The following is a 55,565-nucleotide window of genomic DNA, read 5'->3' as shown; positions in this document are numbered from 1 at the left end:
GGTAGCGCAGCTGACCGCCCGGACGCAACCGGGAGAAGAGTTGCCGGACAACCGAATCCGCATCCTCGACGGTGCACAGCACCAGTGAGCACACCACCGCGTCATAGGGCCCCGGATCGGACAGGTGCTCGATCAGCTCACCGCTGACCGTCACCGGTACCGGCGCCGCTGCGGCCGCGCGCTGCGCGTGGCTCAACAACAACGCTTCGGGTTCCACGGCCACCACCTGCTCGACGGTGTCCGGGTAGTGCGCGAAGTTGGTGCCGGTCCCGGCGCCGACTTCGAGCACCTTGCCGGACAAACCGGCCAGATTCTCGCGGCGCAATCGGGTCAGCAGTTCGGTCTCGTGCGCCGACATCACCGTCCAGAGTCGGGCGAAGAACGGATGGGAAAGCTGGTCGCCGGACTTGCTCACGAGCGGACTCCCTTGACGTCGGACAACCATTTCACGGTGTCTTGCGGAGTGGCATCCTGGCCGACGATACCCGCGACCAGGTGCCCGGTACAGACCGCGCGCAGCACCCGGTCGGCGAACGCCTCAGCCTCACCGAAAGGCAGATACGGCTTGGCGATCAGCAGCGCCGCCACCCCGTGCGCAGCCGTCCACAGCTCCAACGCGACGGTGGTCGGATCTCCCACCGGGTAGATGCCCTCGTCCATCAGGGTCTGCACCGACGCGCGCATGTGCACGAACGCCGACGCGTTCAAGGTGGCGTCCACGTCGCTGCCCGGGGTGCCCTCCCCCATGGTGGCGATCCGGTACAACTCAGGGGTCTGGGTGGCGAACCGGACGTAGGCCAGCCCCTGCGCGCGCAACACGTCCAGGGTGCTGGGCTGGCCGGCGGCGGCGCGTTGCATCTCGGCGTGCAACTGCTCGAAGTACCGCGCACACACCGCATCCAGCAGCGCGTCCTTGTCCGCGAAGTGCAGATAGATCGACGGCGAGGTGACCCCGACCCGCTGGGCCACCGCCCGGATGGAGACATCCTTGGCTGACCCGACTTCCAACAGCAGTTGTGTTGCAGCATCCAGAATCTCGGCGCGCAGCTGCTCCCCCGAACCGCGCGGTGCACGACGGCGTCGACGCAGGCCGGTCATCGCTGCTCCGTGGGTCCGGGATCGTCGGCTGCGGCCACCGCATTGGCCGGGGCCGGCGTCGAGACCACGGCAGCCGACGCGGGCTCACCGGATTCGCTGATCCCGAACCTGTCGTGCAACCGCACCAAGGGCGCCGGCGCCCACCAGTTCCAGCGGCCCAACAGGTGCATGAACGCCGGCACCAGGACCATTCGCACCAGAGTCGCGTCGACCAGCACCGCCAACGTCAGTCCGACGCCGAACATCCGCATGAACGACACCTGCGCAGCGATCAGGGCCGCGAACGAAATCGACATCACCAGGGCGGCCGCGGTGATCACCCGACCGGTCCGGGCCAGACCCAGCGCGACGCTTTCGTCGTTGTCCTCCTTGGTCTGTCGGCTGGCCAACCAGAACTCGCGGATGCGTGAGATCAGGAAGACCTCGTAGTCCATCGACAGCCCGAACGCGATGCAGAACAACAGCACCGGCATGTTGGCGACCAGCGTCCCGGTCGGAACGGTGCCGAACGCCCCGAGGTGCCCGTCCTGGAAGATCCACACCAGCGCACCGAACGCCGCACTCAACGACAAGATGTTGAGCAGCAACGCCTTCAGCGGCAGCACGACACTGCCGGTCAACAGGAACAGCAGCACGAAGGTGATGGCCGCGATCACCCCCAGCACCAAGGGCAGCCGCGAGGTGATGGCAGCCACCGAGTCGCGGTTGATCTGCGCGATACCGGTCACCGCGACGTCGCGGCCACCGGGCCCGGAGATCTCGTGCAGCCGATCGAGTTGGTCCTCGGAGGCTTGCGAGAACAGCTCGGCGTCGCTGTTGACCGTGAGGTAGGCGCTGCCCTGCTCAACGCCGGTACCGGCGACCGGCGGGCCGATGCGGCGTCCGTCTTGGTAGGCCCCGGTGGGAGCGCTGACCGTGGAGACGTCGGTCAATCGGGACAGTGTGGTGGCGTACTCGTCGTAGTCGGCCTGCGTGACGCCGTCGGCATCCGGGACCACGATGGTCACCGCGGTCTGGGAGTTGTTGGCGTAGTCGGAACGCAGTTGATCGCCCAACTGATGGGCCGAGGCCTGCTGGGGCAGTACCCGGTCGTCCGGGAAGCCCCACTCCACGCCGAGGAACGGCGCCCCGAGGAACACCAGCAGCGCCACCCCGGCCGTGCCGATCAACAGCGCGCGACGCATCACGAACTTCGTGGAGCGGTACCAGAACAGCTGCTGCACCGGCTTGGCCGCCGGTTCCGGCCGGCGCAGCACCCGGCGCACCAGGTGCCGCACGTCGAACGCGTCGATCCGATCGCCCAGCAGCACGATGGCCGCGGGGGTGACGATGATCGCCGCGGCGGCCGCGAACGCCACGGTCGCCACGCCGGCGTAGGCGAACGATTTCAGGAAGTACATCGGGAACAGCACCATCGCGGCCATCGACAGCGCGACGGTGACGGCCGAGAACACCACGGTGCGTCCCGCAGTGGCCATGGTGCGTACCAGCGCCTGGTCACGCGGCACACCCTCGGCCAGTTCGTCGCGATAGCGGCTGATGATCAGCAAGGTGTAGTCGATGGCCAACGCCAACCCCATCGCGATGGACAGGTTGAGCGCGAAGATCGACACATCGGTGACGAACGTCAGGATGCGCAGCACCGCCATCGAGCCCAGGATCGCGAACCCGCCGATCGCCATCGGCAGCGCGGCCGTCAGCAGCCCGCCGAACACCCACACCAGGACCAGGAAGCTCAGTGGGATCGCGATCGATTCCATCAACAACAGGTCGTGTTCGGTTTGGGTGTTGATCTGCGCGTACACCAGGGCGGAGCCACCGGGGGTCACCGTGACGTCGGGGTGCGCGGGCAGCACGTTGGCCTCGACCGCGTCGACGATGGCTGCGGCGTAGTGCTGCGCATTGTTCTCGCCGCCGGAGAGTTCGGCGATGATCAGCCCGGATTTGCCGTCTTTGCTGAGCAGGTCGGCTTCGGCTGCCGGTGGCGCGGTCCAGAGCGCGACGACGTCGCCGGCCACGTGTTCGGACTTGCTCACCTCGGCGACGATCGCCAGGCCGGCGGCTTGACCGGCGGCGCTGCGGGCGCCGTCCGGGGCCGTGACGCTGAACAGCAATTGCATGTCGCCGTGGCCGAACTTGTCGTTAAGCAGCGCGGTGGCGCGCGCCGACTCCGAGGTCGGGTCCTGGAATCCGCCCGCGGACAGGCTCTTGACCACCGGAACACCGAAGACCCCGGCGGCGATCATGATCAGCACGGCCGCCGCGATGATGCGCCGCGGCGCTGCGATGGCCATCAGCGCGATCCGCTGCAGCATTCGATCCCCTTACGTCTGGCGTCGTCGAGCCGGCGGCTCCCGGTAAGTTACCGACGGTAAGTTATCACGGTCAGGCGGGGCATAGTGCGCCACCGTCGGCCCCGAACTCTTAGGCTGATCTGCCATGAGCACCGATTCGGAAATCCGCCTGGGCGCATCCGGCCGCGACTTCGGTCTGTTGCTGTTGCGGCTCGGCGTCGGCGCCGCGATCTTGCAGGCTGGGCTGCGTAAAGCCCTCGATTTCTCGTCAGTGGTCGACAACATGGCGGCCTCCGGTTGGCGGATGCCGAACCTTGCGGCGTTCCTGGTGACCACCGCCGAGACGCTGGGCGGCATCGGCCTGTTGCTGGGTCTGGTGACGCCGTTGGCCGCGATGGCCGTGGTCGCCGCGATGATCGACGCCTGGGCGGTCAACGTCGCGGCGACGGCGTTCTGGTCGGACCCGTTCAACCTGGCGTTCCTGATCGGATTCGGCGCGCTGGCGGTGCTGTTCACCGGCGCCGGGGTGTTCTCCCTGGACTACCGCCTGTGGGGACGAGACAGCTGGCCGCGCCTGGTGTCCATCGTCTTGCTGGTGATCGCGATCGCCGCTGCAGTTGCGACCTGGGTTTCACTCAACGGCACCAACCCGATCCACCTGATCACCCCGGTCAGCTAAACCTCGACGAGGCCGTTCCTACCGAGCAGTAATATTGCCACGATATTCCGAACCGTGACTCAATGATTCCTTAATAGTGATCCATACAGTCAGTGTCATGTGGATCGACGACACCGACGCTGATGTCATCAAAGTTGATTTCGACGCTCTCTACCACGGCGATGTCCTGGTCGAGGGCGACACCTCCGAGCAGCTCGACGAGGACCTGCATCTGATCGCAAGCTAGTTCGCTCGACCTGCCGCGTCCTACGTAGACGGTGGCCGCCCGCGAACCGGCACAGACCGCGGCCGCGACGCGCAGCAACACGTCTCGACACTGAGCACCAATCCAAGAAAAGCCGATGCTTACACCGGGGAAGCATCGGCTTTTCTTGTGTCTGCCTGCAGACACGTCGGACCCTGCCGCACACGACTCGGGTGCGGCAGGGTCCGACGTCTGTCAGACGCTTGCGGAACTACGCGGCGGACTCGGCCTCGTCGACCGAGACCAGATCGGCCAGCCGGCCGGTGATGATCTCCTCAGCCTCGCCGACGATGCGCGAGACCAGATCCCCGACCGTCGGGATGTCGTTGATCAGGCCCATCGCGGTGCCGACGGTCCAGATGCCGGCGTCGACGTCGCCCTCGTCGAACACCCGGCGACCACGCACACCGGCCACCAGATCCTTGACGTCCTCGAACTGGCCGCCGTCCTTGAGGATCTGCACCACCTCACGCGAGACCACGTTGGAGGCCACCCGCGCGGTGTTGTTCAGCGAACGGAAGATCAGCTCGGTGCCGCGCTCGTCGCCGGCCACGATGGCTTCCTTGACGTTCTGGTGGATGCAGGACTCGACGGTGCACATGAATCGCGACCCCATGTTGATGCCGTCGGCGCCCAGCGCCAGCGCGGCGACCAGGCCGCGGGAGTCCGCGAAACCGCCGGAGGCGATCATCGGGATCTCGATCTGGTCGGCCGCGGCGGGGATCAGCACCAGACCCGGGATGTCGTCCTCACCCGGGTGGCCGGCGCACTCGAAGCCGTCGATGCTGATGCCGTCCACACCCAGGCTCTGAGCCTTGACCGCATGGCGCACCGAGGTGCACTTGTGCAGCACCTTGATGCCGTTGTCGTGGAACATCGGCAGGTGCGGGGCCGGGTTGGAACCCGCGGTCTCGACAATCTTGATGCCGGAGTCGACGATCACCTGACGGTATTCGTCGTACGGCGGCGGGTTGATCGACGGCAGGATGGTCAGGTTCACACCGAACGGCTTGTCGGTGAGATCCCGGGTGCGGGCGATCTCGTTGGCCAGGTCGGCCGGGGTGGGCTGAGTCAGCGCGGTGATGAAGCCCAGGGCCCCCGCGTTCGCGACGGCTGCGACCAACTCGGCGCGCCCCACCCACTGCATACCGCCCTGGGCGATCGGATGCTCGACCCCGAACGCCTCGGTGAACTTCGTCTTGATTGCCATGTGACTCCTACCCTTGGCCCGTGGTTACCGGGGTGCCATGCGGATTGCGCCGTCGAGGCGGATGACCTCGCCGTTGAGCATCGGATTCTCCACAATATGAACTGCCAGTGCGCCGTACTCGTCCGGGTCACCCAGTCGGGCCGGATGCGGCACCTGTGCGCCGAGTGAAGCCTGCGCCTCTTCCGGCAGCGAGCCCAACAGCGGAGTCTTGAACAGGCCCGGGGCGATGGTGCACACCCGGATCAGTTCGCGGGACAGATCGCGGGCGATCGGCAGCGTCATACCGACCACGCCACCCTTGGAGGCCGAGTACGCGGCCTGGCCGATCTGACCCTCGAAAGCCGCCACCGACGCGGTGTTGATGATGACGCCCTTTTCACCGTTGATCGGCTCGGTCTTGGCGATCCGCTCGGCCGACAGCCGCAGCACGTTGAAGGTGCCGATCAGGTTCACCTGCACGACGGCGTTGAACGCATCCAGCGGGAAGGCGCCGTCCTTGCTCAGCGTCTTGATCGCGTTGCCGATGCCGGCGCAGTTGACGTTGATCCGCAGCGGACCCATCTGTTCGGCGGCGTCCAGTGCGGCGGTGACCGACTCCGGATCGGTGACGTTGGCCTCGACGAACCGGGCGCGCTCACCGAGCTCCTTGACCACGTCGGCGCCCTTGAGGTCGATCACCACGACCGAGGCACCGCGGTCCAACAGGCGCTTGGTGGTGGCCAATCCCAGACCGGAGGCACCACCGGTCACGACAGCTACGGAGTCCTTGATCTCCACGAGAAAGTAGTCCCTTCTTCGACAACTTCAACCTACTGGTTGGTCGGGACTATACCGATCCGGGTGGCGGCAGTGCGCGCCCGCCCCGAAAGCGGGCGCTCCGGACGGCGCCCCGGGCCCGACGGCGTCGACGCTGGTCGGCGCGCCGCAGTTGGGTCGGCAACCTGACATGCCCGCAACGGCTGGGTATCCTCCCAGGTGGAGCCCAGCCTGGGCCCGCGGACGAGGGAGCAGTACCCGCACCGGACAAGACTGACTCGACGAGGAGGTCTTGTCATGGCATGGCTGGTCCTGGTGTTGGCGGGCATGTTGGAAGCCGTGTGGGCCATCGCACTGGGCGCATCCGACGGTTTCCGCCGGGTCCGCCCCGTGATCGTGTTCGTGGTCGCCGGACTGGTGAGTCTGGCCGGCCTGGCCTACGCCATGAAGTTCCTGCCGACCGGAACCGCATATGCGGTGTGGGTCGGCATCGGCGCGACGCTGACCGTGCTGTGGTCGATCGTGGTCGACAAGGAACGCGCATCCGCCGCGAAGTTGATCCTGCTCACCGCACTGGTCGGCTGTGTGGTCGGCCTGAAGGTGGTGAGCTGACATGGCGTGGCCGGTCCTGTTGCTCAGCGCGATCTTCGAAGCGGTGTGGGCCACCGCGCTGGGGCTTTCGAACGGTTTGCGCGAACCGGTGGCCGCGACGGTGTTCGTGGTGGCCCTGGTGTTGAGCATGGCGGGCCTGGGTTGGTCGGCCCGCCAGATCCCGATCGGCACGGCGTATGCGGTGTGGACCGGATTCGGCGCGGCGCTGACCGTGGGCTACGCGCTGATCACCGGCCTGGAGCCGGTGTCCGCGCTGAAGGTGGTGTTCCTGGCCGGGATCATCGTCGCGGTAGTCGGCCTGCAGGTGGTCTCATCCGGACCATCCGGAGCGGGCGGACCGGTCAAACCGCGTAGCCGCGACGTCGGCGCGCCCGGCGACGCCGCGGTCACCGACAGCGTCGCCCGACCGGCTGACCCGGGCCAACCCGAAACAGCCGGCCCGGCAACGGATTAGGACCAGTCGCGCAGCACGGATTCGTTGTCCTCGCCGGGCACCCGCGGCGGCGTCGGGGTATCCGGCGTGCTGCGTGAGAAGCGCGGCGCCGGGCGCGGCTGCAAGCCGTCCTGACCCGCGTCGTAGAAGGTGTCGCGCTCGGCGATGTGCGGCTCGTCGAGCACCTCACCGAAGCTCAGCACCGGCGTCACGCAGGCGTCGCTGCCGGCGAACACCTTGGCCCAATGGTCCCGATCGTGCTTGGCGAAGGTCTCGGCGAACAACTTCTTGAGCTTGGGCCAGCCGCTCACGTCGTTCTGCGCGGGCAACTCGGCCGGATCCAGACCCAGCCCGTCGAGCATCGCGGCATAGAACTGCGGCTCGATCGGACCCACCGCGACGTAGCGCCCGTCGGCCGTCTCATAGGTGTCGTAATAGGGCGCGCCGGTGTCCAGCATGTTCACACCGCGCTCGTCGGACCACAGCCCGCTGGCCCGGAACGCCCACATCATCTGGATCAGCACGCTGGAACCGTCGACCATGGCGGCGTCGATCACCTGACCCTTACCCGAGGTCTGCCGCTCGTAGAGCGCCGAGAGGATGCCGACCAACAGGAACATCGAACCGCCGCCGAAGTCGCCGGCCAGGTTCAGCGGTGGCACCGGGCGCTCACCCTGGCGGCCGATCGCGTGCAGCACGCCGTTGAGCGAGATGTAGTTGATGTCGTGGCCGGCCTGGCTGGCCCGTGGACCCTCCTGGCCCCAGCCGGTCATCCGGCCGTAGATCAGCCGCTCGTTGACCTTGGCGCAGTCCTCCGGCCCCAATCCGAGTCGCTCGGCCACGCCGGGGCGGAAGCCCTCGATCAGCACGTCGGCCTTCTTGACCAGCCCCAGGATCAGGTTGCGGCCTTCCTCGGACTTCAAATCGGCCGTGATCGAACGGCGGTTACGCAGCATCGCGTCGCGCGTCGCGTTGGCCGAAGCGCCCGGCCGGTCCACCCGCACCACGTCGGCACCCAGATCTCCAAGGATCATCGCCGCGTGTGGGCCGGGGCCGATGCCGGCCAGTTCGATGACGCGCAATCCCTGCAATGGTCCCGCCACGTGAGCACCTCCATGAGTCCGGGGATAACCGTGTCCACCGTGATCTTGTCAGCCCCTCCCAACCAACTGACGGGTGGGCTAGGCATGAGCGTCCCAGGGTTTCTATGGTGTGTGCATGACGATCGCTGAAACCGGTTTGGACGCGCTGGCTCCCGTAGATGGCCTCTTGGTCGATCTGACCGACGGTGTGCTGTCGATCACCATCGATCGGCCGGACAGTTTGAACTCGGTGACCCCGACGGTGTTCGCCGGCATGGCCGATGCGCTCGAGCGCGGCGCCACCGACCCGCGGGTGCGAGTGGTGCGGATCGGCGGCAGCGGTCGCGGCTTCTGCTCGGGTGCCGGCATCGGCGCCGAGGACACCGGTGACGGCCACCAACCGATGGACACCCTGCACGAGGGCAACCGCGCGATCCGCGCCATCATCGACTTCCCGCGGCCGGTGGTGGCCGTGGTGCAGGGACCCACCGCCGGGATCGGGGTGTCGGTGGCACTGGCCTGCGACCTGACGCTCGCCTCCGAGGATGCGTTCTTCCTGTTGGCCTTCACCAAGATCGGCCTGATGCCCGACGGCGGCGCATCGGCGTTGGTGGCCGCCAACATCGGCCGCAGTCGCGCGATGAAGATGGCACTGCTGGCCGAGCGGGTGTCGGCGACCGAGGCCGCCGACTGGGGCATGATCAGCGCGGTCTATCCGGCCGACGCGTTGGAGGCGCAGGCCGCGGCCGTGATCAAGCGGCTGCAGAACGGGCCTGCGGTGGCGTTCGCCAAGACCAAGAAAGCGATCAACGGCGCCACCCTGGGCGATCTGGACACCACCCTCGCGCACGAGACCGCCGGGCAGTATCTGTTGCTGCGGGCTCCCGATCTGCGGGAGGGCATTCAGGCCTTCCAGGAGAAGCGCTCCCCCACCTTCACCGACAGCTGAGTCCAGCCCGGCGCCGTCGAACGGCACCATGAGCTCCGGTCGCGCACTGCGGCGCGGGCCAAAATTGGGTGGACGACCAATCCCGGGTTCCGGCACCCTTTTCAGGTGAGCGCCGAACGTCAACTCGAAGAGGTCCGCCCCACGACGGGCTGGCGGGTGCTCGCGCCTTTTCAGTTCCGCGAGTACCGGCTGCTGATCGCTGCGGTCTCGATCACGATCTTCGCCGAGGGCATGTGGGCGGTCGTGATGGCGCTGCAGGTTATGGAGCTGTCGCACGACCCGGCCGCGCTGTCCCTGGTCGCCACCTGCTTGGGCGTCGGCCTGGTGGCCTTCGTGTTGGTCGGCGGCATTGCCGCAGACCGGTTTCCACAGCGCAGCATCATCATCGTCGTCGAGGCCGCCAACCTGGTCGCGGTGACCGCGGTGGCCGTGCTCGGAATGGTTGGGGCGCTGCGGATCTGGCACATGGCGGTGGCTGCCGGGGCGCTCGGGGTGTCCGCGGCGTTCTTCTTCCCGGCCTACAGCGCCTACCTGCCGCGGATCCTGCCGCCCGAACAGCTGCTGGCCGCCAACGGTGTCGAGGGCGTGATGCGGCCGGTGCTGCAGCGCGCGGCCGGGCCGGCCGTGGCCGGTCTGTTGATCGGCGCGACCTTCCCGACCCTGGGCGCCGTCGCGGTGGCGGTGTTGTTCGCGCTCGGCCTGGCGCTGTTGGTCGCGACCCGCCCGGTGTCCGGCGGGTTCGTCGCCGAGCCGGTGCGGCAGAAGCCGCGGGTGCTCACCGATCTGCGCGAGGGTTTCCTGTTCATGGTCGGCACCCCGTGGCTGTTGGCCACGCTGCTGTTCGCCAGTCTCTTCGTGCTGCTGGTGATCGGTCCGATCGAGGTGCTGCTGCCGTTCATCGCCGACGAGCGGTTCGACGACGGCGCCCGGATGTACGGCTTCGTGTTGGCGGCCTTCGGCGTCGGCAGCGCGGTCGGCGCGTTGGGGGTGTCGTCACGACCGCTGCCGCGGCGCTATCTGACGGTGATGATGCTGATGTGGGGTGTCGGCACGCTGCCGCTGGTGGTCATCGGCTGGACCAGTTCGTTCTTCCTGATGGCGCTGGCTTCGTTCGCGGTTGGTGTGACCGACGGCGCCGGCATGGTCATCTGGGGCACGCTGCTGCAGCGCCGAGTGCCCGCGCAGATGCTCGGCCGGGTGTCCAGTCTGGACTTCTTCGTCTCACTGGCCTTCATGCCGGTGTCGATGGCGATCGTCGGGCCGCTGTCGAAAGTCGTTGGTATGCAGGTGATCTTCCTGGTGGCCGGCGTGCTGCCGGTGCTGTTGGCGCTGATTGCCTGGTTCGGCGCCCGGATGGCGCGCGACGAGGTCGCGCATCCGTTGAGCTGACCGTTCCTTCCCGTCGATTCGGCGGTTTCATCCGCAACACGCCGGGTAGAGCGGATGAAAACGCAGATTCGGCGGAGGAGGTGCGCCCGGTCAGGACGACTGCCGGTGCAGCTCGACCAGGTGTTGGTAGGCCAGCGCGTTGTGCCGGTTGCCCTGCACCTCGGCCTCGCTGAGCTCGCGTCGCACCCGGCCGGGAACGCCACTGACCATCGAGTTGGGCGGCACCACCATGCCCTGCGGGATCAGCGCGCCGGCCGCGACCAGTGAACCGGCGCCGACCACCGCCCCGTTGAGCACGACTGCGCCCATGCCGATCAGCGCGCCGTCTTCGATGGTGCAGCCGTGCAGCACGGCGTTGTGCCCGACGGTGACGTCCGCGCCGATCCGCGCCGGGAACGTCGGGTCGACGTGGATGGTGACGCCGTCCTGGATGTTGGAGCCCGCCCCGATCTCGATCGGCTCGAACTCGGCACGCAGCGTCGCGGAGTACCAGACGCTGGCCCGCGCGGCCAGACTGACCGGGCCGATCAGCGCTGCGGTCGGCGCCACCCAGGCCTCGTCGTGCAGCTGTGGGCTCCGGCCCTGGATCGCGACGATGAGGGGTTCAGGCATGGCCGACATGGTAGATGCCCGGGCAAATCGGGGCCGGCAAACGGCGTGCGCTGGGTCACGTCCGACGGGTGCGCTGTGTCACGCCGGACCGGGTGCGCTTAGGATTCCTGACGACTTGACGCCGCCCGCAGTAACGGCCGGGCACTGCCTGACGACGTAACAAGCCGAGAGGAGCCGCCTGATGACGACTCGAGTGAAGACCCTGGGGCTGGCCGCCGCGATCGCCGCGATCACGGTGTCCATCCCGACCGCTGTCACCGCCTACGCCGATGAACCGACGCCGGAGCCGACGGTCACGGTGGAGATTCCCGACGTGCATGGCCCGAAGTGCGACGACTTCAAGAAGTCGCTGCCGGCCACCGGTCTGCGGGGGCTGTTCGACCAGTCCGGCACCGCGGCCATCGCCAGCATCCCGGAGCTGAGCACGTTCAACTCGGCGATCTCGGGTGGCTGGAACCCGGCGGTGAACATCGTCAGCGTGATCGACAACGGTCCGTACAACATCTTCGCCCCGACCAACGAGGCGTTCGCCAAGTTGGATCCGGCGCAGACCGAGGCGCTCAAGGCCGATCCGGCCCAGCTCACCGCGCTGGTCTACTACCACATCGCGCTGGGCATCCTGGGCCCCGACGACATCCACGGCAAGCTCACCACCCAGGAGGGCAGCCAGATCACGATCACCGGCAAGGGTGGCGATCTGAAGTTCGACGACACCGCCAAGGTGGTGTGCGGCGGGATCACCGCGCAGAACGCCAAGATCTACCTGATCGACACCGTGCTCTCGCCGGCGAACGCGTTGCCGGCCGACGCGACCACCACGACGTCGCCGACCAGCACCACCGAGACCACGGCCACCGAAAGCCCGGAAGCCACCACCGAGGCCGAGACCACCGAGGCCGAGACCACCGAGGCCGAGCCGACCGACTCCGAGGCTGCTGAAGCTGGTGCTGCTGAGGCCGCTGCGGAGGACACCGAAGCCGCCTGAGTTCACGCAACGCAAAGGGCGCTCGAAATCCTTGGATTTCGAGCGCCATTTGCGTTGGGAGCGGAGGTCAGACCCCGAGATCGCGGCCGATGATCTCCTTCATGATCTCGGTGGTGCCACCGAAGATCGTCTGGATCCGGCCGTCCACATAGGCCCGAGCGACCCGGTATTCCATCATGTAGCCGTAGCCACCGTGCAGCTGCACGCAGTTGTCGATGATCTTCTTGGCGGTCTCGGTGGCGAACCACTTGGCCTTGGCCGCCTCGACCGCGGTCAGCTCACCGTCGACCACACCCTGCAGGCAGCGGTCGATGTAGTTCTCGGTGACGTCGAGTTCGGTCTCCATCTCGGCGAGCAGGAACCGGTTGTGCTGGAAGCTGCCGATGGACTGACCGAACGCCTTGCGGTCCTTGGCGTACTGCAGGGTCTCCTGGAAGACCGCACGCGCGCCGTAGATCGCCGAGATCGCGATCGAGAGCCGCTCCGAGGGCAGGTTGGTCATCAGGTGATAGAAACCGCGACCTTCCTTGCCGAGCAGGTTGGCGTTCGGCACCCGGACGTTCTCGAAGTGCAGCTCGGAGGTGTCCTGGCTGTGCAGGCCCATCTTGTCGAGCTTGCGACCGCGGGAGAAGCCCTCCATGCCGCGCTCCACCACGAACAGGGTGAAGCCCTTGTGGCCGGCCTCCGGATCGGTGCGGGCCACCACGACGCACAGGTCGCAGTTGATGCCCGAGGAGATGAACGTCTTGGAACCGTTGATGATCCAGTCGTCACCGTCGCGCACCGCCGAGGTGCGGATACCGGCCAGGTCACTGCCGGCGCCGGGCTCGGTCATCGCGATCGCGATGATCAGCTCGCCGCTGGCGATGCCGGGCATCCAGCGCTGCTTCTGTTCGTCGTTGGCCAGTTCCTTGAAATACGGGCCGACGACGTCGTTGTGCAGGCTCAGCGCCGGGCCGTGCACGCCGGCCTTGGCGATCTCCTCGTCGATGATGGCGTTGAACCGGAAATCATCGGAGCCGCCGCCGCCGAACTCCTCGGGCATGTTGAACCCGATCAGGCCGTACTTGCCCGCGGCGGTGTACGCCGACCGGTCCACCAGCCGTTCGGTCTCCCACCGTTCCGAGTTCGGCACCAGCTCACGCTCGATGTAGTCCTTGACGGTCTGCCGGAACGCCTCGTGTTCGGCGTCGTAAATGGTTCGCTTCATGGGTTTCTCGTTTCCTTACTTGGCCTGCCAGACCGGCTCGCGCTTCTGCGCGAAGGCGAGCGGGCCTTCCTTGGCGTCCTCGGTCTTCAGCAGCGTCGAGAACTCGCTGAACGTCTGCTTCCAGAACGGCTCGTCACTGCCGACCACACCGTCGATGGCGCCGTACGACACCCGCTTGCTGGCCTGCACGGCCAGCGGCGCGTTGCAGGTGATCCGCTCGGCGAGCGCCAACGCCGCATCGACGACGGTGCCGTCCGGCACCACCTGGTTGATCAGTCCCCAACGCAGGGCGTCGGCGGAGCTGATCGGTTCCCCGGTGTAGATCAATTCCAGCGCAACCTTGCGCGGCAGCTGCTCCACGATCCGGAACACCCCGCCGGCCCCGGCGATCAGTCCGCGTTTCACCTCGGGCAGACCGAATTTCGCGCGTTCCTCGGCGACCACGAGGTCACTGGCCAAGGCCAATTCGGTGCCGCCGCCCAGGGCGGTCCCGTTGACCGCGGCGATCGTCGGCTTGTCGATGAAGTGCCGCACGTAGCCGGCGAAACCCCACTCCGGGTGCTCGGGGTGGAACAGGGGCTCGCCGCGTGAGATGGCCTTGAGATCCGCTCCGGCACAGAAGGATTTGTCCCCGGCGCCGGTCAGCACGACCGCCCGGACCTCTGGGTCGTCCTGCGCGGCCTGCAGCGCGTCCCCGACTCCGAGCGACACCGATGCGTTGACCGCATTGCGCGCCTCGGGCCGGTTGATCGTGATGATCAGGACGTTGCCCCGGCGCTCGGTCAGAGCGCCGGGGGCATTGTCGGTGGCGGGTTCGGTCACAGCAGTTCCAGGATGGTGGCGTTGGCCTGACCGCCGCCTTCACACATGGTCTGCAGGCCGTACTGAATGTTGTTGTCCCGCATGTGGTACAGCAACGTGGTCAGGATCCGTGCACCCGAACCGCCGAGCGGGTGGCCGAGTGCGATGGCGCCGCCGTTGGGGTTGATCCGGGACTCGTCGGCGCCGATCTCCTTGAGCCAGGCCATCGGCACCGGAGCGAACGCCTCGTTGACCTCGAATGCGCCGATCTGGTCCACGCTCAGACCGGACTTCGCCAGCGCCTTCTGGGTGGCCGGGATCGGCGCGGTCAGCATGATCACCGGGTCCGCACCGGCCAGCACCGCGGTGTGTACCTTGGCAATCGGCTTGAGGCCCAGCTCCTTTGCCTTCTCGGCCGAGGTGACCAGCAGCGCGGCCGAACCGTCGGAGATCTGGGAGGAGTTGCCGGCGTGGATCACACCGTCTTCCTTGAACGCCGGCTTGATGGCGGCCATCGACTCGACGGTGCCGCCGCGGCGGATGCCGCCGTCTTCGAGCACCACGGTGTCATTGCCGTCGGCGTCCTTGGTCTTGATGCCGACGATCTGGTCCTTGAAGGCACCGGCGTCCTGCGCGGCCGCGGCCTTCTCGTGCGAACGCAGCGAGAACTCGTCGAGCTGGGTGCGCGACAGGCCCCACTGCTCGGCGATCATCTCGGCGCCGACACCCTGGTTGGGGGTCTTGTGGTCGTAGCGGACCTGGAAGGCCTCCGGGTAGGGGTGCCCGCCGTTGGCCAGCGAGGAGCCCATCGGGGTGCGCGACATCGACTCCACACCACCGGCGACGACGACGTCGTAGTGCCCGGCGATCACGCCGGCGACGGCGAAGTGCAGGGACTGCTGGCTGGACCCGCACTGCCGGTCCACGGTCACGCCGGGCACGGTCTCCGGCCAGCCGGCGGTCAGGACAGCGGTGCGGGCGATGTCCAGGGCCTGCTCACCGGCCTGCATGACGCAACCCCAGATGACGTCGTCGACCAGGGCCGGGTCGATCCCGGCGCGCTGCACCAGGCCGTTGAGCACCTGCGCCGACAGCTCCGCGGGGTGCACGCCGGACAGGGCGCCGTTGCGCTTTCCGACTGGTGAACGTACCGCCTCGACGATCACGGCTTCAGCCATGAGATGGCTCCCTTCAACTAGTTGGTTGGTGCCTTGTTCTTAGCACCAGTGCCGCGGGGATCGGCCCCCGGGTGCGGTTTGGCGACTAGCGTGGCCACTGTGTCGGACGTGATCATCTTCGGCGGCCACGGAAGAGTTGCGCTGCTTTTGGCCAGACTGCTCAGCGACCGCGGTTATCGGGTCACCTCGGTGTTCCGCAATCCCGAGCACAGCGACGAGGTCGCCGCGACCGGGGCGCGGCCGGTGGTGGGCGACATCGAGCAACTCGGCGTCGCCGAATTGGCGGCCCTGATCTCCGACAACGGCGCGGTGGTGTTCTCGGCGGGCGCCGGTGGCGGCAACCCGGCTCGCACCTATGCCGTGGACCGGGATGCCGCCATCCGGGTCATCGACGCCACTGCGCAGGCCGGAACCCGGCGCTTCGTGTTGGTGTCCTATTTCGGCGCCGGACCCGATCACGGTGTGGCCGAGGACAGCTCGTTCTACCCGTATGCGCAAGCCAAGGCTGCCGCCGATGCGCACCTGCGGGACAGCAATCTGGACTGGACCATTTTGGGGCCGGGCGGCCTGACCCTGGACCCGCCGACCGGGCGCATCGACACCGGCCCGGCCGCGGCCAACGGCACGGTGTCGCGCGCCGATGTCGCTGCCGTGATCGCCGCGACGCTGGCCGACGATTCGACCATCCGGCGCACCATCGAATTCAACAACGGCGACACCCCGATCGCCGAGGCGATCGAAGCCTGAGCAGCTACCTGCCGTCGTCGACGTGCACCGGGACGGCGTCGTCCCACGGTTGCCGGGTGACCGCATCGGCCACTTTGATGTGGCCGGACTCGAACTCGCCGGTGGCCGCGTCGACCAGGCGATAGCGCTGGGTCTGGATGTGGATCGGCTGGGCGTCGATCAAGACCACCCGCACCTCACCGGGCTCGAACTGGCAGCGTCGGTGCATCGCGGCGATCAGCTGTTCGTTGTGCATGTGCCCGTCGCCGAAGTTCCAGCCGATCGCCGTCGAGCAGATCCGTTCCCCGTCGGTCAGGACGTAATCGGACTCCGACTGCCCAGCCATCGCGCGGTGGGCCAGCGTGTACATCATCCGGCCGTGGCTGTTGAACGCCCGGAACGCATACCCCAGATACATCAGCACCTGCGCCGCTTCCGGGCTGCCGTAGACCTTCTCCAACTGCGCCTGCGGCATGCTGGCAATCGCCACCAGGCCCCGGTCGATCTTCTCGGCCGCCGAGGGCTTCATGCACCACAGCGAGGTGTCCCAGTTACCGGCGTAGTACCGCATGCCGGGCAGGAACGACACCTTGCGCGGGAACAGGTTTCCCAACGCCACGGTGCCGGCCAGCACCGCGAACAACACCAGCGGCCACGGCGACGACAGGTCCGACACCGCGACGTCGGCGTGCCCGACGAACAGGGTCAGCACGCTGAAGATCATGAAGACGTTCCATTCCAGCGGCACGCCCATCGGTATCGAGGTCAGGATGCCCAGATGGAACAGCACCATGATCACCGCTGCGATCGCGGTGGGCCAGCCGCCATGGGAGAACAACAGCACCAGCGGCACCAGCATCTCGACCGCGGTGGAGGAATGCGCCACCACCCGGGAGAGCCGGCCGGGCCGTAGATCGTCGGGGAACCTCTCGAAGAACAACCGCTTGAGCGCGCGCGGCCGGACCACCGGACTGTTCGACATCATGGTCGAGATCACGAACGGGAAGTGCTTGGTGAGCTTCGAGGTGGCCGCGCCCACCCAGATCATCACGCACACCAGTTTTGCCGCGATGATCATGTCCACCCCGGACCCGGCGAACAGGAACGCCACGGTGAATGACGCGTACACCTCGCCCCGGGCGGCCAGGAAGATCACCTTGTCCCGCAGTCCGGCCAGCGCCAGTAGGCCCAGGATGGTCCAGATCTGCCACGTCGGCAGCACACCGATCTCAGTGCCCAGCGCCGGGATCGGTCCGGTGCCATCGGAGCACAGCGCGATCAACAGCACGATCAGCAATCCCGCGTAGAGCACCACGTCGACGACGCCGCGGTTGTCACCCTTGGTGAACGGGATCCGGTTCGGCCAGGGCGGTAGCCGAATCGTATTGGGCCGCAACCAGTACAGGATCGAACCCAGTGGCGGCAGGAAGCGATTGTTCAGCGGCCCGAAGCCACAGCCCAGACCCACCACCTCGAACAGCATGGTGAACAGCACGACCTTCTCGAAGACGATCGGCTCGGTCCACCACGACGCGACGTCGGTGAATCCGTCGATGCCCGTGGTGGTCAGCGCGAACAGCCAGCCGCCCAGGATGTACAGGCCGATCTTGACCACGTAGAACAGGTGCAGCAGCACCGGCGTGCCGAACCCCACCTCGGCCCAGTGCCGGGCCATCGGCCGGATCTTCTGTTCCCAGCCGGCGCGGCTCCACGGCTCGAAGTCGACGACGGGAAGTTCAGGCTTGAGGAATCCCACCAGGCCAGATTAGAACGCGTTCTAGTCCGTCCGTCGGCCGATCGCTCAATGTCGGGCCGGCCCACGCGACGCGCCCGGCCCGGCGATCACGACGTCTTGGCCGGCGGCCGGTAGAAGATGGCCAGCTGGCCGATGGCGCCGAGCAGACCCAGGCCGAGCGCGATCGCGAAACCGCACCAGCCGGCCAGCAGGTGCTCGACGCCGGTGCCGGAGAACAGCAGATAGTCCAGGCTGTAGCGGCCCGCGCCGATGGTGGCGACCGCGACGGCGGCCACGGCCAGGATCAGGTTGTACTCCCAGCCTTCCTTGACGATGAAGAAGCCGTTCTTGCGATGCACGGTCCAGGCCGCGACCACCATCAGTGCCACGAAGCCGGCCGCGGTGACCGGGGTCAACAAACCGACCGCCAGGCCCAGGCCCGCTGCCATCTCGGTGCTGGCGGCAATCCGGGCGTGGAAGGTGCCGGGCTTCATGCCGATGCTCTCGAACCATCCGGCGGTACCCGGAATCCGTCCACCGCCGAAGAACTTGTTGTAGCCGTGCGCGGCCATGGTCAGGCCGAGTGCGACTCGCAGGAACAGGAGCCCGAAGTCAAGGGCAGCAGCATCGCCAATCATGAGACAAAATCTAGGCCATTTGTAACCCCGCCGCACAGCCGGGGGTGGTCCGCGTCACCAGGCATAAGCGGAGCATCCATTCTAGATTTCATAGCATTGATCGATTTTCTTGCGCGGCGCTACGGTTTGCGCTATGTTTTTGGCCGTTAGCCGTTCGAAGGAGGAGCCAGATGTCCACGCCGCACGACGACGGTTCCTACGTCGACCCGAACGCCCAGACCAGGCTCGGCCAGGTCGACCCGAACGCCCAGACCAGGTTCGGTCCGGTCAACCCGAACGCCCAGACCCAGTACGCCAATGTCTGGCAGCCGGCGCAGCCGCAGACCTGGCCGCAGCAGTCGGCGCAGCCGCAGACCTGGCCGCAGCAGCCGGCGCAGGCACCGTGGCAGGCCCCGCCAGTTGCACCCGGCTCGCCCGGGTGGTCGACCGCGCCGGCGGGCGGCCCGCCGCGACGCAACCGCACCGGGTTGTGGGTGAGCCTGGCCGCGGTGGCCATCGTCGCCGTCGTCGCTGCCGCAGCCGTCGTCATCATCAGCGACGACGCCACCCCGGCGGACACCGCCCATACGGCCACCCCAACGGCCGAGCCGACCGAAACCGCCGAGCCCGAACCGGTCGTCGCACCGAGCGCACTCAACGACATGCTGCTCGACGTCCGACAGGTGTCGTCGATCATCGGTGCATCCCCGGACCTGTACGAGGAGGTCGGCGAACCCGGCTCGCGGCTGTACGCCGACGAGATCAGCGCTCCCGAATGCATCGGGGTGGTGCTGATGGCCGAACAAGCGGCGTACCAGGGCAGCGGCTACACCGCCACGCTGTACCAGCACATGCGGGGCCAACGCGCCAAGGAATCCGCCCAGCTCATCTGGCGGTTCAACCAGATGGTGAGCACCTTCGTCGACGCCGACACCGCCGACGACTTCGTGTCGGACACCCGGCAGAGTTGGAGCCAGTGCGCCAACCGCAACATCAATGCGCGAATCCTCGGCGACGACAAGGGCTACGACCTGTTCTGGGACCTCGGCGAGGTTTCGCTGGCCGACGACGTGCTGTCGGTCAGCATGGTCGAAGAAGGCGGCGGCGGCTGGAAGTGCTGGCATTCGATGTCGGCGCACAGCAACGTGGTTTCCGAGTTCATCGCATGCTCGGAGAACATCGCCGACGACGTGGTGCCGCAGATCACCGAAGCCTTCAGCTCGAAGGTCACCGCGGTCTGAGTTCGGCGGCCAACCGGTCCAGGTAGGCAGCGGTCGCGGCAGCGTCGAAGGCCGGTTCGGCGGTGTGCACGCTGACCACGATGGTGTCGCCGATGCCGTGCACCCCGTGGGTCAGCGACATCATCGGAGACAGTCCGGGGAATCCCGCGGTCAGCAACACCGGAGCCGTGCCGAACCGCAAGTCGGCAGCCCCCCGGTTGACGCTGGAGACGACGGTGTTGCCGGTCACCGTCGGTGACCGTAGCGCCGGATCGAACCGGGCGACTCCCCAGCGCACCAGCGCGGCAGGCACCGCCGCGGTGGCGCGGCCGGCGGCCAGCGTCGCCGGATGCCGGGCGCGCTGCCCGGCCTGACGCAGGTCCTCGAGGATCCGCTCGATCCGCTCACTGGTCGGCGCCGCCGGATACAGCCCGATGCCGACGTTGCCGAAGTGGTTGTGCGCTTGGCGCGGCCCGGCCTTGCGCATGGGCACCTCGGCCCCCAGTTCGGACGGATCCTCGCCGCGGTCACGCAGGTGGCCCGCCAGGGCAGCACCGATGGCCAGCAGCGCCGACACCGTCACGGTGGGCGCCGACGGCAGCTCGGAACGTCGGCACACCACGGTGCGAACCCGCCGCAGCGGCCCGGGTGCGGCGTTGATCGACAGCGCCGGGCGCGGCGGCGGTGGCGCGGCAATCTCCCCGGCGGCCACCTCGCGTTCAAATCGGCGATGCAGACGCGCTGCGGCGACGGCCCGTACCGGCAGCACTCCGCTACGTACCGGCGGCAGCGCCGGCACCGGCGCGGCGCGGCCGAACAACCAGGCCGCCAGTTCAGCGGTGCGGGTGCCGTCGGCCAGCGCGTGCGATATCTGCAAGACCAGCACCGTGGCGGTGCCTGCGGCCCCCGGGACGTCTGCCACCTCGGGGTAGATGTGCAGACGCCAGGCACGCGAACCGACATCCAGCTGGTCGCCGATCAGCTGCGTCACCGCATCCAGACATCCCGCCCACTGCCGCGGCCCGGCGTCGACTCGGATCTGGCTCGAATCCACCGGTGCGCCAACCCATTCGGGCCAGCCCCAGCGTCGGTCGTCGCGAATGCGCAGACCGAGATCAGGGCAACGCCGGGCCCGGCCGAGCACCTCGGCGAGGGCCGCGGGCAGGTCCGCGGGGACGCCGTCGAAGGCGTAGAGCAGGAACTGGTCGTTGGGGATCTTGGCCGACATCCAGAAGCTCTGGGCATCGGCGGCGGCCAACCGACTCACGTCGCCGCCGGAAAAGTTCGGCGCGGCACCCCTACTCGGCCTTGCCGACGAAGTCGGCGATCAGGGCCGCCACGCGCTGCGGGCGCTCCAGTTGCAAGAAATGCCCGGCGCCGTCGATCACCACGGTGCTGCTGCCCGGCGGCACCACCTTGGCCACCCAGTGCGTGAGCTCGGCACCCATGGCACCGTCGTCGGCTCCGTGCAGATACAGCACCGGCACCGTTGGCCGCGCATACGAGGCCCAAAAGCTGTGCAGCCGCGCGTATTCCGGCGGTGGCTTGCGCAGCAGCGCGCGGTACGGCCCGAGCGCAGCACGCCAGCGCAGCGATGACCCGATCGCCGCGTCGACGTGCCGCAGATCGTCGCCGGGTGGATATCCCGGGGACCAGCGTCGCCACAGCAGCGGCAAAACCCAGCGGCGGGAGCGCTCCGGCAGCAGGGGCAGCTGGAAGTAGAAGATGTACCAGCTTCGGCCCAGCTGGGCCGGCAGTTTGGTGAGTAACCGGCCGCGCTCGGCATCCGGGCCGCCGGCCCGCAGTGCGCTCACCAACGGAACAGACATGATCACGCTGTGCGCAAATGGGTTGTCCGGCATGGCCGCAATCCCGCCCGCGGCCAACGCACCCCAGTCGTGACCGATCAGCACGTCCCGATCCGTCGGCCCGGCCGCCTCCCTGACCCGCAACGCGTCGTCCATCAGCGCGCCGACGTGGAAGCTGCCGTCGGACGGATTCGACGACGGCACGTAGCCGCGCATGAACGGTGCGACCACCCGGTAGCCGGCCTCGACCAGATACGGCGCCAGCTTGCGCCAGCCGTGCGCGGTATCCGGGAAACCGTGCAGACACAACGCGATTGGCGCGTCCGGATCTCCCCAGGTCAGCGCCCGCAGCTGCCCCGAGGGAACCGTGACCTCGATCCAGCCGGGTTCTTCGGTCACCGTCGCACCGCCTCTACACCGGGTCGAAGCTGGAGATCAGCCAGCGATTCCCGACTTTGTCCAATGTGACCTTGACCGTCGAGGCCGTCGACGTGGGGGCGCTGTCGCCGACCACCACCGCCTGGTTGACGAATACCAACACCTCGGCGTGGTTGGGAGTGGCCGAGATCGCGGCCACCGCAGGCACATTGGCGACCGCGGAGATCTGCTGCTCCTTCGCTGCCGGGATCACGGTCTGCTGCGTGAGATCGGTGTAGGCGTCCAGGAACCCACCGGTGAGCAGGCTACGAGCGGAGTCCAGGTCGGTATCGACGGTCTCGAACTTGTAGCTGAGCAGTTTGATCGTGGAGTCCTTGGCGATCTGCATGGTCTCGGTGCGCGCGGTGTGGGCCGCGCGGGTCGAAGCGTCGACCCAGTACAGGTAGCCGGCCGCGCCGGCCAACAGCAAGGCGATGACCGGCAACACCACGTAGGCCAGGGCGCGACTGAACAGGCTGGGCGGCCGCGGCGGATCGTCGATCTCCACGACTTCGGTTTCGGAATCCGCGACGTCCTCGGTGTCGGCCACTTCGGCGTCGGCCACTTCGGTGGCGGCCACCTCGGTGGGGGTCACGCCGTCGTCCTCCGTCACGACGACGGTGACGTCAGCGTCGCCGGCCGCGGTCTCGTCCGTGACTTCTGCGGTGACGTCCGCGGCGCCGCCGTCGGGGACGGTGGCCGCGACGGTCGCGTCGTCGGCGTCGGTGGGGACCGCAGCGGTCTCCTTGTCGCCCTTTGCCTTACGCCGGAAACCCCTCATGACGGCACGAACTCCACGTGTGAAACCTTCGCCTCATCGCCAACCCGTTTCATGGCCAACCGCATTCGCCAGGAGCGGGTCGACTCCTCGGCACCCAGGTTGGAAGTCTTGACCGTGACGGAGACCAAGACCTGCCCTTGGTCTCCGTCCTCGGATTCCAGACCGGCCGCGGTCACCTCGCCGACCGACTTGGCTTGCGCCTGTTTGACCACGTCGATGAAGGGACCGGAGCGGCTTTGGAAGTCCTCGTGGAACTTGTCGGTTGCGGAATCCAGGATCCGCTGAACGTCGGCCTCGGCGTGCTCGTGGTCGATCGTGGTCAGGTTTATCGCCGCTTGCCGGCCCACCTGGATGAACAGGTCACGCTGCTGCTCGGCCTGGCGTGACTCGTTGGCCCGCCAGCCCAGATAGCCGGTGAGCCCGGCCAACGCCAGCACGATCACCACACCGACCACCAGTGCCAACCGCACGTGTGAACGGGCCCGAACCACTGGGTCGACGGGTTCGGCGTCGACGGCCTCGCTCGGGGCTTCCGCTACCTCTGATTCGGCTGGTTCGGGTTGATCTGTCGTAGGCGATTCCGTTGCTCCCGACGAGGACTCGGTCAGCTCCTGTCCGGCTGACTCGGTCAGTTCCCCTCCGGGGGCAGCAGCATCGTCTGCCATGTTTGCTCCTCTGCGGCACCGCGGGCCAGATTGCTTTGCGTGTAGATCTGCCCGTCAGGTCCAACGTACGTGCCGGTGGCTGGGTCGTATTCAGCGGTCGCCAACGGCGGGGTGTAGGCCGGCGGCTGCGGAGTTGATTCCGCAGGTGGGGCCGTCGGGCCGAGATCCGGGACGGGCTGACCCGAGAGCGTCGCGTTGGGATCGCCCTTCCAGTTGTACCCGTCGTTGAGCGGTTGGTAGAACTGGTCGCTCTCACACATCTTGACCGTGGCGGCTCGTTTGCCGGGCACCGTGGTGCACGGGATGTTGCGGGCGCCGCGCACGTTGAACGCAGAATCCTGCGGGATCCGGCAGTACAGGTCACCCGGCGCCCGGTCCGGGGCGTCGACATCGGACGGCACCCGCTTCTGCTGGGCCGGTAGGAAGCCGGTGGCGCACGGCGGCGGCAGGTTCAGGTTCAGGTTGAAGCTCAGGTAGGCACCGCGGTAGTCCTGCCGGGTATGCCGGTTGGCCACACCGATCGCCGAGGTCACCGCGGCACCCTGCGGCAGCAGCACCAACAACTGCTCGATGTTGGGTTGATAGGCGACCGCCACCTGGTTCACGCTGACCAGGTTGGCCAACAGGATCGGCAGCGGCGACTGCAGTCGGTCGAACAGCGCCCGGACCTCGTCGGCGGCCGGCGAACCCTTCTGCAGCACGCCGGCCAGAGCCGGGTCCTGGCTTTCCAGTTGGCCGCTGATGCTGGCCAGGTTCGCGGCCCAAGCCTGGACCGCACTCGAGGTGTCGGTCTGCGAATCCAGCACCGGCTTGGATTGGTCGATCAGGGCGGTCAGCTCGTCGAGGTTGGCCCGGGCGTCGATGGCGATCGCGGTCGATCCCTTGACCAGTCGGGACAGCTCGGGCCCCAGGCCACCCACTGCGGTGTAGGCCTCGTTCACCACGGTCTGCAGATTGTCGTGCGGAATGGCCGCCAGGCCCCGGTTGGTCGCGTCCAGCAGCCGGTTGACGTCCTCGGGCACCGAGGTGCGATCGAGCGGGATCACGTCTCCGTCGGCCAGGTACGGCTGGTTGCCGTTGTTCGGCAGCAACAGCACGTACTGCTCGCCCACCGCCGACTGGCTGTGCACCTCGGCCTTCAGGTCGGACGGGATCTGGTACTTGGCGCTCATCGTCAGGTCGGCCTCGACGTGCCCGTCGGGGGTGAGCCGGACATCCTTGACCCGGCCCACCTCGGTGCCGCGGTAGGTGACGTTGGCGCGCGGGTACAGCCCGCCGGCCTGCTCCAGCTGAACCGTCACCTGGTACTGCCCGATCCCGAACAACATGCCGGGCAAACCGATGAACTGGAAGATCATCACGGCGCCGGCTATCACGGCGACCAACGAGAGGATCACCATTTGGATGATGGTCTTGCGTGTCAGATGCATCTACCGCCCCTGATCCCAGTGGTAGGGCACGATCAACGGGTTGGCCTTGGTGTACGGGCTGGGCAGCTGGCCGATGGTGCGACCCCACTGCAGCTCGAGCTCGGTCAGATCACCCTCCCAACGGGTACCGGTGAACAGACCGGCATCGATCCGGCTCAACGTCAGGTCGAAGATCAGGCTCAGGTTGCCGTAGTCGCCACGCATCCAGTTGTCCAAGGTTTCCTTGGGCCACGGGAAGGTCAGGAACAGGCTAAGCGCGCGGGTCATCGACGGTCCCGCATCGGCCAGCGCCTTGAGCACCGGGGCCAGGTCGCGGAACTCCTGCACCAGCGCTTCCTTGGTCTGGTTCACCGAATCCGCCGCCAACGCGCTGAACCGGCCCAGCTGGGTCACCGCATCGGCGAGGTGCTCACGCTGGTCCTTGAGGACTTCCAACGCATCCGGAATGGTCTTCAGCGCCTGGTCGACGACGGGCTTCTGGTCGGCGAACTGGCCGACCAGGTTGTTCAGGCTCTCGGTGGCCGCGATGATGTCGTCTTTTTGCTCATTGTTGTACGAGATGAACTCGTCGAGCTGGGTGATCAGGCTGCGCAGGTCGGCTTCCCGGCCGGCGAACGCGGTCGCGAAGGCCTTGGTGATGTCCTGCAGCTGGCCGATCCCGCCGCCGTTGAGCAGCAGCGAAACCGCCGCCAAGGTCTGCTCGGTGGTCGGGTAGACGCCCGCGGTTTCCAGCGGCAGCAGCGCGCCGTCTTGTAGCCTGCCCTCCGGCTCGATACCGGGCGGCGGTCCGAGTTCGACGTGCAGCGACCCCAGCAGACTGGTCTGCCCGACGGTCGCGACGGCGTTGGCCGGCAGCTGCACGCCCTCGTTGAGACTCATCGTCACCAATGCGTGCCAACCCTCGCGTTCGATCTTGGTGACGTTGCCGACGGTGACGTCACCGACCCGCACCCGCGAGTTGCGCTCCAGGTTGTCGACGTCGGGTAGCTGGGCCTGCACGGTCCAAGCGCCTTCGCCGTGACCTTCGGTGCCCGGCAGCGGCAGCGAGTTCAGGCCCTGCCAGTTGCCGCAGCCGCTGAGCGTCACAGACAGCGCAGCGACCGTCGCGGTCACCGCAAGCTGACGCTTACCTCTCAGCATCACGATCCACCTCCCGGCGGCAGCATCATGCCCTGCAATCCGTCGGCCGGGTCCAGATCGACCACATTGGTCGCCGGCGCCGGGGCCTCGGCCGCCAGCGGCGACGGCACCGGTTCGGGCGACTGCGCCGGTGCCGGGTCGGCCGGGGCCGGTACCGAACCGGCCGGCGGGATGTAGTCCGGCCGCAGCCAGTCCTCGCTGAAGGTGATCTCGTTGGGCCGGGCCTGGGTGCCGACGAACAGGTTCTGCCCGAACGGCAGGAAGTTGTACTGCCGGTTCTTCACGATCGGCGCCAGGTACTGCGTGCACAGTTTCGCCGACTGCTCGGCACCGAGCCGGGAGGCCGCTTGAATCGCGCCGCACAGGAACGACACCGGGTTCTGGAAGTTGGCCAGTGCCAGCACGCTGGTCGCCGCGCCCTGCGCCGGTTGGTAGATGTTGATGTAGTTCTGCAGCGTGTTGGGTGCGACGTGCAGCACCTGTTTGACGTCATCGAGGCTGTCGTTGAGGATCTGGGTCACCGCGGCCAGCTTGTCGGTGGTCACGCCGAGAGTCTCGCGGTTGTCGGCGACGAAGGTCTGCACCTCCCCGACCGCATCGTTGAGATCACGCACCGCGGCCGACACCTCACCTGGATCGTCGGCCAGCAGACCGGTCACGTTGGCCAGGTTCTGATTGAGTCGGCGCATCACGTCGGTGCTGTCCTGCAGCGCAGTGACCAGAATCGCCAGGTTCTTCACGGTGCTGAAGATGTCGGTGCTGTGGTCGCCGAGCGCCGAAAACGCTTGCGACAGTTTGATCACCGTGTCCCGGATGTCCGGTCCTTGGCCGCGCAGGTTGTCGGCGGTGGTGTTGATCAACGCGCCCAGCGTGCTGACCCCGCCCGGCTCGGTGGGCTCCAGATTGTCGGTGAGCCGCTTGAGTTGGGCGCGGAAGTCGTCCCACTCCACCGGAACCGCGGTGCGGTCCTGATCCAGGACGGCCCCGTCCTGGAGCACCGGGCCGCTGGAATAGACCGGGGTCAGTGCGATGGCGCGGCCGGTGACCAGGGCCGGCGACAGAATCGCGGCCAGTGCGTCTTCGGGCACCTTGTACTTGCTGTCGTACCAGAACGAGATCTTCACCCGGGTGGGCTCCGGCTCGATCTTGTCGATCCGGCCCACCGGCACACCGAGGATGCGGACCTGGTCGCCGACGAAGATGCCGTTGCTGTTGTCGAAGTAGGCCACCACGTTGGTGCGGTTCACCGGGCCGCCGGGCCGCAGGATCACGGCTACGGCGGCGAGCAGGATCAATACCAGGATGACTGCGATCCCGATCTTGCTGTTGCGGGTCAACGTCATTGGCCGGCCTCCGCGGGTGCAGGCTCGGCGTCGGGTACGACGCTCTGGGTGACCGGCGGCACCGCACCGGGCGCGGGCTGCTGCTGCGGTGCCACCGAGGGCACCGGGGTGCTGGCCACGCCCGGCGGAGCCTCGGCCGGCGGTCCGGGCGGCGGGCCACCGGGAGCCGGGGCCGGCAACGGCTCGCGGTACGGGTACCGCGGGTCGCCGGGGTTACCGGTGATCGCGTCGGGCAGGTTCAGGTTCGGCTCGCCGCCCTGCCCGGTGCGCGGATACGGCACCGGCAACGGCGGCGTGCCGGGCTGGCCGGTCTGCGGATCGACCAGTTCCGAAGGCGTCTTGACGGCCGGGTCCAGACCCAGATCCGAGAACGCGGCATCGATGAACGGCTGCACGAACTGCCCGGGCAGCAGGTTGGCAATGTAGGACTTGAAGAACGGCCCGGCGCCGACTGATTCACCGAGCGCCATGGCGTAGGTGCCGAGCATCTTGATCGACTTCTGCACCCGGTCCTTGCGGTTGTCGATGGTGGCCAGCACGCCGTTGAGCTTCTCCAGGGCCGGCTTCAGGGTGGCCCGGTTCTCCGCGATGAAGCCCTGCAGCTGCTGGCTGAGCGCCGACACGTTGCCCGCGATCTCATCCAAAGCGGCGCTCTGGCTTTGCAATTCGGCCATCAGGGAATTGGTGTTCTGCACCAGACTGACGATCTGATCACTGCGTTCGGCCAGCACCGTGGTGGCCTTGTTGGCGTTGCTGAGCAGCTCGCGCAGCTGCGCGTCCTTGCTGTTCAACGTCTCCGAGAACCGCGCGACACCTTCGACCGCGACCTTCAGGTCCGGCGGCGTGTCGGCGAACGTTTCGGCCAGCACCCGCAGCGAATCGGAGAGCTGATCGGTGTTCAAGCCGCTGATGGTCTGGGTCAGGTCACCCAAGGCGTCGGGCAGCTGATACGGCGAGGTGGTGCGTTCCAGCGGAATCGTCTGGTCCAGCTGGCCTTCCCCGCGCGGGGTCAACTCCAGATACTTGGTGCCGAGCAGGCTCTTGGTCTTGATCGCGGCCTCGGCCCGGTCACCGAGCCGAATGCCCTTGTCCACCTTGAACTCCACCAGAACCTGCTGGCCTTCCAGCGAGATCCCGGTGACCTGGCCCGCCCGCAGCCCGGCCACTTGGACCTCGGCGTTGCCGGCCAGCCCGCCGGCTTCGGCGAAGTAGGCCGAATAGCTCTTGCCGGGACTGAAGAAGGGCAGCTTCTGGTAGTTCAGCGCGGTCAGCACGATGGCGACCAGGCCGATGATGCCGATCAGGCCGATGGTGTAGGGGTTGCGTTCAGCGAAGGTCTTCATCGCGGCGTGCACCTCCCGGTGTCCTGACCGGCCACCTTGACGTACACGGGTTGTCCGCCCTTGCCGTTGAGTTTGAGCACCACGTCACACAGATAGAAGCTGAAGTAGTCGCCGTACAGACCCTGCCGGTTGAGCACCTGGTAGGAGTCGGGCAGCGTGTTGAGCAAGTTGTCGAAGTAGTCGTGGTCGGCGAGCACGGTGCCCGCCGCTCGATCGGTCTCGGTGACCAGGTCCTGCAGCGGCGGACGGGCCTGCACCAGCAGATCGGCCACGGTGCCCGCGGCCTCACTGGCGTACGCCACACCGGTGGCGATGTCCTGCTTACGCGCCTCCAGCCCTTCGATCAGTTCGGAGAGCGCGGTCACGCTCTTCTCGAACTGATCACTTTGCCCGGCAAGAGAACCCAATGTGGTGTTCAAGTTGACGATCACATCACCGATCAGCTGGTCGCGGTCGGCCAGGGTGTTGGTCAGCGACGCGGTCTGGGCCAGGAACGAACCGATGGTGGCGCCTTGACCCTGCAGCGCGCTGACCAACTGACCGGACAGCGCGTTGATCTGTTCCGGATCAAGCGCGCGGAACAGTGGCCGGAAGCCGCCGATCAGCGCATCCAGGTCGAGCGCCGGTTCGGTGCGCTCCAGCGGGATGGTGCCACCCGGTTCCAGCCGGCTGGTACCGCCGGCGCCCTCACTGAGTTGCAAATAGCGCCCGCCGATCAGGTCGTCGAAGCGGATCGCCGCACGGCTGCCCTCGGTCAGGACCACCGAGTCGTCGGCGGTGAAGTCCACGGTCAGCGTGCCGTCGTCGTTGACGTTGATGTCCTGGACCTTGCCGACCTCGACTCCGGCGATCCGGACGAAATCCCCGCCCTCCAAACCGGTCACGTTGGCGAACTGGGCGCGGTAGCTCTGGGCCTGCTCGAAACGCAACTGGCCGAAGACCGCGAACAGCGCGAACATACCCAGCAGACAGACCGCCATGAAGATGGCCAGCCGCCAGATGGCGCCACCCAGGTTGTCTTTCACTGCCGGTTGCCTTCCTTGCTCACGTAATAGGTTGTCGGGACGGGGCTCTCAGGTTCTGCGCGGCCTCACGGCGACGGCGCCGCGGGGACCGGTGGGGGTTGGTTGGGCCACGGCACCTGGCCGGGGAACGGCACCACGAACGGCTCCGAACCCGGGGTGGCGCCCGGATCACGCGGGGCACCGGGCGCCGGTGCCGGCGGCAGGTTGTTCCACAGCGGAGTGCCGTCGGGCGCATACATCGGCGCGCCGTACGGGTAGTCGCCGGGTTCGGGGATGACCTTGGGCGGATTGCCGACGGTCGGCCCGGGCGCGGGACCGCCGAAGTGCACCACCGCGGGCGGTTCGGGGGTGCCGCGGGTGACCGGGAAGTAGTTGACCCAGCCCGGGAAACCGATGCCCGGGTTCGGCCGGATGTCCACGCCGGTGCCCCAACCGGTGTTGGTGACCAGGGCGCGCACCGGCCAGTTCTCGTCGACGATCGGCAGCGAACCGCAGCCGGGCTTGCCGCCCGGGCCGCCCTTGGCGCCCACGATCGGCAGGTTCTCCGGGTAGCGGTACTGATCGTCGCCGGCCAGCACGCCGCCGTCGACGACGAACGACTTGCCGTTACCGCCGGTGGCGTCGTAGCCGCCGTTGTCCAGCAGCCAGTGCGCACCCTTCAGCGAACAGGTGTAGCTGGGATCGTATTTGTGCAGCAGCGCGGTGGTCGGCGCCAGCGTGTTGATCGCCTCGATCAGGTTCTGCTGATTGGGACCGAGCAGCGCGATACCGCTGTTCGACAAGCCGATGGTGTTGAGCAGCAACGATTCCAGCGCCTGGGAGTTGCCGGTCAAGGTGACGCTGGTGGTGCTCAACGCATCCAGCGTGCTGAGGATGTTCTGGGCGGCCGCGCTGTAGGTGTCGCTGAAGTTTGCCAGCGCCTGCCAGTCGGCCCGAATGGTTTCGCTGCGCGGATTGAGTTCCAGCAGAACCTGATTGGCTGCGGTGGTGGCTTCACCGATGCGCTCCCCTTCACCGCGCACACCGTCGGCGAGCGCGGTGAGCACCGCGTTGAGTTTGGCCGTGTCGACCTGATCGAGGACCGCAACCAGGTTCTGGAACACGGTGTTGACCTCGGTGCTGACGTTCTGTGACTGCAACACGGCGCCGTCGGCCAAACGCTCGGAGACCGGGTTCTCCGGGTAGATCAAATCGACGTATTTGGCACCGAACACGGTGGTGGCGCGGATCTGCGCACCGACGTTGGCCGGGATGAACTTCACCTGGTCGGGGAAGATCTCCAGCTTGAGCTGCACCGGGTCCTGGCCGCCCTGGATGGTGGCGACGCGGCCCACCTGGACGCCGTTGAGTTTGACCTTGCCCCCGGATTCCATCACCAGCCCGGAACGGTCGGAGGTGAGCAGCACGTCGACGTACTTCTTCAACGATCCGCTGAACAGGACGGACGTCAGCCACACCGCCGCAACCAGGACGGCCACCAGAATGGCCGTCCACCATGCGGGATGTAGTCCCTTGCCGTCGTCTTCCATGACCCCTCTCGACCTTTCGCCCCGCCGCTACCCGGACAGATTGAAGTTGCCGGACTGGCCGTAGACGGCCAGCGAGATCATCACGGTCACCAGCGAGGCGACGATCAACGAGGTGCGGACCGCGCGGCCCACCGCCTCGCCCACGCCGGCCGGCCCGCCGGATGCAGTAAAGCCGTAGTAGGTGTGCACCAGCATGATCACCAGTGCCATCGCCACCGCCTGCAGGAATGACCAGATCAGATCGGTGGGATTCAAGAAGGTGCGGAAGTAGTGGTCGTAGACGCCGGTGGACTGCCCGTAGATGAACGTGGTGCCGACCCGGGCGGCCAGGAATGACATCAACACGGCCACGCAGTACAGCGGGATCACCACGATCACACCGGCGATCACCCGCGAGGACGCGAGGTAGGCGACGGTGCGGATACCGATCACCTCGAGCGCGTCGATCTCCTCGTTGATCCGCATGGCACCCAGCTGCGCGGTGGCACCGGCGCCGATGGTCGCGGCCATGCCGACGCCTGCGGTCAGCGGCGCGATCAAACGGACGTTGAAGAACGCCGACGCGAAACCGGTCAGCGCTTCCACACCGATCGAGGACAACTGGTTGTACCCCTGCACCGCCACCAGCGCACCGGTCGACAGCGTCAGGAACCCGACGATCGCGATGGTGCCGCCGATCACTGCCAACGCACCTGCGCCCAGGCCCATCTGGGCGATCAACCGGATGACTTCACCGGAGTAGTGGGCGATGGCGTCCCACACGCCGCGCAGGGTGCGGCCGTAGAACTTGGTCTGCAAACCGATCCGGTTCCAGCCGTCGACCCACTCCCGGCCGGTGCGTCGCAGCCGGACGAATGCGGTGTCCCCGTGCACGGCCGTCATGCTGTCGCCTGCACACCGACGGCGGTCGCGAGCACGTTGATCACGAACAGCGCGATGAAGGTGAACACCACGGTCTCGTTGACCGCGTTGCCGACGCCGGCCGGCCCGCCACCCACCGAAATGCCCTTGTAGCAGGCGATCAGACCGGCAGCCAGACCGAACAGCGTGGCCTTGACCAAGGCCACCACCACGTCGGCCGGGCCGGTCAGCAGCGTCAGACCTGCTACGAACGCACCCGGGGTGACGTGCTGCAGGAAAACCGAGAAGAAGAAGCCGCCGGCGATGCCGACCACCACCACCGTCGACGCCAGCATCAGCGCGACCACAGTCGCGGCCAGCACCCGCGGCACCACCAGGGCCTGGATCGGGTTGACGCCCATGACGCGCAGCGCGTCGAGCTCCTCGCGGATGGTCCGGGCGCCCAGGTCAGCGCACATTGCGGTGGCACCGGCCCCGGCCACCACCAACACCGTCACGATCGGGCCGATCTGGGTGACGGTGCCGATCGCGGCACCGGTTCCGGAGAAATCGGCCGCGCCGAACTCGACCAGCAGGATGTTGAACGTGAAGACCAGCAGCACCGTGAACGGGATGGCCAGCATCAGGGTCGGGACGATCGAGACCCGTGCCACGAACCAGGTCTGCAGGATGAACTCACGCCAGGCGAACGGCGGCCGGAACATCGCCACGAAGGTGTCCAGCGACATCGCGAAGAATCCGCCGACCGAGCGGACGGGTTTGGCGAAGGAAGCAGCGGTGACCATTCAGCCGCCCGTCCGCATGCCGAAGATCGCCGGTTGGGCGGCCATGGGCGTGAACCGCCGATCGCAGTCCAGCACCGGCACCACCCCTCCTACGTTAATACTGTGACACATGACACAGGACTGCCGAAAAGGTACACCACCGCGCACGGGCGGCACACCGATTCGGCACACCTGATGATCTTTGTTACTTCTCGGTAGTTGAGTGATCTTTGCATACCGCGACCGCGCCAGTGCGCCAGAGGCGTTCGCGTCGGATCGGTACGGGCGTACGACCTCGACGCCAACTGGTGATATCCGGGTTGGCGCACTCGCCGGTGCGCCTCGAACCCCGCGCAGTAACGTCAGTCCCCGGGGCGGAACACGCCCGGCGAGAACCGGGGGCGGACCCGCAGTAGCGAGAGGACACCGTGAGCCAATCCCAGATCGTGAAGTTGTCCGGCGCAGGCGGCGTCACCCTGGTCGGCGATGAATGGAACTCCCCCGGCCAGCCCGGGGTCCCGGATCTGGACGGGCGGCCCAGCATCCTGATGCTGCACGGCGGCGGACAGAACCGGCACTCCTGGAAGAACACCGGCCAGATCCTGGCCGACCGCGGCTTCCACGTGCTGGCATTGGACAGCCGCGGACACGGCGACAGCGACCGCGCCCCGGACGGCGACTACGCGCTGGAGACCATGACCGCCGATGTGCTGGCGGTGATCGAGGCGATCGGCCGGCCGGTGGCGTTGATCGGGGCCAGCATGGGCGGGCTGACCGGGATCATGGTGTCCGAGGCGGCCGGACCCGAGCAGGTCACCAAGTTGGTGTTGGTCGACGTCGTCCCCCGGTACGAGAAATCCGGCAGTGCCCGCATCCGGGACTTCATGTTCACCAACATCGACGGGTTCGACTCGCTCGAGCAGGCCGCCGAGGCGGTCGCCGAGTATCTGCCGCACCGCCCCAAACCGCGCAGCCCCGAGGGGCTGAAGAAGAACCTGCGCTTGCGCGACGGTCGCTGGTACTGGCATTGGGATCCGGTGTTCCTCACCAAACCCGGAGACGACCCGTTCCTGCGCACCGACAAGATGGAGGCGGCGGCGATCGCGCTCCGGATTCCTATCTTGTTGATCCGCGGCCGGCTGTCCGACGTGGTCAGCATGGCCGGCGTGCAGGACTTCCTGGCCAAGGTGCCGCACGCCGAGTTCGTCGAACTCTCCGATGCCGGCCACACCGCGGCCGGCGACGACAACGATGCGTTCAGCGACGTCGTCGTGGGTTTCATCACCCGCTGATCGAGGCCCTCTTTTCAGCGGATTCACAGCTGGGCGGGTTTAGGCTGGGTCAAACACGTCTACTTACGAGTAATTGTCGAATTAGATCGAGTCAGCACTTAGGAATCCCGCAGGATGGCAAAGCCCCGCGTAGCCCCGCGACAACAACGTTCGCGCGAAACCTATGAGCGCATTCTCGACGTCGCGGCTTCGATCTTCTCCGAGCTGGGCTATGCGGGCACCACCACGAACAAGGTCGCCGAGGCCGCGGGCATCTCGATCGGCACGCTCTATCACTACGTCCCGGACAAGGATGCGCTGCTCTACGCGCTCGCCGAACGGCACCTGACCACCGGCAACGCCAACTTGATGGACACCTTTCAGCGGCTGCGCGAAGAGCAGCCCGGGCTGGAGGAATCGCTGCGGGCCACCATCGGCGCGCTGGTGAACATGCACGTCGACGAATACCACCTGCACCATCTGCTCTACGTCAGCGCTCCGCGTTCGACCGAACTGCAGCAGCGCCTGTTCGAGGGTGACGCGCTGTTCGCGCAAGAGGTCGCCTGGCATCTGGAGCGGTTGGGCGTCGTCCCCGAGCAGCGCACCCTGGTCGCCAACTTGTTGGTGGTCGGCATCGAGGCGCAGGTGCACCGGGTGTTGATCGATTCGCCGGAGCGAACCGATCCCGATGTGCTGGTCGATGTGCTCACCCAGATGTACACCCGGGCTCTGCAGGTGAACTGACGCGGTTGCTCTGCGGCGGTGCGCTCAACGTTCGGTGCGCTCGGCGTCGGCCAGTCGCTGATGCAGCCGAGCCCGGATCTCATTGGGGGTGTAGGCGTTGCGCTTGCGCTGATCTCGCACGACGAGCACGCCACCGGCGGCCACCCCCACGACACCGGCCAACCCGACCCACTTCCAGACGTTGCGCATGAGGCCAGTGTGCCTAAGCTGCGGGGGTGAACGCGAGTGTGTCCCTCGAACGTGCCCTGCAGGTCACCCGCACCGGCGACATCTGGCTGTTCCGGGGCCGCTCGGGTCCTGACCGGGCGATCCAGACACTGACCAACAGCCCGGTCAACCACGTCGGCATGACCGTGGCCATCGATGATCTGCCGCCGCTGATCTGGCACGCCGAACTCGGTGACAAACTGCTGGACTTCTGGACCGGCGATCACCACCGCGGTGTACAGCTCAACGATCTGCGCGCCGCCGTCGAGCAGTGGACGGACAAGTACCAGCAGCGTTGTTGGCTGCGCCAACTCGAGCCGCACGCCAACCGGGAGCAGGAGGACCGGTTGCTGCAGGTGATCGCGCGGATGAACGGCACCGCGTTCCCGACGACGGCGCGGCTCACCGGCCGCTGGATGCGTGGTCGGCTACCCACGGTCAGCGACTGGACCCGCGGACTTCCGTTCGTGCACAGCAAGGTTCGGCAATCTGCCGAACGCGACAAGCAGCGGCGGCGGGCCGGCTTGGAGACCGCCTACTGTGCTGAGACGGTGGCCATCACCTACGAGGAGATGGGTCTGATCGCGACCGAGAAGCGAGAGAACTACTTCGACCCGGGCTCGTTCTGGAGCGGCGACCGACTGCCGCTGGCCTCCGGATATCAACTCGGCAAGGAGATTTCGGTCAACGTCCAGCCCCGCAGCTGAAACGCCTCGAGCAAAGTGGAGTCGATGCCACGCCGAGTTAGCTGCGGTTGACCCGAACTGCCTCGTTGATCAGCGCCTTGAACGCCTCATCATCGAGCTCGTCGTCTTCTCGTAAGTCGATGGAACGCCCGCGCGGCGCCTGCAGACTCGCGTTGAAGAGTTTGTCGGGATCTTTCACCGACGAACCCCTGGCAAAGTTCACCTTGACCTTGCCCTTGTACATCTCCAACGTGCAGATCAGTCCATCCAACGAAAAGGCCGGTACCCCATCTGGATTCGATGGCTTGCGCCATTTCATCTCCTCGACGACATCGGGTTCGGCCTGCTTTATCAATGATCGGATCTCGTCGACCCGATCGATACGCCAATCCTCAGCCATATCGCCAATGTACGCCGGGCCCCGGCCGTCGGACCAGGGTCGGCTGCCAGAAAACTACGCCGCTCAGCTGACGCTGAACCTGGAACCGGGCATCTGGTCGTCGCTGGGCTGGCCGGACTCGTCGACATCCCAGTGGATTTCGAGTTCGAGTTCACGTTCGATCCGACTGCGATTCGGCTTGTGTTTGTCCTTCACCTGCACGTCGATCCGGCAACCTGCCGGCAGCGCGATCTCGACGGTTTGGCCGCCTTGGCTCAGCGTGAGCTGCCCCTGACGGATCCGATCTGCGAAGGTTTGGAACAAATCGGCGAGTTCCTCGCGAGACAGTGCGGTCTTGCTCTTGAATAGCGGGCCACGTTTGGGCTGCATGCGATCCACCTCATTTCTCGGCAATGCGCATCTTCCCCAAGTCTAGCCGACACAAAGTCATGTGCTTGGAAATTCGTTGCCACTCAGTAAATTTCAGCTGCGATCTGCTGGCGGAGCACGGTCTTGGCGATCTTGCCGTTGGGCGTCATCGGCAATTCCGGCACGAATACCACGTGCCGCGGCCGCTTGAACGGGGCCAATCGCACCCGCACATGGTCGATGAGTTGCTGCGCGTCCGGCCGGTCCGCGGCTGGGACGACGACAGCACAGATCGCTTCACCCCAGTACGGATCGTTGACCCCGATCACGGCGACCTGGTCGACCCCCGGATGGGTGGAAAGCACGTCCTCGACCTCACGCGAGGACACATTCTCACCTCCGGTGATGATGATGTCCTTGAGTCGGTCGACCACCACCAGCCGGCCCGCTGCGTCGATGCGGCCGATGTCACCGGTGCGCAGCCAACCGTCAACGGTGGTCGCGCCGGACGGCCACAGCGCCGGGGCGACCTGCGGTCCGCGCACCAAGATCTCACCGACACCGTCAGCGGTTTCGGAGGCGACGTGCACCTGCACGTTGCCATGCGGACGCCCGGCGCTGGCCAACACCTCCGGATCGCCGCTGCGATGCTCTTCGGGCCCCAGAAAGGTTATGTTGCCCCCGGTTTCGGTCATCCCATAGCCCTGGTGGAAGCCGACCTCGAGACGTTCGATCGCTCGATGCAACAAGCCGGCCGGGATGGCCGCCGAACCGTATGCGATGTCGCGCAGGGTGGGCAACTGGGCGCCGGTGTCATCGAGATGGGCGAGCAGGCCGTGCAGCATGGTCGGGGCCAACGACGTCGAGGTGACGCCGTGCTCGGTGACGGCCGCGACGAACTCGTCGGGACGGAACCGGGCCACCGGCAATACGGTGGCACCGACAGCGTGCTGGACCAACATGTTGTAGCCGGCGATGTGGCACATCGGGAACTGCTGCAGATACACCCCGCCGGGACGGACCGATCTGCCCTCCACCGTGCCCCACGCCGCGGCGAGCAGTGAACGGTGGCTGTGCACAACGGCTTTCGGATCCCCGGTGGAACCGCTGGTGAACAGCAGCCAGGCCGGGTCGTCGGGTTCGGGTTCGGGGGCCGGCGCGGTGTCCGGCGTGGCAGCGGAGTTGCGCCACTGCGGCTCCTGGAATGCGATGCGCGGCACCGCAGACTGCGGAAGCTGCCGCAGGTAGCCGGCGTCGCCCACGATCACGGCCGGGTCCACCAGAGCCAGCTGGGCGGCCTGCTCGGCGGGACCGAGCCGCTGGTTGATCAACGCCAGCAGCCGGCCGGCGCGCGGCACGCCGTAGTAGAGCCGCGCGTAGTCCAGACCGTTGTCGGCGATCACCGCGACGCGATCACCACGACGGGTGCGGGCGGCGACCCACTTGGCCGTCCCGCGCACCAGGTCATCGAACTCGGCGAAGGTGACCGCCGGCCCGCCCGGCACGACGACAGCCTGCCGATCCGGTGCGGTCCGGGCGACAGCGGCGATCAGATGATGCAGCAACTCGGGGTGACGAGGCATTCCGGTCAACCGACCTTCTTCACCACACTGGATTTGAGTTGCATGCGACCCAGACCCGGCACGTTCGCGTCGATGTCGTGGTCGCCGACGCCGTCCGAGATGAGCCGGATGCCGCGCACCTTGGTGCCCGCCTTGATGACGGCGCCACCGCCACCCTTGACCTTGACCGTCTTCACCACCGTCACGGTGTCACCGTCAGCCAGGACGTTGCCCACCGCGTCGGTGATCTCCCCGGATCCGCCGTCCGCTGCCGCATCCTCGGATGCCGCCTCACCCGCCGTCCACTCATGGCCGCACATCGGGCATACCAGCACCGGCCCCTGCTCATACGTGAATGCCTCACGGCATTGCGGACACGGCGGCAGCTCTACCTCGGACATCTGTGCTCCTTCGTCCACGGCCCGCGTCCCCCGGCGGCATGCGGCCAATCGTCGAGCCTAAAGCGTGTCGTCAGGAACCCACCCGCTGCAGCGTCGGCGGCGCCCAACGGCCGTCGAGGATCTCGGCCCGAGGCCGGTACAGCCGGATGAGGTAGTTCCATCCTTCTGGGGTGACGATCGCATTCGGCGGGATGTCCTCTGCTGCCGGGGCAACGAAACGGACGGTGACCGAACCGTCGTCGTCGCGCTGCGCGGTGACACTGTTGACGGTGTAGAGGTCCTGGGCGTTCTTCTCGAAGAAGCCTCGGGCGTTGTACACCGACACCGACCAGAAGGCGTCCACCGGCACGTCTGTGAACACCAATTGGTAGTCACCGGGCGGGACGCCGGGGTCGACGCCGACGTAGCTGGCCTCTGAGGTGGGCAACCCGCCCCAGCCGGCGGCACAGCCGATCAGGTGCCGGACCGGATCGACGTCCTCCCGTCGCCCGAACATCGCATCGAAACCATTGAGCCCGCGCGCGAGTTCGAGCAGGGCGGCGCGAGTGGTGTCCTGGCTGGTTACGTCGTAGTCGGGCAACACGAACGCCTCGGCGGCCTCGGTGGTGATCTGGAGTGCGTCCTGCAGTGCGACAACGGCCCCGACATCCGCGGGGTCTCGCGGATCGACCAGGATGCGCACACCGATCAGGACGTAGCGCGACCCGTACTCGTCGGCGGTCAAGACGTGTTCGCCGGGATCGTGGATGACCTCGTTGACGAAATGGTCTTCGTTGACGACCATCGCGGACAGGTAGCGGCCTTGGGCGTCGGGCAGCGTGAGCCTCGCCGACTGGGCGAGGTCGACCACCGCAAAGCTGTAGAGGGTGTCTCGATTGAGCCGGATGACCAGTTGCTCATCGATGCTCGCCGGAGTGCGGTTGTGCCGGAACTTCCCGATCCCGCCCGCGGCAGCCTGGGTATCGGCGAACGTCCGGTGAGTCTCCGCCCGGACGAAGTTGTCGACGTTGACCAGGATCGTCATGCGGCAATGCTGCCACGCGCGCAAGCGCACCGTCTCGATCGACCACCGCATCGTGTCGGAATACCGGTAGACGCCGAGTTCGCTAGACGTTGAACCGAAATTCCACCACGTCGCCGTCGGCCATCACGTAGTCCTTGCCCTCCATCCGGACCTTGCCGGCGGCCTTGGCGGCAGCCATCGACCCGGCCTCGACCAGGTCGTCGAAGGACACCACCTCGGCCTTGATGAAGCCCTTCTCGAAGTCGGTGTGGATCACCCCGGCCGCCTTGGGGGCGGTGTCGCCGCGGTGGATGGTCCAGGCCCGCGCTTCCTTGGGCCCGGCAGTCAGATAGGTCTGCAAGTTCAAGGTGTGAAAACCGGCGCGCGCCAACGCATCCAGGCCGCGCTCGGTCTGGCCGATGGACTCCAGCAGCTCCATCGCCGACTCGTCGTCGAGTTCGAGCAGCTCGGCTTCGATCTTGGCGTCCAGGAACACCGCGTCGGCCGGCGCCACCAGTTCGCGCAGCTCGGCCTTGCGGGCTTCGTCGGTCAGCACCGGCTCGTCGGCGTTGAACACGTACAGGAAGGGCTTGGTGGTCAGCAGGTTGAGCTCGCGCAACACCGACCAGTCCTGGCCGGTGGAGAACAGCGTCTTGCCGTCGTCGAAGACCGCCTGGGCCGCCACCGCGGCATCCAGCACCGGCTTGCGTTCCTTGTTGTTGCGGGCTTCCTTCTCCAGCCGCGGCACCGCCTTCTCCAGGGTCTGCAGGTCGGCCAGGATCAGTTCGGTCTCGATCACCTCGATGTCGGACTTCGGATCCACCCGCCCGTCAACGTGCACGACGTCGTCGTCGGCGAACACCCGCACCACCTGACAGATGGCATCGCACTCGCGGATGTTGGCCAGGAACTTGTTGCCCAGCCCGGCGCCCTCGGACGCGCCCTTGACGATCCCGGCGATGTCGACGAAGGTCACCGGCGCCGGCACGGTCTTCTCCGAACCGAAGATCTCGGCGAGCTTGTCCAGCCGGGGGTCGGGCAGCGGAACCACGCCCTCGTTGGGCTCGATCGTCGCGAACGGGTAGTTGGCCGCCAGCACGTCGTTGTGCGTCAACGCGTTGAACAGCGTCGACTTTCCGACATTGGGCAGGCCGACGATTCCGAGGTTCAGGCTCACGGGGTCACAAGTCTAAAGGCGGCTACCGCGAATCACGGCATCGGAGCGCGGCCACCACCCCCGCTCCAGCCGGTGGGCGTCCCGGGCCACCCGATGACAGCGACGGGCGCCACATCCCCACCGACGGTCCGTGCTCAGCTGCAGCCGGTACGGTCTACATGTGTCAGCGCAGCGGGCAAGGTCGTCGATTGCCGCCCCACTTCGCTCGGCGCACCCCGATATCGCTGGTGTGCCGTGGTGGGGCGCCATCGTCATCGCCGTCTTGTGCACGGCCCTCGGCTTCGCCTTCGACGCCGGTTCCGGCAGCAAGGAGCTGACCGCAGCGTTCGCTGTGTCGTACACGGTGGGCTGCCTGGCGGCCGTGCTGGCCGTCCGCCAAGAAGGGGTGTTCACCGCGGTGGTGCAGCCACCGCTGATCCTGTTCGTCGCGGTGCCGAGCGCCTACTTCCTGTTCCACTATTCCGACATCGCCGGCATCAAGGACATCCTGATCAACTGCGGTTATCCGTTGATCGAACGGTTCTTGCTGATGTTCACGGTCGCGGTGCTGGTGTTGCTGATCGGGATGGCCCGCTGGTATTTCGGCGCACCCGCCAAGGCCACTCAGCGCGACGCTGCCAAACCCAGCGGCAGAGTCCGGACCCGCACGGCCGAGGCCGCTCCGGCCGGCCGGGTCGGGGCACTGGTCTCAGCGGCGTCGGGCGCGCTGGCCGGGCTCCGGGCCAAGTTCGCGGAGCTGGCCGCCAGCCGCGGTGTCAGCGACGACGAAGACTCCCGCAAGCACGCGATCGATCGCCCGGCGCCGTCCCGGCGGCCGGGCCGCGAGCGGCCAACCCGACGTACCGCAGCCACCCGTTCACGGCACGCCCGGCCCCCCATGGATGATCCCGACGACGTCGACGTCGCGCCTCGGCCGCGTCGTCGTCGGCCGCCCGCCGATGTCGACCCGGCCGGTGAATACCGGCCACGCCGGCGCCGCGAGGACGGCGACCCGACCCGTCGGCCCCGGCCGGACTACCGGGCCGAGCCACGCCGACGCGTCGACCCCTACGAACGTCCCCGGCGGCGCGCGGATCGCTACGACCCGTACGAACCGCCCGGCCGGTATGCCGCGCCGCGGCAGCAAGACCGCTACGCCGCCGAGCCGGGCCCGGATCGCTACGAGCCGCTCCCACCGCGACGCCGGCACGCCGACGGCGACACCACCCACCATCCGGTGTCGCGGGTGCGCTACCGCGGCGCCCCGCCCGAGGAGCCGGATCAGCCGGAATTCCGCCGGCCGCGTCGGGCCCGCGAGGATCACGAGGACTGGCGCTGATCAGCGCAGCACCGACCGGCGGTCGGGTGTAGGAAATTTCAGCGGCGTGCGGGCCGGATCTCGCGCGGCAACGCGAACACCAACGTCTCGTTGGCGGTGGTGACCGACTGCACGGTGTCGTAGCCGTGGTCGGCCAGCCGTTCCAGCACGCCGCGCACCAAGATCTCGGGCACCGAGGCACCAGACGTCACGCCGACGGTGGTGACACCGTCCAACCAGGCCGGGTCGATGTCTTCGGCATAGTCCACCAGGTGCGCTGCTCTCGAGCCGGCGCCCAGCGCCACCTCGACCAACCGCACCGAGTTCGACGAGTTGCGTGAGCCGACGACGATCACCAGCTCGCATTCCGGCGCCATCGCCTTGACCGCGACCTGGCGGTTCTGCGTGGCGTAGCAGATGTCGTCGCTGGGCGGATCCTGCAGGGTGGGGAACTTCTCCCGCAGCCGGCGCACGGTCTCCATGGTCTCGTCGACGCTCAGCGTGGTCTGCGACAGCCAGATCACCTTGTTCTCGTCGCGCACCGTGACGTTGTCGACCGCGTCCGGGTTGTCGACCACCTGCACATGGTCGGGTGCCTCGCCGGCGGTGCCGATCACCTCTTCGTGGCCCTCGTGCCCGATCAGCAAGATGTCGTAGTCGTCGCGCGCGAACCGCTTGGCCTCGTTGTGCACCTTGGTGACCAGCGGGCAGGTGGCGTCGATCACCTTGAGGTCCCGCTCGGCGGCGATCTGGTGCACGGTCGGGGCCACACCGTGCGCGGAGAACACCACGATGGCACCGTGCGGTACCTCATCGGTCTCCTCGACGAACACCGCGCCGGCTTTGGCCAGCGTCTCGACCACGTGCCGGTTGTGCACGATCTCGTGGCGCACGTAGACCGGGGCGCCGTGCTTCTCCAGGGCGCGTTCGACGGTCTCGACCGCGCGGTCGACCCCGGCGCAGTACCCGCGTGGCTCGGCGAGCAAAACCCGCTTGCTGGTGGGGGCCGCCAGATCGGACACCGATCGCGCGGCACCCGGAATACCCATGTTGACGGTTGGCGGCATGTCAACCAGGGTACTGATCACCCATGACGATCGGCCACCCGTACTCTTGCAGCCATGTCTAGTGCACCGTATGGCGTCCGGTTGCTGATTGGGGTGGCAGCGACCGCGGTCGATGAGACGATCAAGCTGCCGCAAACCATCCTCACCCTGCCGATGACCATGGCCAGCCAGGTGGCGCACCTGGTGATGAAGATGCAGCAAGATGTCGCCGACTTCGTCATCAGGGGCGACGAGACCCTGGAGTCGCTGTTCCCGGCCAAGGACGAGCAGCCCGAGTGGGCGACCTTCGACGAGGATCTCGACGACCAACCCAGTTCTTCTGAGCGCAAGACCGAGGGCCGGTTCGCGCTGTACTCGGTGGCCGACGCCGCCGACGCGGCCGAGCAGGCCCCGGCCGCCGCCGCCCCGGACGCCGCGGCCGCAGGTGCGGCCGGCACTCCCGAGATCGTCACCGAGATCGACTACGACAACCTGACGCTGGCCCAGGTGCGGGCGCGGTTGCAGTCGCTGTCGGTCGAGGACCTCGAGGCGCTGCTGGCCTACGAAGAGGCCGGTAAGGCCCGCGCCCCGTTCCAGACTCTGCTGGCCAACAGGATCACGCGCGCTTCCGCGAAGTGACCGCACCCGCTCAGGGGCAGGCACCGGAGAACCCGTTTCCGGTGCGCGCCGTCGCCATCCGGGTGGCCGGCTGGATCGACAAGCTGGGCACGGTGTGGGTGGAGGGCCAGATTGCGCAGCTGACCTTGCGTCCGGGCTCGTCGACGGCGTTCCTGGTACTGCGCGACCCGGCGGCCGACATGTCGCTGACCATCACCTGTCCGCGTGATCTGGTGGCCGCGGCGCCGGTGAAACTGACCGAAGGCACCCAGGTGGTGGTGCGCGGCAAACCGTCGTTCTACACCGGTCGGGGCACCTTCTCGTTGCGGATCAGCGAGATCCGCGCGGTCGGCGTCGGCGAACTGTTGGCCCGCATCGAACGGCTGCGTCGGTTGCTCGACGCCGAGGGGCTGTTCGATCCGCGACTCAAACGACCGCTGCCGTTCCTGCCGAACACCATCGGATTGATCACCGGCCGGGCCAGCGCGGCCGAACACGACGTCACCTCGGTGGCCGCCGGCCGCTGGCCGGCGGTGCGGTTCGCCGTCCGCAACACCGCCGTGCAGGGACCGGCCGCCGTCGCACAGATAGTGGCGGCCCTGACCGAACTCGATGGCGATCCCGACGTCGACGTGATCGTGCTGGCTCGCGGTGGCGGCAGCGTCGAGGATCTGCTGCCGTTCTCCGACGAGACCCTGTGCCGAGCGATCGCCGCCTGCCGCACGCCGGTGGTCAGCGCGATCGGCCACGAGCCGGACAATCCGCTCTCGGATCTGGTGGCCGACCTGCGCGCGGCCACCCCCACCGACGCGGCCAAGCGGATCGTGCCGGACGCCGCAGCGGAAGCTTCGCTGGTCGCCGATCTGCGTCGGCGCAGCGCACAAGCGTTGCGCAACTGGGTGATTCGTGAAGAACGGCACCTGTTGCAGTTGCGCAGCCGCCCGGTGTTGGCCGAGCCGTTACGGGCCATCGACGCGCGCGCCGACGAGATCGAGCGCGCACGCAGCGCCGTGCGCCGCGACGTGCAACGGCTCATCGACGCCGAGACCGACCGGATCGAGCACCTCTCGGCTCGGCTCTCGACGCTCGGTCCGGCGCAGACCCTCGCCCGCGGCTACGCGGTGGTGCGCACCGGGACCCGGGTGCTGCGGTCGGTGGCAGATGCGCCGGCCGGTACCGAATTGACCATTCGAGTCGCCGACGGCACGGTCGCGGCGACCAGCACGGGAAGCGACGACGGAGCCGGATGAGCGAGAACATTAGAGACATTAGTGAGCTCGGGTATGAGCAGTGCCGCGATGAACTCATCGAGGTGGTGCGCACCCTGGAGCAGGGCGGACTGGATCTGGATGCGTCGCTGGCGCTCTGGGAAAGGGGGGAGAAGCTGGCCAAACGCTGCGAGCAACACCTCGCCGGAGCGCGCCAACGGGTTTCCGACGCATTGGCCGCCGACGGCGACGAGGACGACTCCCCCGGCACCTGAGGCTGCGCTTTACACCAATCCGAGAAAAAACTAGAACAGGTTCTATTTCCCTGGTACGGTGATCGTTCATGGGTGACGCAACATTGACCACCGACCTCGGCCGGGTCCTGGTGACCGGCGGTTCCGGCTTCGTCGGCGCCAATCTGGTGACCGAACTGCTCGACCGCGGCCACCACGTCCGATCCTTCGACCGGGTGCCGTCCCCACTACCCGAGCACCCCCGACTCGAGGTTCTGGTGGGTGACATCACCAACGACGACGACGTCGCCCGCTCGGTCGACGGGATCGACACGGTGTTCCACACCGCGGCGATCATCGATTTGATGGGCGGGACCTCGGTCACCCCCGAATACCGGCAGCGCAGTTTCGCCGTCAACGTCGAAGGCACCAAATCCCTGGTACGCGCCGGGCAGACCGCCGGCGTTCGACGCTTCGTCTACACCGCATCCAACAGCGTGGTGATGGGCGGCCAGACCATCGCAAACGGCGACGAATCCCTGCCGTACACAACACGTTTCAACGACCTCTACACCGAGACCAAGGTGGTGGCGGAGAAGTTCGTGCTGGCCGAGAACGGCGCACACGGCATGCTCACCTGCTCGATTCGCCCGTCCGGGATCTGGGGTCGCGGCGATCAGACCATGTTCCGCAAGGTGTTCGAGAGCGTGCAGGCCGGACACGTCAAGGTGCTGGTCGGCAGCAAGCGGATCAAGCTCGACAACTCCTACGTGCACAACCTGATTCACGGTTTCATCCTGGCCGCCGAGCACCTGGTCCCGGGCGGCACCGCGCCCGGGCAGGCCTATTTCATCAACGACGGTGAGCCGATCAACATGTTCGAGTTCGCCCGGCCGGTGGTCGGCGCATGTGGCCGCTCGTTGCCGCGGTTGCGGGTGCCTGGCCGGCTGGTGCACCGCGCGATGACGGCTTGGCAGTGGCTGCATTTCCGGTTTGGCCTGCCCGAGCCGCTGCTCGAACCGCTCAGCGTGGAACGGCTCTATCTGGACAACTACTTCTCCACCGCCAAGGCCCGCCGCGACCTGGGCTACGAACCGGTGTTCACCACCAAGCAGGCCATGCGCGAATGCCTGCCGTACTACATGGAGCTGTTCGAAGAAATGGCTTCGGCAGCACCCGAGCCGAGGGCTGCAGACCGCGCCGCGTTGGCGGCTGCCGGCTGAATTCCGTTCAGCCCCAGAAGGACATCAGCACCACATAGGTCGTCGTACCGACCAGGATCGACACCAGTGCGTGCCGGTAGCGCCACTGCAGCGCGGCGGTCAGCGTCGCCGCGATGACCAGCCACAGCAGCTGCCGGGTGCTGCCGTCGGTGTGCCCGCGCAGGGTGTAGATCGCCAAGATGACCATCACCCCGAGCGGCATGTGCGTACTCAGATACCGAACCACCGCGCTGTGCCGCATCGGCGCCAACACCGCAAACGGTATCACCCGCAGCGCCCAGGTGATGGCTGCGGCGACGGCCACCACCAGCGCGATGTAGGCCGCACCCTCAGGCATCGTCGCGCTCCCCCGAGACCATCCGGGCTATCAGCACGACCGTGAAGCCTGCGAACGCGGCAACCAGCAGTTGGTCCGGGGCCGCCAGCCAGGCCAGCACCGCGCAACCGACTGCGATCAGCGCGGTAAGCCGATCGGGGCGCTGCCGGTACGCATCGATGGCCAGCACGATGAACAACGCCGTCAGCGCAAAGTCCAGACCCTGCAGCCGCTCGATCGGTATGGCGGCGCCGATCAGGCCACCCATTGCAGCTCCGGTGACCCACAGCGCCTGCAGGCTGGCCTGCATGACCAGGATCGGCCGGGTGGTCCAGGAGGCTGCGGCCGGGCTGACCGCCACGGCGTAGGCCTCGTCGGACAGCGTGTAGGTGCTGTACAGCTTGGCCGGCACGCCTGTGACCCGGTGCAGTGGGAAGGACAGCGCGTAGAAGGCGTGCCGGCTGTTGACGATGAACGAGGTCAGCGCCACGGTGCCCAGTGGCGCGGCGGTCGCCGCCAAACCCACGATCAGGAACTCCAGTGAGCCCGCATAGATCACCGCTGCGAACACCGGCGCCCACCACCAGGGCAGGCCGGCGTGTACCACCAGCAGGCCCAAGGCCACACCGAGCGGGATGAATGCCAGCCCGATCGGGGCGGTGACCGCCGCGACCTGGCGCAGCGAATGATCGGACATCCGAACAGTGTGCCGTGCGGCCCGGCCCGGCCGGCGCAGTGCCGGCTACCGGGCGTTCAGCGCCGCTCGCCCGCGCGCGCTCGCTCGCGGGGCCACACCGTGGTCCCGACGTGGTACAGCATCGCCAGGAAGGTCAGAGCCCAGGCCGCCAACGCGACCCAGCTCTCGACGTAGCCGATGTGTTCCACGATCGGGAGGTGGTCAGCCCGGCCGAGGTAGTGTCCGCCGACGCCGTACATGCCCAACGGGAAGACCACGCTCCACAGCGTGGGGTCATAGCGCAGCGGGATGCGATGGCGCACGTGTCGCCAGATTCCGGCGGCGACCAGCGGGGGAATCAGCCAGGTGCCGAATGCCCAGAAGAACACCGACGCACCGGCAATCAGTCCGCGAGTGGCGGCAACCATTGGGGCGTCGGCCATCTCGACAATGCGTGCCCCCGCGACGACGGTGATGGCGGTGGCTCCCATCGCCACCCAGTACGGCGGGGTCAGGTCCTCTGGGCGCAGTGGGTACAGCAGCAACCGCATCGCCACGAACAATCCGGCCGCGGCATACAGGAAGACACCGACCGACCACGAGAACACCGCGACCAGTGCCAGTTCGCGTTGTCCGGTTTCGACCTCGGGTTGCAGCACGGCGGCCAGCACCGCGACCGACTGGCTGGCCACCGCCCAGATGAACCAGCTGCCGTTGGCGCTTTGCAGGACCGGCCGCACGGCGCGGCCCAGCACCGCCGTCCAGGGGACAACGTAGCCGAGCACCAGCCAGGCGATCACCCCGATCAGCAGCAGCACCAGCGCCACGCGGATGTGCCCGTCGCCGGCGATTCTGGTGCCGAGCACGTCGGTGGCCGCGACGAAGGTGAAGGTCGAGAAGCCGCGCTTCGGGTCGAGCAGATCATCGAAATAGTTGCGCCGGAACGCGACGATGCGGGCCACCGTCAGGCCGATCAGGATGAGATAGGCCAGGCCGGCAATCCACAACAGGGCGACCGAGAGGGCGTGCAGGTTGTGGTACTGCATCGCGATCGACACGATGCCGGTCGCCATGACCAAGGCGAAGTAGCCCGGGTGCAGAGTTTGGACGGCGATCCGCAGGCCGGTGCCGGAGATCGCGGTCGATCGTTGGTCGGCGGCATCGGCGGACGTCGACTGCGTCACGGCCTCTGCATCATCCACGCCTCTGGTCTTACCACCACCAATCGGTTGGCCAATGCCGAACCCATGCCCGCCGCTCTTTCGTTTCCTTTCCGCGGCGGATTCAGGCCGGGTAAGCGGGTGGAAGTGAAGAGCGACAAACGGACGAGGGGGCAGTTTGGTACAGGCTCCAGAAAACCGCCCGGCCCACCGCCCGGTCCACCTACGCTTGAGGCGGGCCGGGATCCGTTTGACCAGTGAGGGACCCGACATGCCGGCCGATAAGCCAAACATCTTGGTCATCTGGGGTGATGACATCGGGATCAGCAACCTGTCCTGCTACAGCGACGGGTTGATGGGCTACCGCACACCCAACATCGACCGCATCGCCGACGAGGGCATGCGGTTCACCGATTCCTATGGTGAGCAGAGTTGTACCGCCGGCCGCGCCGCGTTCATCAGCGGCCAGAGCGTCTACCGGACCGGTATGAGCAAAGTAGGGATACCAGGATCCGAGATCGGTTGGGCAGCCGAGGATCCCACCATCGCCGAACTCTTGAAACCGCTCGGGTACGCGACGGGTCAGTTCGGCAAGAACCACTTTGGCGACCTGAACAAGTATCTGCCGACCGTGCACGGCTTCGACGAGTTCTTCGGCAACCTGTATCACCTCAACGCCGAAGAAGAGCCCGAGCAGTTCGACTACCCGGACGAGGACCGGTTCCCGATCCTGCACAACCTGGCCAAGCCTCGCGGGGTACTCAAATGCAAGGCCACCGAAGCCTTGTCCGACGAACCCGACGATCCGAAGTACGGTCCGGTGGGCAAGCAGACCATCGAGGACACCGGGCCGCTGACCGCCAAGCGGATGGAGACCATCGATGACGACATCGCCGATGCCACCGTCGACTACATCCGCCGCCAACACGCCGCTGGCAACCCGTTCTTCGTATGGTGCAACTTCACCCACATGCATCTCTACACCCACACCAAACCGGAGAGCCGCGGACAGGCGGGCCTGTGGCAGTCGCCGTACCACGACACCATGATCGATCACGACCGCAATGTCGGCACGGTGCTCGACGTGCTCGACGAACTGGGCATCGCCGAGGACACCATCGTCATCTACTCCACCGACAACGGACCGCACCGCAACACCTGGCCCGACGGCGGCACCACCCCGTTCCGCAGCGAGAAGAACACCAACTGGGAGGGCGCCTTCCGCGTCCCGGAACTGATCCGCTGGCCCGGAAAGATCAAGGCGGGCAGCGTTTCCAACGAGATCATCCAGCACCACGACTGGCTGCCGACGCTGCTGGCCGCCGCCGGCGACCCAGACATCATGGAGAAACTGAAGAAGGGACACCGGATCGGGGACGTCGAGTACAAGGTGCACATCGACGGATTCAATCTGCTCCCCTATCTGACCGGCGAGGTCGAGCACAGCCCGCGGCGCGGCTTCTTCTACTTCTCCGACGACGGCGACCTGGTGGCCCTGCGGTTCGAGAACTGGAAGGCGGTGTTCCTCGAGCAGCGCTGCACCGGCACCCTGCAGGTGTGGGCCGAGCCGTTCGTCCAGCTTCGGGTACCCAAGCTGTTCAACCTACGCACCGACCCGTTCGAGTACGCCGACATCACCTCCAACACCTACTACGAATGGTTCCTGCGCCACGACTACTTCGCCTTCTACATGACGGCGATGGCCACCAAGTTCCTGGAGACATTCAAGGAGTTCCCGCCGCGCCATGAACCCGCCACCTTCAGCGTCGACCAAGCCGTCAAGAAGCTCGAGGCATTCCTGGCGGGCGACTAGATGCTCGAGTCCTGGAGGGACGGTCCGACCAAGTCGGCCATCGTCGGCTTCGTGCAGCGGACCGTCGACGCCGTCGCGCCCGAGGAACGCGTGGCGGTATTCGACAACGACGGCACGCTGTGGTGTGAGAAGCCGGCCTACATCCAGTTGGACTTCCTGGTCCGCCGACTGGCCGAGCAGGCCGCGGCCGACCCGGGACTGGCCACCCAGCAGCCGTATTCCGCGGCCGCCTCCGGAGACCTGGGCTGGTTCGGCGATGCTGTCACCCGCCATTACGAAGGCGACGATTCAGCCATGAAAGTCCTTGCTGCCGGTATCCTTTCGGCCTATCAGGGGTTGACCGTCGAAGAGCATGCCGACCGGGTCCGGGCGTTCTTCGCCGAAGCCAACCACCCGACACTGGACCGGCCCTACACGGCCTGCGGATACCTGCCCATGGTCGAACTGCTGCGCTATCTGGAAGACAACGGGTTCACCAACTACATCGTCTCCGGCGGTGGCCGAGACTTCATGCGGCCGGTCACCTCGACCATGTATGGGATCCCGCCGGAACGGGTGATCGGCAGTTCGGTGGGCCTGGACTTCATCGATGGCGAGTTGCGCACCACCAACCGACCGGAATTCCTCGACGACGGCCCAGTCAAACCGGTACGGATCTGGGGCCGCACCGGGCGGCGGCCGGTGTTCGCGGCCGGCAACTCCAACGGCGACATCGAGATGTTGCAGTACACCAACGGTTTCCGTCTGCTCGTCGACCATGACGACAGCGACCGCGAATTCGCCTACCGGGCCGGCGCCGAGCGGGCGTTGCAGCTTGCCGCCGATTGCGGTTGGACCGTGGCGAGCATGCGTGACGAGTGGGCGACGGTCTTTGCCTGACGTCGACGAGGTCTGGGTACCGGCTCAGACGGCGGTGCTGGGCTCCGACCAGCACTACCCGGAGGAAGGCCCCACCCGGGCCGTGGCCACCGACGGCTTCTGGCTGCAGCGCCATCTGGTGACCAACGCGCAATTCGCCGAGTTCGTCGCGGCCACCGGCTACGTCACTGTCGCCGAACACCCGCTGGACCCCAACGACTACCCGGGTGCGCCGAAGCAGAACCTGCAGCCGGGTTCGATGGTCTTCCGCCGCACCCCAGGCCCGGTCGATCTGCGGCATCTGAGCCAATGGTGGGTCTGGACGCCGGGGGCCTGCTGGAACCACCCACGCGGACCGCGCCCGTCGCTGGCGGGCCGGGCTGACCACCCGGTCGTGCACATTGCGTTCGAGGACGCCGCGGCCTACGCGCACTGGACCGGTCTGGACCTGCCCACCGAAGCCGAGTGGGAGACCGCAGCACGCGCCGGCCTGCCCGGTGCGGCCTACACCTGGGGCGAAGAGCCTGAGCAGCCCGGCCAGCGACTGGCGAACTATTGGCATGGCGAGTTCCCCTACCTGCCCGAAACCGGTTACGGGCAGACCAGCCCGGTGGGCAGCTTCCCGGCCAACGGTTACGGCCTGTTCGACATGGCCGGCAACGTCTGGGAATGGACCACCGATTGGTACGGCCCCCAGCGCGGCCAGCAAACCTGCTGCGCGGCAGACAGTTACGATCCGGCCCAGCCGCAGTTCCAGGTTCCACGCAAGGTGATCAAGGGCGGATCCTTCCTGTGCGCCGACAGCTACTGCCGTCGGTACCGGCCGGCAGCGCGCCGCCCACAATCGATCGACACCGGCATGAGTCATATCGGCTTCCGGTGCATTCGCCGCCCGTGACGACGCCGTCGGGCAGATTCCCTGACACAACGGACCGCAGGACGGGCTCCATGACGCTCGCGGTGCCGCGTTCTCGGACCAACCGGGCCGTCACCCTGTTTCGAACCAGCCAGATAGGCAATGATGCGTAGGACTGTTGCCGAGTCCACAACGATGGGAGACACATGACGGTTCTGGTCACCGGGGCATTCGGTTTGGTCGGCTCGGCGACGGTGCAGCAATTGGCTGCCCAAGGTCGCTCCGTGGTGGCCACCGACCTGGACATTCCTGCTAACCGCAAGGCAGCGGCTGCGTTGCCGGCGGGTGTGCAGGCCCGGTACGCCGACCTGACCGACCCGGCCGCCGTCGACGCCCTGATCGCCAGCACCAAACCCGAGGCGATCGTGCACCTGGCCGCGGTGATCCCGCCGTTCATCTACACCCGCAAGGCATTGGCCCGGAAAGTCAACGTCGACGGCACCGCGCACCTGTTGGCTGCGGCCGCCAAGGCGCCGACCCCGCCGCGCTTCGTGCTCGCGTCCAGCATCGCGGTGTACGGCTCGCGCAATCCGCACACCGTGGCCGGTCCGCTGACGCCGGACACCCCCACCAACCCCGCCGACGTCTACGGCGCGCACAAGGTCGCCGCCGAGGACCTGGTGCGCGGCTCAGCACTGGACTGGCTGATCTTGCGGCTGGGCGGTGTGTTGACCGTCAACATGGGCGCCTACCTGAAGTCGATCGACAACTTCTACTTCGAGTCCATGCTGCCCACTGACGGTCGGCTGCAGACCGTCGACGTGCGCGACGTGGCGTTCGCGTTCGCGGCCGCCACGACTGCGCCCGCGGTCGGCGAGACCCTGCTGATCGGCGGCGACGACAGTCACCGTCAGCTCCAGGGCGACGTCGCGCCCGCCGTCGTCGCCGCTCTGGGCATGCCCGGCGGGGTTCCGGCCGGGCTGCCCGGTGACCCCAAGGACGACTCGGCTTGGTTCAACACCGACTGGATGGACAGCAGTCGGGCGCAGGAAGTTCTTGGCCATCAACGACATTCGTGGCCGGACATGATCGCCGAGTTGGCCGATGAGATGGGTTGGAAGCGCGCGTTGCTCCGACCCGCCGGACCGCTGGCACGCTGGTTCCTGACCCGCAAGGGCGCCTATCACGGCAGCGGCCGAACCTACGCCGACCCGTGGGGCGCGATCGCCAACAAATGGGCCGATCCGCGCCCGGACAGCGAGTCGGAGGCACAGCAGTCATGAGCGGCACCGGCAAAGCCGTCGTGATCGGGGCGGCGTCGGGGATCGGCTGGGCCACCGCGCAGACGCTGGCCGCCGAAGGTCGCACCGTGGTGCTGGCCGACCGCAACCTCGACGGCGCCACCGCCCACGCGAGGCAGTTGGGTGCGCCGCACACCGCGGCCGTCGTCGAGGTGACCGACGAGGACTCGGTGCGCGCGCTGTTCGCTGCGCACGACGACGTCGACGTCGTGGTGAACTGTGCCGGTTTCAGCGGGTTCGGCCTGATCGCCGACCTGTCCGCCGAGCAGTTCCGCGAGGTCGTCGACGTCTGCCTGTCCGGCGCGTTCCTGGTGCTCAAGCACGCCGCGACGGTGCTCGACACCGGCGGTGTGATCGTGTCGCTGGCGTCGTTGAACGCCCGCCAACCGGCGGTCGGGATGAGCGCCTACTGCGCGGCCAAAGCCGGTCTGGCGATGCTGACCCAGGTCGCAGCGCTCGAACTGGGGCCGCGCGGCATCCGCGTCAACGCGGTCTCGCCGGGCTTCGTGCACACCCCGTTGACCGAAGGCGCCGCGCTGGTGCCCGGCGTGATCGAGGAGTACACCGAGAACACCCCGCTCGGACGCACCGGCACACCGCAGGACGTCGCCGACGCGGTCGCGTTCCTGTGCTCGGACAAGGCCTCCTGGCTCACCGGCGAGGTCCTGGACCTCAACGGTGGCGCGCATCTCATGCGCTACCCCGACATCCAGGCCCGGCTGCTCGATCTGGCGGGACAGGAGTAGCTCCGCACCCTACGATTGGCGCGATGCTCGACGAGTTCTCGCCCACCCAGAAGCGTGCGCTGGCCGTCCTGACGGTGATCGCGCTGGCTTTCGGAGCGTACTTCCTGCGTCGCTACCTGATCCTGATCGCGGTCGCCGCGGTGCTGGCCTATCTGTTCCACCCGATCTTCGACCGGTTGCGCACCCGGTTCGGTGTCGGGGTCTCGGCCGGTCTGACGCTGCTGGCCGCGTTGTTCATCGTCGGGATTCCGTTGGCGGGCGTGATCGCGCTGGCGGTCTTGCAGATCAGCCAGATGGTCACCGGGATCAGCCATTGGGTGTCCAACACCGACCTCACATCGTTGGGCCAGCGGCTGCTCGACTCCACCAATCGGCTGCTGGAACGCGTGCCGTTCTTCCACATCGAGCTGACACCGGAATCCGTGCAAGATGCCATCGCCAGCGCCGGCCAGAACCTCGGACACATCGCGTTGGACTTCGCGCGCGGTTCGGTGGGCAGCATCGTCATGCTGGTCACCTCGGCGATCATCTTCCTGTACGTGTTCGTCGCGCTGGTGGCCGGTGGACGACGGGTGCTCGAGTTGTTCCGCGACCTCAATCCGTTGGGTTCTGAGGTCTCCGACATCTATCTGGCCAAGGTCGGCGCGATGGTCAGTGCCACGGTGCGCGGGCAGTTCATCATCGCGGTGTGCCAGGGCGTCGCCGGGGCGATCTCGATCTACATCGCCGGCATTCACGACGGCTTCTTCATGTTCGTCATCTTCTTGACGGCGCTGTCCTTCATCCCGTTGGGCAGCGGCATCGTCACCATCCCGTTGGGAATCGGGATGGCGCTGTTCGGCAACGTGGTCGGCGGGATCTTCGTCGCGGTGTTCCACGTCCTGGTGACGACCAACATCGACAATGCGCTGCGGCCGTTCCTGGTGCCCAAGAGCGCGCATCTGAATCCGGCGCTGATGTTGGTGTCGGTGTTCGCCGGGATCGGCATGTTCGGATTCTGGGGCATCGTGCTGGGGCCAGTGCTGATGATCGTCATCGTCACCACGATCAGCGTGTACCTGGTGGTCTACAAGGGCGCACCGTTGGAAACGTTGGTCTTCACCCAGGATGGCGACGAGGGCGACGACGGCGACGGCGACGGTGGCGGTGGCAAGCCGCGGCGGTGGTGGTTGACGTTTGGTCGCCGGCGGGCGGAAGATGATGGCGGGCAGGGTGATTCGTCGGACTCCGGCGATGCGGCAGCCGTCGGGAGCAAGCCCGCCGCAGCTGGGGCTGCCGGGTCCGCGGAGACGGATTCCGATGCGTCGGCCGCGGACGACTCCTCGAACGACGCCTGAACCGCGGTCCCCCGCTGTCCGTTTTCTTTCTTCGGGGCCGGCACGTGCCTGCTGGGGTTGGCATCCCTCTGCCAGGCGTTCTGGCACGCGCTCGTTGGGCAGCGTCGCGGCCTGGATCACGGTCTTTGAATTTCTTTGGCCA

Annotated in this window: 57 protein-coding genes, 1 pseudogene and 1 riboswitch (1 of these 59 running past the window's edge); of the genes and pseudogenes, 23 read left to right on the top strand and 35 right to left on the bottom strand. The window is 67.2% G+C overall.

Features of this window, described 5'->3' with window-relative positions; all coding sequences use genetic code 11:
* The 3 genes in view from AC5Y3P_RS07435 to AC5Y3P_RS07425 are tightly spaced (at most 53 nt apart) and all read right to left on the bottom strand, a layout consistent with a single transcriptional unit that may run on beyond the window.
* Positions 1-358 carry the 5' portion of a class I SAM-dependent methyltransferase gene (locus AC5Y3P_RS07435; RefSeq protein WP_500045386.1) on the bottom strand. It extends 230 nt beyond the left edge of the window, so only the first 358 of its 588 coding nucleotides appear in the window; its start codon is at positions 356-358; the stop codon falls past the left edge of the window.
* A gap of 53 nt (positions 359-411) precedes the next feature.
* Complete coding sequence (locus AC5Y3P_RS07430; protein WP_500045250.1) at positions 412-1,098, bottom strand: TetR/AcrR family transcriptional regulator; 687 nt, start codon at positions 1,096-1,098, stop codon at positions 412-414.
* Entirely contained in the window at positions 1,095-3,413 is a 2,319-nt protein-coding gene (locus tag AC5Y3P_RS07425; RefSeq protein WP_500045249.1) for an MMPL family transporter, read from the bottom strand. The genes AC5Y3P_RS07430 and AC5Y3P_RS07425 overlap by 4 nt, the downstream gene beginning before the upstream one ends.
* 124 nt (positions 3,414-3,537) lie before the next feature.
* On the opposite strand from AC5Y3P_RS07425, the gene AC5Y3P_RS07420 reads away from it, so the two are divergent.
* Both AC5Y3P_RS07420 and AC5Y3P_RS07415 read left to right on the top strand, forming a co-directional pair.
* Positions 3,538-4,071 carry a DoxX family protein gene (locus tag AC5Y3P_RS07420; RefSeq protein ID WP_500045248.1) on the top strand — a complete coding sequence of 178 codons (534 nt, stop codon included), beginning with the start codon at positions 3,538-3,540 and terminating at the stop codon, positions 4,069-4,071.
* 97 nt (positions 4,072-4,168) lie between these two features.
* Positions 4,169-4,297, top strand: a complete 129-nt coding sequence (locus tag AC5Y3P_RS07415) for a hypothetical protein (protein ID WP_500045247.1) — start codon at positions 4,169-4,171, stop codon at positions 4,295-4,297.
* A gap of 229 nt (positions 4,298-4,526) precedes the next feature.
* On the opposite strand, the gene AC5Y3P_RS07410 is transcribed toward AC5Y3P_RS07415, so the two are convergent.
* Both AC5Y3P_RS07410 and AC5Y3P_RS07405 read right to left on the bottom strand, forming a co-directional pair.
* Entirely contained in the window at positions 4,527-5,525 is a 999-nt protein-coding gene (locus AC5Y3P_RS07410; protein ID WP_500045246.1) for an NAD(P)H-dependent flavin oxidoreductase, read from the bottom strand.
* Positions 5,526-5,549: 24 nt separating this feature from the next.
* Positions 5,550-6,302 (bottom strand): 3-hydroxyacyl-CoA dehydrogenase, encoded by a 753-nt coding sequence (locus tag AC5Y3P_RS07405; RefSeq protein WP_500045245.1) that lies wholly within the window; start codon positions 6,300-6,302, stop codon positions 5,550-5,552.
* A gap of 198 nt (positions 6,303-6,500) precedes the next feature.
* Positions 6,501-6,564: riboswitch (guanidine-III (ykkC-III) riboswitch) on the top strand.
* A gap of 14 nt (positions 6,565-6,578) precedes the next feature.
* Between AC5Y3P_RS07405 and AC5Y3P_RS07400 the strand changes: the two genes are divergently transcribed.
* Both AC5Y3P_RS07400 and AC5Y3P_RS07395 read left to right on the top strand, forming a co-directional pair.
* Positions 6,579-6,893 carry a DMT family transporter gene (locus tag AC5Y3P_RS07400; protein ID WP_500045244.1) on the top strand — a complete coding sequence of 105 codons (315 nt, stop codon included), beginning with the start codon at positions 6,579-6,581 and terminating at the stop codon, positions 6,891-6,893.
* Between the two features lies 1 nt (position 6,894).
* A pseudogene (locus tag AC5Y3P_RS07395) lies at positions 6,895-7,203 on the top strand (DMT family transporter); the annotation flags it as partial.
* A gap of 140 nt (positions 7,204-7,343) precedes the next feature.
* On the opposite strand, the gene AC5Y3P_RS07390 reads toward AC5Y3P_RS07395, so the two are convergent.
* Positions 7,344-8,429 carry a CaiB/BaiF CoA transferase family protein gene (locus tag AC5Y3P_RS07390; protein ID WP_500045243.1) on the bottom strand — a complete coding sequence of 362 codons (1,086 nt, stop codon included), beginning with the start codon at positions 8,427-8,429 and terminating at the stop codon, positions 7,344-7,346.
* Between the two features lie 115 nt (positions 8,430-8,544).
* Between AC5Y3P_RS07390 and AC5Y3P_RS07385 the strand changes: the two genes are divergently transcribed.
* Both AC5Y3P_RS07385 and tet(V) read left to right on the top strand, forming a co-directional pair.
* Positions 8,545-9,357: an enoyl-CoA hydratase gene (locus tag AC5Y3P_RS07385; RefSeq protein ID WP_500045242.1), complete on the top strand. Its 813-nt coding sequence runs from the start codon at positions 8,545-8,547 to the stop codon at positions 9,355-9,357.
* Between the two features lie 105 nt (positions 9,358-9,462).
* The gene (gene tet(V), locus AC5Y3P_RS07380; RefSeq protein ID WP_500045241.1) at positions 9,463-10,746 is read left to right on the top strand and encodes a tetracycline efflux MFS transporter Tet(V); all 1,284 of its coding nucleotides are present in this window, start codon (positions 9,463-9,465) and stop codon (positions 10,744-10,746) included.
* 90 nt (positions 10,747-10,836) lie between these two features.
* On the opposite strand, the gene AC5Y3P_RS07375 is transcribed toward tet(V), so the two are convergent.
* Positions 10,837-11,358 (bottom strand): gamma carbonic anhydrase family protein, encoded by a 522-nt coding sequence (locus tag AC5Y3P_RS07375; protein WP_500045240.1) that lies wholly within the window; start codon positions 11,356-11,358, stop codon positions 10,837-10,839.
* A gap of 181 nt (positions 11,359-11,539) precedes the next feature.
* Between AC5Y3P_RS07375 and AC5Y3P_RS07370 the strand changes: the two genes are divergently transcribed.
* Positions 11,540-12,343, top strand: a complete 804-nt coding sequence (locus tag AC5Y3P_RS07370; protein ID WP_500045239.1) for a fasciclin domain-containing protein — start codon at positions 11,540-11,542, stop codon at positions 12,341-12,343.
* Positions 12,344-12,410: 67 nt separating this feature from the next.
* Here the strand turns inward: AC5Y3P_RS07370 and AC5Y3P_RS07365 are convergent, their stop codons facing one another.
* From AC5Y3P_RS07365 to AC5Y3P_RS07355, 3 genes are read right to left on the bottom strand one after another with little or no spacing between them, the layout of a single operon-like run.
* The gene (locus AC5Y3P_RS07365) at positions 12,411-13,553 is read right to left on the bottom strand and encodes an acyl-CoA dehydrogenase family protein (protein ID WP_500045238.1); all 1,143 of its coding nucleotides are present in this window, start codon (positions 13,551-13,553) and stop codon (positions 12,411-12,413) included.
* A 15-nt stretch (positions 13,554-13,568) separates the two neighbouring features.
* Positions 13,569-14,375, bottom strand: a complete 807-nt coding sequence (locus AC5Y3P_RS07360) for a crotonase/enoyl-CoA hydratase family protein (protein ID WP_500045237.1) — start codon at positions 14,373-14,375, stop codon at positions 13,569-13,571.
* Positions 14,372-15,532 carry a thiolase family protein gene (locus AC5Y3P_RS07355; RefSeq protein ID WP_500045236.1) on the bottom strand — a complete coding sequence of 387 codons (1,161 nt, stop codon included), beginning with the start codon at positions 15,530-15,532 and terminating at the stop codon, positions 14,372-14,374. The genes AC5Y3P_RS07360 and AC5Y3P_RS07355 overlap by 4 nt, the downstream gene beginning before the upstream one ends.
* A 99-nt stretch (positions 15,533-15,631) precedes the next feature.
* Here AC5Y3P_RS07355 and AC5Y3P_RS07350 point away from each other — a divergent pair, with 99 nt between their 5' ends.
* Positions 15,632-16,279 carry an NAD(P)H-binding protein gene (locus AC5Y3P_RS07350; protein ID WP_500045235.1) on the top strand — a complete coding sequence of 216 codons (648 nt, stop codon included), beginning with the start codon at positions 15,632-15,634 and terminating at the stop codon, positions 16,277-16,279.
* Positions 16,280-16,283: 4 nt separating this feature from the next.
* Here the strand turns inward: AC5Y3P_RS07350 and AC5Y3P_RS07345 are convergent, their stop codons facing one another.
* Together AC5Y3P_RS07345 and AC5Y3P_RS07340 are read right to left on the bottom strand one after the other, a co-directional pair.
* A complete protein-coding gene (locus AC5Y3P_RS07345; RefSeq protein ID WP_500045234.1) occupies positions 16,284-18,014 on the bottom strand; it encodes a DUF3556 domain-containing protein in 1,731 nt (576 codons plus the stop codon).
* An 86-nt stretch (positions 18,015-18,100) separates the two neighbouring features.
* A complete protein-coding gene (locus AC5Y3P_RS07340) occupies positions 18,101-18,631 on the bottom strand; it encodes a DoxX family protein (RefSeq protein WP_500045233.1) in 531 nt (176 codons plus the stop codon).
* Positions 18,632-18,801: 170 nt separating this feature from the next.
* On the opposite strand from AC5Y3P_RS07340, the gene AC5Y3P_RS07335 reads away from it, so the two are divergent.
* Positions 18,802-19,851 carry a sensor domain-containing protein gene (locus tag AC5Y3P_RS07335; protein WP_500045232.1) on the top strand — a complete coding sequence of 350 codons (1,050 nt, stop codon included), beginning with the start codon at positions 18,802-18,804 and terminating at the stop codon, positions 19,849-19,851.
* Here the strand turns inward: AC5Y3P_RS07335 and AC5Y3P_RS07330 are convergent.
* From AC5Y3P_RS07330 to AC5Y3P_RS07275, 12 genes are all read right to left on the bottom strand, one after another.
* Positions 19,838-21,097, bottom strand: a complete 1,260-nt coding sequence (locus AC5Y3P_RS07330; protein WP_500045231.1) for a WS/DGAT/MGAT family O-acyltransferase — start codon at positions 21,095-21,097, stop codon at positions 19,838-19,840. The genes AC5Y3P_RS07335 and AC5Y3P_RS07330 overlap by 14 nt on opposite strands.
* 31 nt (positions 21,098-21,128) lie before the next feature.
* The gene (locus AC5Y3P_RS07325) at positions 21,129-22,037 is read right to left on the bottom strand and encodes an alpha/beta fold hydrolase (RefSeq protein ID WP_500045230.1); all 909 of its coding nucleotides are present in this window, start codon (positions 22,035-22,037) and stop codon (positions 21,129-21,131) included.
* Positions 22,038-22,050: 13 nt separating this feature from the next.
* Positions 22,051-22,836: a hypothetical protein gene (locus tag AC5Y3P_RS07320; RefSeq protein ID WP_500045229.1), complete on the bottom strand. Its 786-nt coding sequence runs from the start codon at positions 22,834-22,836 to the stop codon at positions 22,051-22,053.
* On the bottom strand, positions 22,833-23,306 hold the full coding sequence (locus tag AC5Y3P_RS07315; RefSeq protein WP_500045228.1) for an Rv1363c family protein: 474 nt from the start codon (positions 23,304-23,306) through the stop codon (positions 22,833-22,835). Before AC5Y3P_RS07315 ends, AC5Y3P_RS07320 begins: the two co-directional genes overlap by 4 nt.
* Before the next feature lie 158 nt (positions 23,307-23,464).
* Positions 23,465-24,931 (bottom strand): MCE family protein, encoded by a 1,467-nt coding sequence (locus tag AC5Y3P_RS07310; RefSeq protein WP_500045227.1) that lies wholly within the window; start codon positions 24,929-24,931, stop codon positions 23,465-23,467.
* On the bottom strand, positions 24,932-26,071 hold the full coding sequence (locus tag AC5Y3P_RS07305; RefSeq protein WP_500045226.1) for a virulence factor Mce family protein: 1,140 nt from the start codon (positions 26,069-26,071) through the stop codon (positions 24,932-24,934).
* Entirely contained in the window at positions 26,071-27,414 is a 1,344-nt protein-coding gene (locus tag AC5Y3P_RS07300) for an MCE family protein (RefSeq protein WP_500045225.1), read from the bottom strand. The genes AC5Y3P_RS07305 and AC5Y3P_RS07300 overlap by 1 nt, the downstream gene beginning before the upstream one ends.
* Positions 27,411-28,757, bottom strand: coding sequence for an MCE family protein (locus tag AC5Y3P_RS07295; RefSeq protein ID WP_500045224.1), 1,347 nt, complete (start codon positions 28,755-28,757; stop codon positions 27,411-27,413). Before AC5Y3P_RS07295 ends, AC5Y3P_RS07300 begins: the two co-directional genes overlap by 4 nt.
* Positions 28,754-29,782, bottom strand: coding sequence for an MCE family protein (locus AC5Y3P_RS07290; protein WP_500045223.1), 1,029 nt, complete (start codon positions 29,780-29,782; stop codon positions 28,754-28,756). The genes AC5Y3P_RS07295 and AC5Y3P_RS07290 overlap by 4 nt, the downstream gene beginning before the upstream one ends.
* A 65-nt stretch (positions 29,783-29,847) precedes the next feature.
* Positions 29,848-31,311, bottom strand: a complete 1,464-nt coding sequence (locus AC5Y3P_RS07285) for an MCE family protein (RefSeq protein ID WP_500045222.1) — start codon at positions 31,309-31,311, stop codon at positions 29,848-29,850.
* 27 nt (positions 31,312-31,338) lie between these two features.
* Positions 31,339-32,193 carry an ABC transporter permease gene (locus AC5Y3P_RS07280; protein WP_500045221.1) on the bottom strand — a complete coding sequence of 285 codons (855 nt, stop codon included), beginning with the start codon at positions 32,191-32,193 and terminating at the stop codon, positions 31,339-31,341.
* A complete protein-coding gene (locus AC5Y3P_RS07275) occupies positions 32,190-32,957 on the bottom strand; it encodes an MlaE family ABC transporter permease (RefSeq protein WP_500045220.1) in 768 nt (255 codons plus the stop codon). The genes AC5Y3P_RS07280 and AC5Y3P_RS07275 overlap by 4 nt, the downstream gene beginning before the upstream one ends.
* A 407-nt stretch (positions 32,958-33,364) precedes the next feature.
* Here AC5Y3P_RS07275 and AC5Y3P_RS07270 point away from each other — a divergent pair, with 407 nt between their 5' ends.
* Positions 33,365-34,228, top strand: a complete 864-nt coding sequence (locus tag AC5Y3P_RS07270) for an alpha/beta fold hydrolase (RefSeq protein WP_500045219.1) — start codon at positions 33,365-33,367, stop codon at positions 34,226-34,228.
* A 114-nt stretch (positions 34,229-34,342) separates the two neighbouring features.
* The gene (locus AC5Y3P_RS07265) at positions 34,343-34,951 is read left to right on the top strand and encodes a TetR/AcrR family transcriptional regulator (RefSeq protein ID WP_500045218.1); all 609 of its coding nucleotides are present in this window, start codon (positions 34,343-34,345) and stop codon (positions 34,949-34,951) included.
* 24 nt (positions 34,952-34,975) lie between these two features.
* Here the strand turns inward: AC5Y3P_RS07265 and AC5Y3P_RS07260 are convergent, their stop codons facing one another.
* Positions 34,976-35,140, bottom strand: coding sequence for a hypothetical protein (locus AC5Y3P_RS07260; protein ID WP_500045217.1), 165 nt, complete (start codon positions 35,138-35,140; stop codon positions 34,976-34,978).
* Positions 35,141-35,166: 26 nt separating this feature from the next.
* On the opposite strand from AC5Y3P_RS07260, the gene AC5Y3P_RS07255 reads away from it, so the two are divergent.
* Positions 35,167-35,865, top strand: coding sequence for a guanylate cyclase (locus tag AC5Y3P_RS07255; RefSeq protein WP_500045216.1), 699 nt, complete (start codon positions 35,167-35,169; stop codon positions 35,863-35,865).
* A 37-nt stretch (positions 35,866-35,902) separates the two neighbouring features.
* Here the strand turns inward: AC5Y3P_RS07255 and AC5Y3P_RS07250 are convergent, their stop codons facing one another.
* From AC5Y3P_RS07250 to ychF, 6 genes are all read right to left on the bottom strand, one after another.
* The gene (locus AC5Y3P_RS07250) at positions 35,903-36,244 is read right to left on the bottom strand and encodes a DUF1801 domain-containing protein (RefSeq protein ID WP_500045215.1); all 342 of its coding nucleotides are present in this window, start codon (positions 36,242-36,244) and stop codon (positions 35,903-35,905) included.
* Between the two features lie 63 nt (positions 36,245-36,307).
* Positions 36,308-36,613 carry an amphi-Trp domain-containing protein gene (locus tag AC5Y3P_RS07245; protein ID WP_500045214.1) on the bottom strand — a complete coding sequence of 102 codons (306 nt, stop codon included), beginning with the start codon at positions 36,611-36,613 and terminating at the stop codon, positions 36,308-36,310.
* Positions 36,614-36,696: 83 nt separating this feature from the next.
* Complete coding sequence (locus tag AC5Y3P_RS07240) at positions 36,697-38,175, bottom strand: AMP-binding protein (RefSeq protein WP_500045213.1); 1,479 nt, start codon at positions 38,173-38,175, stop codon at positions 36,697-36,699.
* 5 nt (positions 38,176-38,180) lie between these two features.
* Positions 38,181-38,555 carry a zinc ribbon domain-containing protein YjdM gene (locus tag AC5Y3P_RS07235; protein WP_500045212.1) on the bottom strand — a complete coding sequence of 125 codons (375 nt, stop codon included), beginning with the start codon at positions 38,553-38,555 and terminating at the stop codon, positions 38,181-38,183.
* 70 nt (positions 38,556-38,625) lie between these two features.
* Entirely contained in the window at positions 38,626-39,579 is a 954-nt protein-coding gene (locus AC5Y3P_RS07230) for a DUF1214 domain-containing protein (RefSeq protein WP_500045211.1), read from the bottom strand.
* An 82-nt stretch (positions 39,580-39,661) separates the two neighbouring features.
* Entirely contained in the window at positions 39,662-40,735 is a 1,074-nt protein-coding gene (ychF, locus tag AC5Y3P_RS07225) for a redox-regulated ATPase YchF (RefSeq protein ID WP_500045210.1), read from the bottom strand.
* Positions 40,736-40,895: 160 nt separating this feature from the next.
* Here ychF and AC5Y3P_RS07220 point away from each other — a divergent pair, with 160 nt between their 5' ends.
* Positions 40,896-42,053 carry a DUF6542 domain-containing protein gene (locus AC5Y3P_RS07220; RefSeq protein ID WP_500045209.1) on the top strand — a complete coding sequence of 386 codons (1,158 nt, stop codon included), beginning with the start codon at positions 40,896-40,898 and terminating at the stop codon, positions 42,051-42,053.
* 38 nt (positions 42,054-42,091) lie between these two features.
* On the opposite strand, the gene AC5Y3P_RS07215 is transcribed toward AC5Y3P_RS07220, so the two are convergent.
* Positions 42,092-43,099, bottom strand: a complete 1,008-nt coding sequence (locus AC5Y3P_RS07215) for a 4-hydroxy-3-methylbut-2-enyl diphosphate reductase (protein WP_500045208.1) — start codon at positions 43,097-43,099, stop codon at positions 42,092-42,094.
* Positions 43,100-43,153: 54 nt separating this feature from the next.
* Here AC5Y3P_RS07215 and AC5Y3P_RS07210 point away from each other — a divergent pair, with 54 nt between their 5' ends.
* From AC5Y3P_RS07210 to AC5Y3P_RS07195, 4 genes are all read left to right on the top strand, one after another.
* A complete protein-coding gene (locus AC5Y3P_RS07210) occupies positions 43,154-43,717 on the top strand; it encodes a lipid droplet-associated protein (RefSeq protein ID WP_500045207.1) in 564 nt (187 codons plus the stop codon).
* The gene (xseA, locus tag AC5Y3P_RS07205) at positions 43,714-44,946 is read left to right on the top strand and encodes an exodeoxyribonuclease VII large subunit (protein WP_500045206.1); all 1,233 of its coding nucleotides are present in this window, start codon (positions 43,714-43,716) and stop codon (positions 44,944-44,946) included. The genes AC5Y3P_RS07210 and xseA overlap by 4 nt, the downstream gene beginning before the upstream one ends.
* Entirely contained in the window at positions 44,943-45,179 is a 237-nt protein-coding gene (locus AC5Y3P_RS07200) for an exodeoxyribonuclease VII small subunit (protein WP_500045205.1), read from the top strand. The genes xseA and AC5Y3P_RS07200 overlap by 4 nt, the downstream gene beginning before the upstream one ends.
* Before the next feature lie 68 nt (positions 45,180-45,247).
* Entirely contained in the window at positions 45,248-46,360 is a 1,113-nt protein-coding gene (locus AC5Y3P_RS07195; RefSeq protein WP_500045204.1) for a 3-beta-hydroxysteroid dehydrogenase, read from the top strand.
* Between the two features lie 7 nt (positions 46,361-46,367).
* Here AC5Y3P_RS07195 and AC5Y3P_RS07190 read toward each other — a convergent pair whose 3' ends face one another.
* Genes AC5Y3P_RS07190 through AC5Y3P_RS07180 form a run of 3 tightly spaced genes read right to left on the bottom strand, consistent with a single transcriptional unit; the run spans position 46,368 to position 48,488 of the window.
* Positions 46,368-46,697: a branched-chain amino acid transporter permease gene (locus tag AC5Y3P_RS07190; protein WP_500045203.1), complete on the bottom strand. Its 330-nt coding sequence runs from the start codon at positions 46,695-46,697 to the stop codon at positions 46,368-46,370.
* Complete coding sequence (locus AC5Y3P_RS07185; protein ID WP_500045202.1) at positions 46,690-47,373, bottom strand: AzlC family ABC transporter permease; 684 nt, start codon at positions 47,371-47,373, stop codon at positions 46,690-46,692. Before AC5Y3P_RS07185 ends, AC5Y3P_RS07190 begins: the two co-directional genes overlap by 8 nt.
* A 56-nt stretch (positions 47,374-47,429) precedes the next feature.
* Positions 47,430-48,488, bottom strand: a complete 1,059-nt coding sequence (locus AC5Y3P_RS07180; RefSeq protein ID WP_500045385.1) for a tellurite resistance/C4-dicarboxylate transporter family protein — start codon at positions 48,486-48,488, stop codon at positions 47,430-47,432.
* Between the two features lie 295 nt (positions 48,489-48,783).
* Here AC5Y3P_RS07180 and AC5Y3P_RS07175 point away from each other — a divergent pair, with 295 nt between their 5' ends.
* The 6 genes from AC5Y3P_RS07175 to AC5Y3P_RS07150 all read left to right on the top strand — a co-directional run bounded on the left by AC5Y3P_RS07175 (position 48,784) and on the right by AC5Y3P_RS07150 (position 55,423).
* Complete coding sequence (locus tag AC5Y3P_RS07175; protein ID WP_500045201.1) at positions 48,784-50,325, top strand: arylsulfatase; 1,542 nt, start codon at positions 48,784-48,786, stop codon at positions 50,323-50,325.
* Positions 50,326-51,204: an HAD family hydrolase gene (locus tag AC5Y3P_RS07170; RefSeq protein ID WP_500045200.1), complete on the top strand. Its 879-nt coding sequence runs from the start codon at positions 50,326-50,328 to the stop codon at positions 51,202-51,204.
* On the top strand, positions 51,197-52,081 hold the full coding sequence (locus tag AC5Y3P_RS07165) for a formylglycine-generating enzyme family protein (RefSeq protein WP_500045199.1): 885 nt from the start codon (positions 51,197-51,199) through the stop codon (positions 52,079-52,081). Before AC5Y3P_RS07170 ends, AC5Y3P_RS07165 begins: the two co-directional genes overlap by 8 nt.
* A gap of 164 nt (positions 52,082-52,245) precedes the next feature.
* Entirely contained in the window at positions 52,246-53,322 is a 1,077-nt protein-coding gene (locus tag AC5Y3P_RS07160) for an NAD-dependent epimerase/dehydratase family protein (RefSeq protein ID WP_500045198.1), read from the top strand.
* A complete protein-coding gene (locus AC5Y3P_RS07155) occupies positions 53,319-54,086 on the top strand; it encodes an SDR family NAD(P)-dependent oxidoreductase (protein WP_500045197.1) in 768 nt (255 codons plus the stop codon). The genes AC5Y3P_RS07160 and AC5Y3P_RS07155 overlap by 4 nt, the downstream gene beginning before the upstream one ends.
* 23 nt (positions 54,087-54,109) lie before the next feature.
* Positions 54,110-55,423, top strand: a complete 1,314-nt coding sequence (locus AC5Y3P_RS07150) for an AI-2E family transporter (protein WP_500045196.1) — start codon at positions 54,110-54,112, stop codon at positions 55,421-55,423.
* The last annotated feature ends 142 nt before the right edge of the window (positions 55,424-55,565 follow it).

The sequence above is a fragment of the Mycobacterium sp. NGS45 genome (assembly GCF_059812645.1).
The sequence above is the reverse complement of the archived record's forward strand: the minus strand, read 5'-3'. Positions and strand labels throughout refer to the sequence as shown.

Bases quoted from the DNA above. Each gene is read 5' to 3' on its own strand.
- AC5Y3P_RS07305 (WP_500045226.1), bottom strand. From the start codon at position 26,071: ATGCTGAGAGGTAAGCGTCAGCTTGCGGTGACCGCGACGGTCGCTGCG.
- AC5Y3P_RS07265 (WP_500045218.1), top strand. From the start codon at position 34,343: ATGGCAAAGCCCCGCGTAGCCCCGCGACAACAACGTTCGCGCGAAACC.
- AC5Y3P_RS07200 (WP_500045205.1), top strand. From the start codon at position 44,943: ATGAGCGAGAACATTAGAGACATTAGTGAGCTCGGGTATGAGCAGTGC.
- AC5Y3P_RS07375 (WP_500045240.1), bottom strand. From the start codon at position 11,358: ATGCCTGAACCCCTCATCGTCGCGATCCAGGGCCGGAGCCCACAGCTG.
- AC5Y3P_RS07295 (WP_500045224.1), bottom strand. From the start codon at position 28,757: ATGAAGACCTTCGCTGAACGCAACCCCTACACCATCGGCCTGATCGGC.
- AC5Y3P_RS07240 (WP_500045213.1), bottom strand. From the start codon at position 38,175: ATGCCTCGTCACCCCGAGTTGCTGCATCATCTGATCGCCGCTGTCGCC.
- AC5Y3P_RS07260 (WP_500045217.1), bottom strand. From the start codon at position 35,140: ATGCGCAACGTCTGGAAGTGGGTCGGGTTGGCCGGTGTCGTGGGGGTG.
- AC5Y3P_RS07245 (WP_500045214.1), bottom strand. From the start codon at position 36,613: ATGCAGCCCAAACGTGGCCCGCTATTCAAGAGCAAGACCGCACTGTCT.
- AC5Y3P_RS07300 (WP_500045225.1), bottom strand. From the start codon at position 27,414: ATGACGTTGACCCGCAACAGCAAGATCGGGATCGCAGTCATCCTGGTA.
- AC5Y3P_RS07210 (WP_500045207.1), top strand. From the start codon at position 43,154: ATGTCTAGTGCACCGTATGGCGTCCGGTTGCTGATTGGGGTGGCAGCG.
- AC5Y3P_RS07195 (WP_500045204.1), top strand. From the start codon at position 45,248: ATGGGTGACGCAACATTGACCACCGACCTCGGCCGGGTCCTGGTGACC.
- AC5Y3P_RS07190 (WP_500045203.1), bottom strand. From the start codon at position 46,697: ATGCCTGAGGGTGCGGCCTACATCGCGCTGGTGGTGGCCGTCGCCGCA.
- AC5Y3P_RS07310 (WP_500045227.1), bottom strand. From the start codon at position 24,931: ATGCATCTGACACGCAAGACCATCATCCAAATGGTGATCCTCTCGTTG.
- AC5Y3P_RS07250 (WP_500045215.1), bottom strand. From the start codon at position 36,244: ATGGCTGAGGATTGGCGTATCGATCGGGTCGACGAGATCCGATCATTG.
- AC5Y3P_RS07160 (WP_500045198.1), top strand. From the start codon at position 52,246: ATGACGGTTCTGGTCACCGGGGCATTCGGTTTGGTCGGCTCGGCGACG.
- AC5Y3P_RS07415 (WP_500045247.1), top strand. From the start codon at position 4,169: ATGTGGATCGACGACACCGACGCTGATGTCATCAAAGTTGATTTCGAC.
- AC5Y3P_RS07430 (WP_500045250.1), bottom strand. From the start codon at position 1,098: ATGACCGGCCTGCGTCGACGCCGTCGTGCACCGCGCGGTTCGGGGGAG.
- AC5Y3P_RS07185 (WP_500045202.1), bottom strand. From the start codon at position 47,373: ATGTCCGATCATTCGCTGCGCCAGGTCGCGGCGGTCACCGCCCCGATC.
- AC5Y3P_RS07370 (WP_500045239.1), top strand. From the start codon at position 11,540: ATGACGACTCGAGTGAAGACCCTGGGGCTGGCCGCCGCGATCGCCGCG.
- AC5Y3P_RS07235 (WP_500045212.1), bottom strand. From the start codon at position 38,555: ATGTCCGAGGTAGAGCTGCCGCCGTGTCCGCAATGCCGTGAGGCATTC.
- AC5Y3P_RS07285 (WP_500045222.1), bottom strand. From the start codon at position 31,311: ATGGAAGACGACGGCAAGGGACTACATCCCGCATGGTGGACGGCCATT.
- AC5Y3P_RS07215 (WP_500045208.1), bottom strand. From the start codon at position 43,099: ATGCCGCCAACCGTCAACATGGGTATTCCGGGTGCCGCGCGATCGGTG.
- AC5Y3P_RS07335 (WP_500045232.1), top strand. From the start codon at position 18,802: ATGTCCACGCCGCACGACGACGGTTCCTACGTCGACCCGAACGCCCAG.
- AC5Y3P_RS07420 (WP_500045248.1), top strand. From the start codon at position 3,538: ATGAGCACCGATTCGGAAATCCGCCTGGGCGCATCCGGCCGCGACTTC.
- AC5Y3P_RS07410 (WP_500045246.1), bottom strand. From the start codon at position 5,525: ATGGCAATCAAGACGAAGTTCACCGAGGCGTTCGGGGTCGAGCATCCG.
- AC5Y3P_RS07155 (WP_500045197.1), top strand. From the start codon at position 53,319: ATGAGCGGCACCGGCAAAGCCGTCGTGATCGGGGCGGCGTCGGGGATC.
- AC5Y3P_RS07280 (WP_500045221.1), bottom strand. From the start codon at position 32,193: ATGACGGCCGTGCACGGGGACACCGCATTCGTCCGGCTGCGACGCACC.
- AC5Y3P_RS07170 (WP_500045200.1), top strand. From the start codon at position 50,326: ATGCTCGAGTCCTGGAGGGACGGTCCGACCAAGTCGGCCATCGTCGGC.
- AC5Y3P_RS07320 (WP_500045229.1), bottom strand. From the start codon at position 22,836: ATGAGGGGTTTCCGGCGTAAGGCAAAGGGCGACAAGGAGACCGCTGCG.
- AC5Y3P_RS07230 (WP_500045211.1), bottom strand. From the start codon at position 39,579: ATGACGATCCTGGTCAACGTCGACAACTTCGTCCGGGCGGAGACTCAC.
- AC5Y3P_RS07365 (WP_500045238.1), bottom strand. From the start codon at position 13,553: ATGAAGCGAACCATTTACGACGCCGAACACGAGGCGTTCCGGCAGACC.
- AC5Y3P_RS07150 (WP_500045196.1), top strand. From the start codon at position 54,110: ATGCTCGACGAGTTCTCGCCCACCCAGAAGCGTGCGCTGGCCGTCCTG.
- AC5Y3P_RS07425 (WP_500045249.1), bottom strand. From the start codon at position 3,413: ATGCTGCAGCGGATCGCGCTGATGGCCATCGCAGCGCCGCGGCGCATC.
- AC5Y3P_RS07340 (WP_500045233.1), bottom strand. From the start codon at position 18,631: ATGATTGGCGATGCTGCTGCCCTTGACTTCGGGCTCCTGTTCCTGCGA.
- AC5Y3P_RS07275 (WP_500045220.1), bottom strand. From the start codon at position 32,957: ATGGTCACCGCTGCTTCCTTCGCCAAACCCGTCCGCTCGGTCGGCGGA.
- AC5Y3P_RS07400 (WP_500045244.1), top strand. From the start codon at position 6,579: ATGGCATGGCTGGTCCTGGTGTTGGCGGGCATGTTGGAAGCCGTGTGG.
- AC5Y3P_RS07355 (WP_500045236.1), bottom strand. From the start codon at position 15,532: ATGGCTGAAGCCGTGATCGTCGAGGCGGTACGTTCACCAGTCGGAAAG.
- AC5Y3P_RS07385 (WP_500045242.1), top strand. From the start codon at position 8,545: ATGACGATCGCTGAAACCGGTTTGGACGCGCTGGCTCCCGTAGATGGC.
- AC5Y3P_RS07175 (WP_500045201.1), top strand. From the start codon at position 48,784: ATGCCGGCCGATAAGCCAAACATCTTGGTCATCTGGGGTGATGACATC.